The 48,173-nt window shown below is 32.6% G+C and carries 37 protein-coding genes, 1 tRNA gene and 1 other RNA gene (1 of these 39 only partly in view); 5 read left to right on the top strand and 34 right to left on the bottom strand.

The window, feature by feature from the left end; all coding sequences use genetic code 11:
* Positions 1-219 precede the first annotated feature (219 nt).
* Positions 220-990, top strand: a complete 771-nt coding sequence (locus BX659_RS09890; protein WP_097018080.1) for a lipase chaperone — start codon at positions 220-222, stop codon at positions 988-990.
* Positions 991-1,056: 66 nt separating this feature from the next.
* Here BX659_RS09890 and BX659_RS09885 read toward each other — a convergent pair whose 3' ends face one another.
* Complete coding sequence (locus BX659_RS09885) at positions 1,057-2,496, bottom strand: glucose-6-phosphate isomerase (RefSeq protein WP_097018079.1); 1,440 nt, start codon at positions 2,494-2,496, stop codon at positions 1,057-1,059.
* 377 nt (positions 2,497-2,873) lie between these two features.
* Entirely contained in the window at positions 2,874-4,532 is a 1,659-nt protein-coding gene (locus BX659_RS09880) for an ankyrin repeat domain-containing protein (protein WP_097018078.1), read from the bottom strand.
* Between the two features lie 259 nt (positions 4,533-4,791).
* On the opposite strand from BX659_RS09880, the gene BX659_RS09875 reads away from it, so the two are divergent.
* A complete protein-coding gene (locus BX659_RS09875; RefSeq protein ID WP_097018077.1) occupies positions 4,792-5,757 on the top strand; it encodes a glycoside hydrolase family 43 protein in 966 nt (321 codons plus the stop codon).
* A gap of 60 nt (positions 5,758-5,817) precedes the next feature.
* Here BX659_RS09875 and BX659_RS09870 read toward each other — a convergent pair whose 3' ends face one another.
* A complete protein-coding gene (locus tag BX659_RS09870) occupies positions 5,818-6,759 on the bottom strand; it encodes an aldo/keto reductase (RefSeq protein ID WP_097018076.1) in 942 nt (313 codons plus the stop codon).
* Positions 6,760-7,042: 283 nt separating this feature from the next.
* Here BX659_RS09870 and BX659_RS09865 point away from each other — a divergent pair, with 283 nt between their 5' ends.
* A complete protein-coding gene (locus BX659_RS09865; RefSeq protein ID WP_097018075.1) occupies positions 7,043-7,429 on the top strand; it encodes a hypothetical protein in 387 nt (128 codons plus the stop codon).
* Positions 7,430-7,515: 86 nt separating this feature from the next.
* Here the strand turns inward: BX659_RS09865 and BX659_RS09860 are convergent.
* The 17 genes from BX659_RS09860 to BX659_RS09780 all read right to left on the bottom strand — a co-directional run bounded on the left by BX659_RS09860 (position 7,516) and on the right by BX659_RS09780 (position 25,823).
* A tRNA-Trp gene (locus tag BX659_RS09860) sits at positions 7,516-7,592 on the bottom strand.
* An 84-nt stretch (positions 7,593-7,676) separates the two neighbouring features.
* Positions 7,677-8,036: a transfer-messenger RNA gene (ssrA, locus tag BX659_RS09855) on the bottom strand.
* 96 nt (positions 8,037-8,132) lie between these two features.
* Positions 8,133-8,594, bottom strand: a complete 462-nt coding sequence (gene smpB / locus BX659_RS09850; protein ID WP_097018074.1) for an SsrA-binding protein SmpB — start codon at positions 8,592-8,594, stop codon at positions 8,133-8,135.
* 142 nt (positions 8,595-8,736) lie between these two features.
* On the bottom strand, positions 8,737-10,866 hold the full coding sequence (rnr, locus tag BX659_RS09845; protein WP_097018073.1) for a ribonuclease R: 2,130 nt from the start codon (positions 10,864-10,866) through the stop codon (positions 8,737-8,739).
* Between the two features lie 363 nt (positions 10,867-11,229).
* A complete protein-coding gene (gene secG / locus BX659_RS09840; RefSeq protein WP_097018072.1) occupies positions 11,230-11,454 on the bottom strand; it encodes a preprotein translocase subunit SecG in 225 nt (74 codons plus the stop codon).
* 188 nt (positions 11,455-11,642) lie between these two features.
* On the bottom strand, positions 11,643-12,929 hold the full coding sequence (gene eno, locus BX659_RS09835) for a phosphopyruvate hydratase (RefSeq protein WP_097018096.1): 1,287 nt from the start codon (positions 12,927-12,929) through the stop codon (positions 11,643-11,645).
* 211 nt (positions 12,930-13,140) lie between these two features.
* Positions 13,141-14,691 carry a 2,3-bisphosphoglycerate-independent phosphoglycerate mutase gene (gene gpmI, locus BX659_RS09830; RefSeq protein WP_097018071.1) on the bottom strand — a complete coding sequence of 517 codons (1,551 nt, stop codon included), beginning with the start codon at positions 14,689-14,691 and terminating at the stop codon, positions 13,141-13,143.
* 17 nt (positions 14,692-14,708) lie between these two features.
* Complete coding sequence (tpiA, locus tag BX659_RS09825; RefSeq protein WP_097018070.1) at positions 14,709-15,461, bottom strand: triose-phosphate isomerase; 753 nt, start codon at positions 15,459-15,461, stop codon at positions 14,709-14,711.
* Positions 15,462-15,626: 165 nt separating this feature from the next.
* On the bottom strand, positions 15,627-16,820 hold the full coding sequence (locus tag BX659_RS09820; RefSeq protein WP_097018069.1) for a phosphoglycerate kinase: 1,194 nt from the start codon (positions 16,818-16,820) through the stop codon (positions 15,627-15,629).
* A 120-nt stretch (positions 16,821-16,940) separates the two neighbouring features.
* Positions 16,941-17,954, bottom strand: a complete 1,014-nt coding sequence (gene gap, locus BX659_RS09815; RefSeq protein WP_097018068.1) for a type I glyceraldehyde-3-phosphate dehydrogenase — start codon at positions 17,952-17,954, stop codon at positions 16,941-16,943.
* A gap of 461 nt (positions 17,955-18,415) precedes the next feature.
* Positions 18,416-19,432: a sugar-binding transcriptional regulator gene (locus BX659_RS09810; protein ID WP_097018067.1), complete on the bottom strand. Its 1,017-nt coding sequence runs from the start codon at positions 19,430-19,432 to the stop codon at positions 18,416-18,418.
* 354 nt (positions 19,433-19,786) lie between these two features.
* On the bottom strand, positions 19,787-20,719 hold the full coding sequence (gene whiA / locus BX659_RS09805) for a DNA-binding protein WhiA (RefSeq protein ID WP_097018066.1): 933 nt from the start codon (positions 20,717-20,719) through the stop codon (positions 19,787-19,789).
* Between the two features lie 99 nt (positions 20,720-20,818).
* On the bottom strand, positions 20,819-22,060 hold the full coding sequence (locus BX659_RS09800) for a gluconeogenesis factor YvcK family protein (RefSeq protein WP_097018065.1): 1,242 nt from the start codon (positions 22,058-22,060) through the stop codon (positions 20,819-20,821).
* A 12-nt stretch (positions 22,061-22,072) separates the two neighbouring features.
* The gene (gene rapZ, locus BX659_RS09795) at positions 22,073-22,936 is read right to left on the bottom strand and encodes an RNase adapter RapZ (RefSeq protein WP_097018064.1); all 864 of its coding nucleotides are present in this window, start codon (positions 22,934-22,936) and stop codon (positions 22,073-22,075) included.
* Positions 22,937-23,316: 380 nt separating this feature from the next.
* Positions 23,317-24,057, bottom strand: a complete 741-nt coding sequence (locus tag BX659_RS09790; RefSeq protein ID WP_097018063.1) for a PHP domain-containing protein — start codon at positions 24,055-24,057, stop codon at positions 23,317-23,319.
* A gap of 96 nt (positions 24,058-24,153) precedes the next feature.
* Positions 24,154-24,900: a phosphatase gene (locus BX659_RS09785; RefSeq protein ID WP_097018062.1), complete on the bottom strand. Its 747-nt coding sequence runs from the start codon at positions 24,898-24,900 to the stop codon at positions 24,154-24,156.
* 14 nt (positions 24,901-24,914) lie between these two features.
* Entirely contained in the window at positions 24,915-25,823 is a 909-nt protein-coding gene (locus tag BX659_RS09780; RefSeq protein WP_097018061.1) for a hypothetical protein, read from the bottom strand.
* 411 nt (positions 25,824-26,234) lie between these two features.
* Between BX659_RS09780 and BX659_RS09775 the strand changes: the two genes are divergently transcribed.
* Together BX659_RS09775 and BX659_RS09770 are read left to right on the top strand one after the other, a co-directional pair.
* Complete coding sequence (locus tag BX659_RS09775) at positions 26,235-27,857, top strand: glycoside hydrolase family 57 protein (RefSeq protein ID WP_097018060.1); 1,623 nt, start codon at positions 26,235-26,237, stop codon at positions 27,855-27,857.
* A gap of 1 nt (position 27,858) precedes the next feature.
* On the top strand, positions 27,859-28,650 hold the full coding sequence (locus tag BX659_RS09770; protein ID WP_097018059.1) for a DUF4912 domain-containing protein: 792 nt from the start codon (positions 27,859-27,861) through the stop codon (positions 28,648-28,650).
* A gap of 52 nt (positions 28,651-28,702) precedes the next feature.
* Here BX659_RS09770 and BX659_RS09765 read toward each other — a convergent pair whose 3' ends face one another.
* From BX659_RS09765 to BX659_RS09700, 14 genes are all read right to left on the bottom strand, one after another.
* Positions 28,703-29,032: a carbohydrate-binding protein gene (locus BX659_RS09765; RefSeq protein ID WP_097018058.1), complete on the bottom strand. Its 330-nt coding sequence runs from the start codon at positions 29,030-29,032 to the stop codon at positions 28,703-28,705.
* 114 nt (positions 29,033-29,146) lie between these two features.
* Positions 29,147-30,028, bottom strand: coding sequence for a glucodextranase DOMON-like domain-containing protein (locus BX659_RS09760; RefSeq protein ID WP_253250734.1), 882 nt, complete (start codon positions 30,026-30,028; stop codon positions 29,147-29,149).
* Between the two features lie 275 nt (positions 30,029-30,303).
* A complete protein-coding gene (locus tag BX659_RS09755) occupies positions 30,304-32,124 on the bottom strand; it encodes an alpha-amylase domain-containing protein (protein ID WP_097018056.1) in 1,821 nt (606 codons plus the stop codon).
* Positions 32,125-32,425: 301 nt separating this feature from the next.
* On the bottom strand, positions 32,426-35,704 hold the full coding sequence (locus tag BX659_RS09750) for an alpha-amylase family glycosyl hydrolase (protein ID WP_097018055.1): 3,279 nt from the start codon (positions 35,702-35,704) through the stop codon (positions 32,426-32,428).
* Between the two features lie 95 nt (positions 35,705-35,799).
* Positions 35,800-36,714 carry an Ig-like domain-containing protein gene (locus BX659_RS09745; protein ID WP_097018054.1) on the bottom strand — a complete coding sequence of 305 codons (915 nt, stop codon included), beginning with the start codon at positions 36,712-36,714 and terminating at the stop codon, positions 35,800-35,802.
* A 569-nt stretch (positions 36,715-37,283) separates the two neighbouring features.
* Positions 37,284-39,281 (bottom strand): alpha-amylase domain-containing protein, encoded by a 1,998-nt coding sequence (locus tag BX659_RS09740; protein WP_253250733.1) that lies wholly within the window; start codon positions 39,279-39,281, stop codon positions 37,284-37,286.
* A gap of 338 nt (positions 39,282-39,619) precedes the next feature.
* A complete protein-coding gene (locus tag BX659_RS09735) occupies positions 39,620-41,269 on the bottom strand; it encodes a carbohydrate porin (RefSeq protein ID WP_097018053.1) in 1,650 nt (549 codons plus the stop codon).
* Between the two features lie 1,428 nt (positions 41,270-42,697).
* A complete protein-coding gene (locus BX659_RS09730) occupies positions 42,698-43,168 on the bottom strand; it encodes a HutP family protein (protein WP_097018052.1) in 471 nt (156 codons plus the stop codon).
* Between the two features lie 57 nt (positions 43,169-43,225).
* Complete coding sequence (gene hprK / locus BX659_RS09725; protein WP_172431908.1) at positions 43,226-44,146, bottom strand: HPr(Ser) kinase/phosphatase; 921 nt, start codon at positions 44,144-44,146, stop codon at positions 43,226-43,228.
* 108 nt (positions 44,147-44,254) lie between these two features.
* Entirely contained in the window at positions 44,255-44,572 is a 318-nt protein-coding gene (locus tag BX659_RS09720; protein WP_097018051.1) for a PTS lactose/cellobiose transporter subunit IIA, read from the bottom strand.
* An 83-nt stretch (positions 44,573-44,655) separates the two neighbouring features.
* Entirely contained in the window at positions 44,656-45,624 is a 969-nt protein-coding gene (locus BX659_RS09715) for an ROK family protein (protein ID WP_097018050.1), read from the bottom strand.
* Positions 45,625-45,677: 53 nt separating this feature from the next.
* Positions 45,678-46,319, bottom strand: coding sequence for a DUF624 domain-containing protein (locus BX659_RS09710; RefSeq protein WP_258176130.1), 642 nt, complete (start codon positions 46,317-46,319; stop codon positions 45,678-45,680).
* A 528-nt stretch (positions 46,320-46,847) separates the two neighbouring features.
* Positions 46,848-47,888 carry a nicotinate phosphoribosyltransferase gene (locus tag BX659_RS09705; RefSeq protein WP_097018048.1) on the bottom strand — a complete coding sequence of 347 codons (1,041 nt, stop codon included), beginning with the start codon at positions 47,886-47,888 and terminating at the stop codon, positions 46,848-46,850.
* 157 nt (positions 47,889-48,045) lie between these two features.
* A protein-coding gene (locus BX659_RS09700; RefSeq protein ID WP_097018047.1) for an alpha-hydroxy-acid oxidizing protein crosses the window boundary here: on the bottom strand, positions 48,046-48,173 show its 3' end. It continues 898 nt past the right edge of the window; the window shows 128 of its 1,026 coding nt (coding positions 899-1,026); its start codon lies off the right edge, out of view — the gene reads right to left on this strand; its stop codon occupies positions 48,046-48,048.

The raw sequence follows: 48,173 nt of genomic DNA, 5'->3' as shown, positions 1-48,173 counted from the left end.
GATGTCATGGAATAAAAGTAGCTCTAACAAGTTAACGATGTCATGGAACAAAACTTAAGCATTAGAAAAAGTTAACGATGTCATGACACTAACCAGCTATAAGCTAGTAGCAAAACTGTCGCAATCTCCCCATTATGAAATAAGTTCAGATAACAAAATAACCAATATTAGTAGTAAAAATAACTATAATAAAATTTATAAAAAGGTGTGATCAAAACTATGAAGAAGAAGCTCTCAATATTTTTAATAGCTATACTTATGACCTCTTCAATTACTACTGTTTCAATAGCTAAACCTAAAAAAACAAAACATAACCAGCAAAAACAACATTCTAATAGCAAGATTTCAATTGATAATAACTTGATGAAAAGAATCTTTAACATCGAAGATAAAGAGATCAACTATTTTAAAAAATTTAATATAGGAACAGAAGAGTTAAGTCTAATCTTATATCTATACTCCCTCTCCAACAAAACTATTACCGCTAATGATATCGACTTTATTGTTGAAAATAAGGATAATATGGCTAGATTAACTTGGTATCTTGGCTTACCACCAATTATCTTTGAAGATGGAATCATCACTTTGCGCCATCCAAAGTTAGATAGATCCCTCCCTCCTTTAGGTCAGAGAGTCTATCAAAACAGACGCAAAGGACCAATTAAGGAAAAAATTGATATAGATGATAATAAGTATGAATACGAATATGATAATAAACCTGCAAAGATTAAAGAGAAGATTGAAATTAAAAGTGATAAATATGAATATAAATATCAGAATAGACGCTTAGGAATAGAGGAAAAATTAGAGGTAAAATACCCTTCTTACAAATACGAATATCATTATAAGAATACTAGAACGGGAGAAAATATCAAAAAGGAAGGTAGAGGTTATCCTCTCAACCCTAAATACTTCTACCAAAAGCTAAAAGATAAAAAAGAGGAGCAATCCAACTTTAATGTATCTATAAGGATTAATATCAACTTGTAAAAATAAATAATACCTAGAATAGAAAAAGATACGGTATCTCTACCGTATCTTTTTCATCTTAATATATTACAAAATTAAATTTTCATCCTTTTTAGGACGAGCATCAAACTTCTCTTTCATCTCAGCAAAACCTTCTCTTTCTAACACACCATAAGCATACTGCTTACCTAACTCTACACCAGGTTGGTCAAAGGCATTGATATCATAAAACTCTCCCATAAGTGCAGTAGATAATTCATACATATAGAAGAATTGACCGATAGTAAATGCATTTACCTCTGGGAAGGTAACTGTGCAGTTTAATCTATTATTATCAACTAATGCTAACTCAGTAGCTTTCTTTTCAACAGTTAATAATTCATTGAAAGTGTGTCCACCTAAATAAGATACTCCAGAGATATCTTTATAACCAGGAGCAATCTCTAAGGTTTCTTTATAGTTATCTACTTCTAGGAAAGTAACAACCTTATCAAAAGGACCTTCCATATATAATTGAGCTTGAGAATGCTGGTCAGTAGCACCTAAGGCTTTAACTGGAGTAGGTCCAACATTTACAACTTTACCTTGACGGTCATATTTTTTACCTAAGGATTCAGCCCATAATTGACGATACCAGTCAGCAAGATCTTTTAAATCATGAGCATAAGGCATCATAACAGACATCGGCTTACCATCTTGGTCTGCTAAATATTGTAATACTGCATTTAGATAAGCTGGGTTCTTCCATAGATCATCTGTATTGCAGATTTCATCCATATAAGCTGCCCCTGCTAATAACTCTTCGATATCAATTCCAGTAAAGGCAGCAGAGATCAATCCTACTGGTGTCATTACAGAGAATCTTCCTCCAACATTTTCAGGGATATAATAAGTCTTCATACCCTCTTCTTTAGCAATCTTAATTAGATTACCAGAATGCTGACTTGTAGTAGCGATAAAGTGATTACCTACTGCATCTTCACCTAACTCTTCTACTACCATAGCACGAGCAGTTAAGAATTGGCTCATTGTCTCAGCAGTACCACCAGATTTAGAGATTACATTAAATACGGTTCTTGATAGATCTAAAGTCTCTAATAAACCTTTTAATCTAGTTGGGTCTACATTATCAGGAACAAATAATCTTGGATACCCATTTCTAGCTTCTTTGTTTAGATTGTAGTATGGATGATTTAAAGCAGTCTGTAAGGCGATATTACCTAGTGCAGAACCACCAATTCCTAATACTACAAAGTTATCATACTTATCTTTATTAGCATCTGCATACTCTTTAATCTCTTTGGCAATAGCTTTATGGCTTTCAGGTAACTCCATAAATCCTAAATCTCCAGCCTCTTTAGCTGCTCTAATAGCCTTATGACCAGCTATTACTCTTTCTTTCATTGAATCTACATCAGCTTTAGTATAGCCATGCTCTTCACCAACAGTTTCAGCAAACATATTGTTTACATCTAACTTGATGCGCATAGACTCTTTCCATGAAGCATCTTCATATCTTTTTGTCATTTCTTAAATCCCCCTTATATTATTATCTTCTTCTTTTATGTATTTTATCCAAAGCTAAAATCAACAGATTAGCTTAAGATAGGATAAACCAAATTCAAATTAAAGTAAAATTATGTAATTAGCTAAAATTATCTAAATCGTTTCCACTAAGTATTTTGCACACTCATTAACACTATTCTACTAAAAATAGATCATTCCTGCAATAAATTATTCAAATTAGATTCTATCTTATTTCAAAGAAGAAATATCTTGAAATAAGATTATATCTGAATAGTTTTTTTGCAAATAAAAATTCTAGCAACCCAGTTAATAGGTTACTAGAATCGATTAACCATTTCCTAACATATAGGAATATACATGGGAATATACATAAAAAACTATTTAGTTAATTTCAAATAAGCCTCTGTATCCCTCAAATATTCATTCTCCTTTACATAATCAATAGCTTTTTTTCCTTTATTATCCTTAACATTAGAGTCAGCACCTAACTCTAGTAGCTTAATAAGAACTTCAGGATTTTGACTATATTTAGCAGCAAAGATTAAAGGAGTCCAAGAATAATCTGTCCTAACATTGATATTAGCTCCTTTGTCAACCAATAACTCTATTATCTCTGGATTAGAATTATATTGAGCAGCATACATTAAAGGAGTCATTCCATCCCAACTCTTAAAGTTTATATCTGCTTCATTATCCAACAATAAAGATACTAATTTAATATTTTGACTGAACTTAAGAGCATAGATTAGAGGTGTTTCTTTCTTTTTATCAAAAGCATTGATCTTTGCACCATAGCTTATTAAAGATTTAGTAATTTTTAACTCATCCTTACTTATAGCCAACATCAAAGGGGTTCTACCAACTCTATCTCTATAGTTTAAATTAGCACCATCTTCAATTAGAATATCTATTATATCTAAATTCTCATTCTCTACTATTGCATACATTAAAGCAGTCTTACCTCTGTTATCTGTAAGATCTATCTCTGCCCCATTAGCAATTAATGCTCTTATCACTTCAGGATTTTGATTAAATTTAGCAGCATTAATTAAAACAGTGCTTCCGTCAACACTCCTCAAATTAATATCTGCACCAGCTTCAATTAACTTTATTATAACTCTGGAATCACTGTTTCCTTCTGCTGCATAAAACAATAAAGTTTTACCATCTTTATCTTGTGTATTAATATTATCTACTTGGTCGATAAGAGGACCTACTAACTCTAATTTATAGTTTTTAAGCAGATACATCAATGGAGTAGTTTCTTTAATATCTTGCCGATTAATCTCAGCGCCGGCATCAATTAGAACTTTTATTATTTCAGAATTTTTATTGTACTTGCTAGCATAAAGCAAAGGTGTCTCTTTCAAACTAGTTGCAAAGTTAACCTCAGCCCTATTTTCAATTAATAGTTTAATTATCTTAGGATTATTACTATATCTAGCAGCCCACATCAATACACTAGCACCATAAGGGATTCTGTCATTAACATCAGCTCCATATTTGATTAGAGTAGAAATAATCTCGAAGTTATTAGTATATTCAACAGCATACATCAATAAGGTCTGACCACTTTTAAACTTAAGATTCAATTCTGCTCCATTTTTAATCAGAAGCTCCACTAGTTTAGCATCCCCTCTGTTAATAGCATAGACTAAAGGAGTCTTATCCTGCTCGCCTAACAAATTTACCCCTCCCCCTTGCTTGACTAACATCTCCACTACTTTAGGATTTTTATTGTATTTTAAAGCATAAAACAGAGCAGATTCACCATAAATATTGGTATCATCAACCTTTGCTCCATTATAAATTAAAAATTTGATAACATCTTCATCATCATTATATTTGGCAGCGAATATTAACGGAGTCTCACCATCAATATTTTTAGCATTTATATTGGCACCATTGTCAATTGCTAATTCAATCCTAGATAAACTTCCATATTTACAGAGATTATGAAAACTATTAGCTGAAACTACACTACTAGAAAGTATAATTATTAAACTAGATATAATTAAAATAGAAAATTTCTTCATTCAAATCCCCCTTTTTTATTTTATAACCATAATTCTATCGATGTTAATAATAATCTTCTACTTCTCACTATAAGAATCCTGTTAAGTTAAATTCAAATTAAACCTAAAGACTTATAAAATTAATTTGAATTATAAAATTTAAAAGATTATTAGGTTGTATTCCTATAGATAAATATGATAAAATTATGATAGGTAATATCTAACCGGTTAGATTTTCATAAAATTTAAATGACATTATATTAAAAAGGAGTTGGAAAATATGAATAAGAAAGAAAACACATTAAACTACCCTAGTCCATTAATCGAGCAGAGAGCAGACCCTTTTATCCACAAGCATACTGATGGTTATTATTACTTTACTGGGTCTTACCCCGACTATGATCGTATTGTGCTAAGAAGGGCTAAAACTATTGCAGAACTTGCTGAGGCTGAAGAGAAGGTAATCTGGTGGAAGCATGATGAAGGCATCATGGGGTCTTTTATTTGGGCACCAGAAATACATTTCGTGGATGGTAAATGGTATATCCACTTTGCTGCAGGAGAAGCGGGAAAAACCCCTTCTACAAACCGTCCATATGTCCTAGAATGTGCTGATTCTAACCCGTTAGAAGGAGAATGGGTGGAGAAAGGAAAGATTAATTTATCCTTTGAAAGCTTTAGTCTTGATGCAACTACTTTTGAGCATAAAGGAGATAGATACTTAATCTGGGCACAAAAAGATGTAGAAGAGATCAACTCAGACCTTTATATTGCTAAAATGAGTAATCCATGGACAATTTGTACTGAACCTGTTATGATAGCTACTCCAGAATATGACTGGGAAAAGATTGGTTTCAATGTAAATGAAGGTCCTGCTGTAATTAAGAGAAATGGTAAAGTATTTGTGACTTTCTCTGCTAGTGCTACCGATGAAAACTATTGTATGGGGCTTCTAACAGCTGATACAGACAGCGATTTATTAGATGCAGACTCTTGGACTAAAACACCTCATCCAGTATTTGAAACTAGTGAAGAAACTGGTGAATATGGTCCAGGTCATAATTCCTTTACCATAGCAGAAGATGGTACTACTGATCTTCTTGTTTATCACGCACGTCCATATAAAGGCTACTTAGAGGGTAAGGACCCACTTAGTGACCCAAACCGACATGCTAGAGTAAAGGCTTTTTCATGGAATGAAGATGGAACACCAAACTTTGGTATTCCTGGCTCTACAGAAGACTAATATAAGTGATTATAAAAACCCCCTAGCTATTTTAAAAATAGCTAGGGGGTTAAAATTAGCTCACCCTAATATATTCTTAGAAGCTTTAGAAAGCTCTTCTAGCTCATCTTCAGAAAGCTTCCATCCACCAGCTGCAGCATTTTGTTCTGCCTGCTTGGGAGTCTTAGCACCTACTAAAGCTGTAGTAACTCCTTGTTGTTGACGAATCCAGTTAATAGCTACATTAGGTACAGGTTTTTCATGCTTATGGGCAATCTCTTTTAACAGATTAATTAGACTTTGAGTCTTATCCCAATAAGGATTATCATAAAAAGGATAAAAGGTATCTCTTTTATCATCTTGACCTAAAACAGGCTTTTGATTGTATTTACCAGTTAATATACCACCACCTAAAGAACCATAAGATATCACGCCAATATTATTTTCTATACAACAGGGTAAGATATCCTCTTCAATATCTCTAGATAACAATGAATATTGTGGTTGTAGACTGACTATATCAGTCATCTCAATTATTTCAGATATTAAATCTTCATCAAAATTAGAGATTCCTAGATACTTGAATTTACCTTCTTTTTTCAATTTCAACAATTCATTGACACTATCCTCTAAAGGTGTTTCTTTATCAGGCCAATGAATTTGATATAAATCGATCACTTCTACATTTAACCTAGTAAGAGAATCTTCAAGCTGCTTTCTAATAAGTTCTGGCTTTAAACTCTTAACAAACTCTTCTCCTTTACGATAAGCACCACACTTAGTAGCAATAATAACATCATCACGACGCCCTTCAATAGCTTTCCCTACAACCTCTTCTGAATGGCCACCACCATAAGCTGGTGCTGTATCGATAAGATTAATACCAGAATCTATCGCTTGTTGAATTGTCAGAATAGATTTAGAATCTTCAGTTTTACCATAAAAGTCACTACCCATGGCCCAAGTTCCTAACCCAACAACAGATACCTCTAAATCACTAGCTCCTAGCTTCTTATACTCCACTTTATAATCCCTCCTACTATAATTAATTTATAATCTTATATTAAAATTTGTATAAAAAGATAAGATCTCCTTCATAATGGTAACTATTATTATTAATATAGTAGTATTAACCAATAAATTAAAGTTATTCTATAATTAATTAACAAAATCTACTTTGATTAACTGTAGGCAGGACTTATAGCCTTTAAGTGGTTATAATAGTTTTAGACATATCTTATAGATTATCCTATAATGCAATTAAGGAAGTTAATAAAGATATTAGTACTCTTTGGAGGTGTAGATAATGTTTTTTATTGATTTTCTATTTGTGTTAGTTTTTGCTATTTTATTCACTGGAATCTTTGCTAGAGGAGTTAGCAAATATGAAACTAGAAATGACCTATTTATTTTCTTTATCTTGATCTTATTAATAACCTGGTCTGGAGGGAGGTGGATTACTCCAATTGGACCTTTATTATGGGGGGTTCCATGGTTATCCTTTATGATAGTAGGTTTATTCTTCGCTCTATTATTAACAGCTATCAACCATGGACGATATAGAAGCTATAATAATAGAGATAAAACTAATGAAAAATTCCACGCTAAAACCCAAACAATTTATGCTTTAAATATCTTCTTCTGGATTTTAGCTTTTGGACTATGTTTATCTATTATATTGGCTTATATCTAAAAAGATTAATATAAAAGGAAAAGACTGTGGTCTTAGACCACAGTCTTTTTATGTAAATTAAAAGATTAACTTGCAAAAAATAAAATTGGCACGGGAAGCAGGACTTGAACCCGCAGCACCCGGATTTGGAGTCCGGTGCTCTACCAAATTGAGCTATTCCCGTGCGATAGATATTTAGTTTAAATTTGCTTAACAGCATAAATTATTATATATTAAAGCTAATAATTTGTCAAATAAAATTTATATTTGGTGGAGGTGGGCGGAGTCGAACCGCCGTCCCTACAAAGCTTAACTAGAGGTTCTACGAGCGTAGCTTGTAATTTAGAATCATACCTTAATCTCATACAAGCATGATATTAAGGTACTAGCTTGTAAAGTTCCCCACTATCCTACAAGCATTAGAAAGTGAGTAGTCTGCTGATTATGGTACTTATAAGACTCCACAGACAAGAGGCTTATAAGCATAAAGCTGGTGCTTACGCAGCAGCTAAAGTATAATTATTATCGTTTGCAGATAATTTTAAGTTGCTACTAGTTAACGAGTTAATAGCAATCTCGGCTCGCTGTCTCTGCCGTACTTTGCAGGTCGAGTACCAATTACACCCCCATAGTAACAACAGTGATCAGTTAATAGTTAATAGTGAGTAGCAAGACCTAAAATCTTTTAACTACTTACTTGTTACTCGTCACTCATTACTGAATTTTAATATCTTCCTACTTGACTATCCTTAAAAGCACGTTGTATCTCGCGCTTAGCACTTTTTCGTTTAAGGTCTTGGCGTTTATCATAGAGATTCTTACCTTTTCCTAAAGCCAATTGTATCTTAACCAATTGACGTGTAAAGTATATCTTTAAAGGAATAAGAGTATATCCTTCTTGTTGAGTTTTACCAATTAATTTTCTAATCTCATTCTTATGCAACAGTAATTTTCTAACTCTTTCTGGGTCGTGATTATAACGATTACCCTGTTCATAAGGAGATATATGAAGATTATATAAAAAAACCTCATTGTTCTCTATTCTGGCAAAACTATCTTTAAGATTGACTCTACCTGCTCGAATTGACTTAACCTCTGTTCCTTGTAAGACAATCCCAACTTCATAGGTCTCTTCAATATGATATTCATGCCTTGCTTTACGGTTTGTAACAACTGTTTTACCCATTAGTTTCACCTCTTTAACGGACGTGCATCTATTATTATAACAATTCTAAATGAAATGTCAAGGGTAAAGTAGTAATTAATAGCTATTAATTGGCAACCAATAATAGCCAGCAACAATTAATAGCTATTCCTTAACTTTCTAATCACTCATCTATAACCAAATCAAAATCAATCTGTTTATCTTCTAAATTAACCTTGACTAACTCAACCTTTACTTTATCACCCAATTGATAGGAATTACCTGTTCTCTCACCGATAAAGGCATGTTTGTCTTCATAATAATGATAGTAATCATCACGCATAGCACTAACATGTACTAAACCTTCTACAGTATTGTCCAATTCTACAAAGAAACCAAAGGACATTACACTACTGATTATTCCTTCATATTGCTCTCCTACCTTATCTTCCATGTACTCAACCTTCTTTAAGTCCAAAGATTCATATTCAGCATCCATTGCCCTTCTCTCCTGTACAGAACAATGGTCTGCGATATTAGGCAACTCATCCATCAACTGTGATATCCTCTCTTCTGATAAGACACCTTTATTGATTACCTCTTTAATGATTCTATGGATCATTAAATCTGGATATCTTCTAATTGGTGATGTGAAATGACTATAATATCTAGAGGCAAGTCCAAAGTGGCCAATATTATAAGGACTATAGTGGGCTTGTTGCATACTTCTTAACAAAACAGTACTGACAACCCTCTCTTCTGGTTCGCCCTTTACCTTATCTAATATATTCTGTAAGGCTTTGGGATGTATCTCTTCTCCTTTTAACCCCTTGATATGATAGCCTAGATTATGAACAAAGCTATTTAATGATTCTAGCTTCTCCTTGCTAGGCTGTTCATGAACACGATAGATAAAAGGTATCTCTCGATGGAACATATCCTCAGCTACTACTTCATTTGTTCTAATCATAAAGTCCTCTATCATCTTCTCGGCAATTCCTCGATTGACCTTGATTATATCAACAGGTTTACCTTCATCATCAAGGATTATCTTGGCCTCTGGAAAATCAAAATCAATACTTCCATTTTCAAAGCGATTCTTCCTTAAAACCTGAGAGAACTCCCCCATTAACCTCAACTCATCAATCATATCATTATACTCTTCTATTAAATCATTGTCCTCATCTATTAACATCTTATTGACCTTAGTATAAGTTAAGCGATGATTAACTCTAATAACACTCTCTATAATTTCATGTTTTAATAGCTTTCCTGTCTTTTCTTCAAAACTCATCAATACAGTCATTGCTAATCTATCTCCATCAGAACGTAAGCTACACATATTATTAGAAAGCTTCTCTGGTAGCATAGGAATTACTCGATCAACTAAATAGATACTAGTAGCTCGATTAAAGGCTTCTTTGTTCAACGCACTTCCTCTTCTAACATAATGGGTCACATCTGCAATATGTACTCCCAATCTAATCTTGCCATCAGATAATCTTTCAATAGATACAGCATCATCAAAGTCTTTAGCATCCTCTCCATCTATAGTTACCATCTTAAGGTCTCTTAAATCCCTTCTCCCTTCAATTTCCTCTTGAGGAATACTATCAGGAATTGCCTCAACCTCATTTCTAACATCTTCTGGAAAATATTCAGGCAACTCTAACTTTTTAATAATTGCTTCTATATCAACGCCAGGCTCACCTTGATAACCTAAAATCTCTACAACTTCCCCCTCAGGATTTCTCCTCTTTTCAGGCCATTTAGTTATCTCTACTACCACCTTCTGCCCTTCCTTAGCACCTTTAGTCTGGGATTGAGGAATAAAGACATCATAAGAGATTCTATTATCATCAGGAACTACAAAACCAAAATTCTTGTTATCCTCATATTTTCCAACTATCTTCTTATTACTTCTCTCTAAGACCCTAACAACTTCCCCTGAGCTACTTCTACCATCAGCCTTATTAAATTTTCTGACAAGCACCTTGTCATTATGCATAGCACCTTTAAGGTCATTGGCATGAATATAGACATCCTCTTGATTGGGGTTATCTGGGATTAAAAAGGCAAAACCTTTAGCATGCCCCTGTAATCTCCCACTAATCATCCCCATTCTCTCTGGAACACCATAACAACCTCTACGATTTTTAATAATTGCCCCTTGCTCTTCTAGATTTCTTAATAGATCTAATAACATCGAACGCTGATCCCTACTTATATCCATAGCTTTTAATAGCTCTTCAGCAGTCAATGGCTTGTAAGCCTGTTCTTTCATAAAATCTAATATTCTATTCTTAATACTCATAATATCCCTCCAAAATTCAAATATAAAAATACAATTTATCCTTTATAATGTATTCTGTCTAAATCTCATAATAAGTATACTTTTATCAAAAATTAACCTATGTAAATATGGAATTTATTCTAATAAAAAATTTAAAATTATAGATAAACTAGGAAACCTTCTCTTTTAGGTGATTAGATAGTTGAGTGGACTGTTTAAATACAACTAAGTAAAATGTATAAACTAAATTCTTACTTATTCAAATTCATAAATGTTGTAATAAATTCAATAATAGATATTCTTAGCTATCACTCAAAAGACTATCTAAAATAAAGACAAAACTCTTAGTGGAACTTATCCTACTAAGAGTTTTACTATACTAAGTTATTGTACTGCTGCTATTATCAAAGATAACACCATAAACAAGATAGCAGCAACTGTTGTTATCTTACTCATTACAGAATCTAAAGCTTTACCTTGAGCTCCTAACAAAGCAGAAGCTCCTCCATCCATACCTGCAAGACCTCCACCTTTACCTGATTGTAATAATACACCTGCAATCAAGGCAACTGATACGATAATTAGTAACACTTTAAGAAAGACTAACACCTATCTGGCACCCCCTAATTACAAAATAACATTATTATTTTAACATAACTTGTCTTAAAAAGCAATTATATTAAATTTTAGTGTAAGTTTAAGTATGATTTTAAAGCAGATCCATTATTAGCAAAGCCATACTTAAACTTAAACCAAATAAAAAGTGCAGGGAAGCCCCTGCACTTCAAATTTGAATATTATAAGTTATAGAAGTTGTTTAAACCATTATACTGAGCAGTTTCAGCTAATTCTTCTTCGATTCTTAATAGTTGGTTATATTTTGCCATTCTATCAGATCTAGAAGCAGAACCAGTCTTAATTTGACCAGCATTTGTAGCAACTACTAAGTCAGCGATTGTATCATCAGCAGTTTCACCAGATCTATGAGATACAACAGCAGTCATGTTATTTCTCTTAGCTAATTCAATAGCATCAAGAGTCTCAGTTAATGTACCAATTTGATTTACTTTGATTAAGATAGAATTAGCAGCACCTAATTCGATACCTTTAGAAAGGAATTCAGTGTTAGTTACAAATAAGTCGTCTCCAACTAATTGAACTTTATCTCCTAATCTTTCAGTTAGTTTTACCCAACCGTCCCAATCATTTTCACCTAATCCATCTTCAATAGAGATGATTGGATACTTCTCAACTAGGTCTGCATAGAAGTCTACCATTTCATCAGAAGTTCTAACTACACCTTCACGCTTGAAGTTATAGTTACCATCTTCATCAACTAATTCACTAGATGCAACGTCTAGAGCTAATTTAATTTGCTCTCCTGGAGTATATCCAGCTTTTTCGATAGCATCTAAGATAGTGTCGATAGCTTCTTCAGTTCCGCTTAAGTCACGAGGAGCAAATCCACCTTCGTTACCTACTGCAGTTACGTCTCCTCTTTCTGCTAAAATAGCATGTAAAGCATGGAAGATTTCAGCTCCAGCTCTTAAAGCTTCACTATAGTTGTCAAATCCAACAGGCATAACCATAAATTCTTGAACGTCTACAGCAGAGTCAGCATGCTCTCCACCATTTAAGATATTCATCATTGGTACTGGAAGCTCTTTAGCATTAACTCCACCAATATATTGGTATAAAGGAAGACCTAATTGCTTAGCAGCTGCCTTAGCTACGGCTAAAGATACACCTAAAATAGCATTAGCACCTAAATTACCTTTATTTGGAGTTCCGTCTAATTCGATCATTAAGTTATCGATATCTACTTGTGCTCTAGCATCCATACCAATAACCTCATCAGCAATAGCATCATTTACATTTGCTACAGCTTTAAGAACACCTTTTCCTCTGTATCTACTCTTATCTCCATCTCTTAATTCTACTGCTTCATGTTCTCCAGTAGAAGCTCCAGATGGAACTATAGCTCTACCCATCTCTCCTCCTGCTAAGTATACATCTACCTCTACAGTTGGGTTACCTCTTGAATCCAATACTTCTCTTCCTACAACATCAATAATTTCAAAAATATTCTCAATCATTCTTTTCCCTCCTAAATAATATGAATTTATATGTAGAATCTATATTTATATAGGGTCAACATAGAGTCGACCCCTACATAACTAATTTATAATAATAAGTTGTACTAGTCGAATTTGATAATATAGTATCGGTAGTTTGGGGTTAGGTGGTTAGACAGTTAGGTTTAACCTACCCACCAATCCACCTAATACCTAAAAACTATTTAATTAATTGATTACCTGTCATCTCCGCAGGAATATCAATTCCTAATAATTTTAGCATTGTTGGTGCAAAATCAGCTAATTTACCTTCACCCTCTGCTGACAACTTAGCATCTTTATCATTGTCATTGATATAAAGTAATGGTACAGGATTTGTTGTATGAGATGTTAAAGGCTCTCCTGTATCATAGTCAACCATCTGCTCACCATTTCCATGATCAGCAGTAACTAAAGCAGCTCCACCTTTAGCTAAGATAGTATCTATTACTTTACCTAAGCATTCATCAACTGTTTCTACTGCTGTAACCTCAGCATCAAAGTCACCAGTATGACCAACCATATCTGGATTTGCAAAGTTTAGGACAATAACATCATAGTCTACCTCATCCATCTTCTTGATTAGATTATCTGTTACCTCATAAGCACTCATTTCAGGCTTCATATCATAAGTAGCAACATCTGGAGATGGGATCAATTCTCTATCTTCCCCTTCATTTGGAGTCTCTTTACCACCATTGAAGAAGAAAGTAACATGAGCATATTTCTCAGTTTCAGCAGTTCTAAGTTGCTTTAATCCATTAGCAGCTAAGACTTGACCTAAAGTATTGACAATCTCTGTAGCTGGAAAAGCAATTGGAGCATCAATAGTCTCATCATACTCTGTCAAGCATACCAAATGAACTTTAGGATACCCTGCTTGACGCTCAAAACCATTGAAATCTGTATCATTTAAAGCACGTGTCAATTGACGTGCACGGTCTGGTCTAAAGTTAAAGAAGATAATTGAATCATTTTCTTCTACTTTAGCAACTGGAGTTCCATCTTCATTTAATACTACTGCTGGTAAGACAAACTCATCAGTCTTATCATCAGCATAAGAGTTCTCTACTACCTCCAATGCACTGTTAGCACTTTCACCTTGGCCAAAGACCATTGCATTATAAGCTTTGGCAGTTCTATCCCAACGATTATCACGATCCATATAGTAATAACGACCACCAATCGTTGCAATCTCTCCTACACCAATCTCTTCCATTTTAGCTTCTAGCTCTTTCACATAAGTTTTAGCACTTGCAGGAGCTACATCCCTTCCATCTAAGATAGCATGAACATAGACCTTCTCCATATCTTCTTTCTTAGCAAGCTCTAACAATCCATATAGATGTTGATTATGACTGTGAACTCCTCCATCAGATAATAAACCTAACAGATGAAGAGCAGAATCATTTGCTTTTGCTTTATTAATAGCATCTAATAATACTTCATTTTCAAAAAAGTCGCCATCTTTAATTGACTTAGTAACTCTAGTCAAATCTTGATATACAATTCGACCAGCACCCAAATTAAGATGCCCCACCTCAGAGTTACCCATCTGTCCATCAGGTAATCCTACAGCTTCACCAGCAGCTTGAACAAGAGTATGAGGATATTCAGCCCATAATCTATCAAAATTAGGTGTATTTGCTGCTTGAATTGCATTTGCTTCTTCTTTTTCATTAACTCCGAAACCATCTAGTATAACCAATGCTAAAGGTTTAGGTGTTGACACAGCAATCCCTCCTTTATTTACTTAAAATTAACGATTTTAGAGAAAGATTCAGCTTCTAAACTAGCTCCACCTACTAAAGCTCCATCAATATTAGGTTGTGCCATAATCTCTTTTACATTTTGAGGTTTAACACTTCCACCATATTGAATTATAACAGCTTCAGCAGTCTCAGCATCATACATCTCTTTAACTGTTTCTCTAATGAAAGCAATAATCTCTTCAGCTTGTTCTGGTGTAGCAGTTTTACCAGTTCCAATAGCCCATAAAGGCTCATAAGCAAGAACCATATCCTTAACATCTGCCGCTTCAATACCAGAAAGGTCAGCAGCCAATTGGAATTTAACTCTATCAAAGTGTACCCCAGCTTCTCTTTCTGCTAATTTTTCACCAATACATAAAATAGGAGTAATATCATTAGCAAAAGCTGTTTTTAATTTCAAGTTTAATAGTTCATCAGTTTCACCAAAGATTTCTCTTCTTTCAGAATGACCGATAATTACATATTTACAACCTACACTCTTAACCATTGCTGGAGAAAGTTCAGCAGTATAAGCTCCACTCTCTTTATAGTACATATTTTGAGCACCTAAATCGATATTAGTATCAGCAACTACTTCATTCATTGCATATAAATCAACTGCTGGTGCACAGATAGCTACATTTACATCTTTAGCATCTGCAACTAAATCTTTTAATTCTTTTACCATTGCTACAGCCTCATCAACTGTTTTATTCATCTTCCAATTTCCTGCCATTAAAGGTGTACGCATTGTAATCCCTCCGCATTTTAATTTACATTGTACAATGTACAATTGACAATTATAAACCATACATTATAAACTTAAAAATAATTCCAAATTAATAATTATGTATTAAATCAAAATGAAGCCAACAGTTTACAGTTTTGAAACTGTAAACTGTCAACTATCAATTAATTACTTGTCATCTATTGTAGCTATACCTGGCAATTCTTTACCTTCTAAATATTGTAAAGAAGCTCCTCCACCTGTAGAAATATGAGTGAAATCATCAGCATATCCTAGTTGGATTGCAGCAGTAGCAGAGTCTCCACCACCAATGATAGTAATAGCATCTTCTAATTTAGCAATAGCTTCACAAACACCGATTGTACCTTCTGCAAAATTAGACATTTCAAATACACCCATAGGACCATTCCATACTACAGTCTTAGCTCCTTCTAACTCTTTAGCAAATAACTCAACTGTTTTAGAACCTACATCTAATCCCATCTCGTCATCAGCTATATCTTCTACACTTACTGTTCTAAACTCAGTATCATTACTGAATTCCTTTGCAGCAACTGTATCTACAGGAAGTACTAATTTATCCCCTGCTTTTTCCATTAATTCTGTAGCTAAATCTAATTTATCATCTTCACATAAAGAGCTACCAATATTTAAACCTTTAGCTTTAAGGAAAGTAAACATCATTCCTCCACCAACAAGAATCTTGTCAGCTTTTTCGATTAAACTTTCGATAACAGCAATCTTATCTGAAACCTTAGCTCCACCTAAAATCGCTACTAAAGGTTTTTGAGGATCTTCTACAACCCCACCGATAAATTTAATCTCTTTTTCCATTAAGAATCCTGCAGCTACTTCATCAATATTAGATGCGATACCTACATTAGAAGCATGAGATCTATGAGCTGTACCAAAAGCATCATTTACAAATACATCTCCTAAAGAAGCCCAATATTTTCCTAATCCAGGATCATTTTTAGACTCTTTCTTCCCATCTACATCTTCAAATCTAGTGTTTTCAAACATCATAATTTCGCCATCTTTTAAATTAGCAACAGCTTCTTCTAGTTCTGCTCCTCTTGTTTCAGTTGAGAACTTCACTTCTTGCTCTAATAAATCAGCTAATTTTTTTGCAACTGGCTCTAATGATTTACCTGCTTTATCCTCTTCAGTCTTTACTCTGCCTAAGTGAGAAAATGCTATTACTCTTCCGCCATTTTCTAATACATATTTGATAGTAGGTAATGCTGCTACTATTCTATTATCATTTGTAATTTTCCCATCTTTCATAGGTACATTAAAGTCTACTCTCATTAAGACCTTCTTACCTTTTACATCAATATCGGTTACGATTTTCTTTGCCATCGAAAATATCCCCCCTATTTTCCTAACGCAATTTTATGTAATGTGTTAAATCTTGAAAAAAGCGGAACCGTCAAGTTCCGCTATTCTGTTATATTTAATTATAGAACAATGTGTCAGTAATTAACCCATTGTTGCAAAGTCTTTGCAAGTTCTGATTAACTGTGCAGTATAAGACATTTCATTATCATACCAAGTTAATAATTTTACGATCTGCTTTCCATTCTCATCAGTCATTACTCTTGTAGATAATCCATCAAATAATGAACCATATTTAGTTCCAATGATGTCAGATGAAACGATTGGATCTTCAGTATATCCTAAAGTCTCATTAGCTGCTTCTTTCATAGCATTGTTGATATCTTCTGCAGTAACTTCTTTTTCAAGCTCTACAACTAAATCAACAAGTGATCCAGTCACTGTAGGAACTCTTACAGCAATTCCATCAAGCTTACCATTTAACTCAGGTAAAACTTTTCCAACTGCTACTGCCGCTCCTGTACTAGTAGGTAGGATATTTGCAGCCGCTGCTCTTCCTCTTCTAGAGTTAATACCTTTAGGATGTGGTGCATCTAAAGTATTTTGAGCATTTGTATAAGCATGGATTGTAGTCATAAATCCTTTTACAAGACCAAAGTTGTCATCTAAAACTTTAGCAACTGGTGCTAAGCAGTTAGTTGTACAAGAAGCACCTGAAATAATCTTTTCGCTTCCATCTAAAATCTCGTCATTTACATTATATACAACAGTCTTTAAGTCACCTTTTGCTGGAGCAGAGATAACTACTTTTTTAGCTCCTGCATTAATGTGAGCTTCTGCTTTCTCTTTTGAAGTATAGAATCCAGTACACTCAAGAACAACGTCTACATCAAGGTCTCCCCAAGGTAAGTTGTTAGCATCTTTTTCAGCGTAGATTTTAATTTCTTTTCCATCTACTTTGATTCCATTTTCAGTAGCTTCTACAGAATCAATTTTGTAGTTACCTTGTGCTGTATCGTATTTTAATAAGTAAGCTAATGTTTCAGCATCTGTTAAGTCATTTAATGCAACAACATCAAATTCAGCTGAATCAAAAATTTCTCTAAATGCCAATCTCCCTATTCTTCCAAATCCATTAATCGCAATCTTAACTGCCATTTTAACATTCCCCCTATTTTTTAATGTACTTTAGTTATTTATATGTATTTAACATAACACACCATTAATATAACCCATATTTTACCTGCTGTCAAATCTTTTTGAATTTAATTTGTTATTCTAAAAATAAGAATAGCAGATAAAGAATAAATTAATTCGTTTATTAGTATGGTTTGATATAGACAATTTATCCTCGGTATATTATGGATATTATAATAGATACTTTAAAGCATTACATGATTTATTATAATAACCTTATATATCCTCGGGACAAAAATGACCCGTTAGTATAAATATGTCCCACCGACTGCAAAAAAATATTCTATGTAATGATTGATTTTCTTAACTCACATTAGTTATTATACCACAGGAAGCATATTTATTCAAGCTAATTATTAGTAAAAATAAAATCATTTTTAATTAATTTTAAACTTTGCTAATATCAATTTAAAAGCTCACAGTTATATGAGTTCTAAAATTCCCTTGGCTGCTTCTTCATCAATAATTAAAATATCTTGATACTTCTCTGACACAGCAGCTACAATGGCTTTAGCTTTACTTCTTCCTCCAGCAATAGCAACTACCTTACTAATTTTAGTTAAATCAGAAAGCTTTAATCCAACACTGGTTGTAGAATATACAATCTCCCCATCTTGGGTAAAATAATAACCAAAGGTCTCTCCTACTGCTCCCTGACTTTTTAGCTCTTCAATCTTATCCAATGGCATTCCTCTTCTTCTAGCCATCACTTCTGCAGTTCCTATCCCATGAATCAAGATATCAGCTCTTTTAGCCAAATCCAATACTCTTTTAATAGAAGGCTCCTTAATCAAAGTAGAGATCGTCTCTTGTTTTAAATTATCTGGAGTATGTAGCAGGTGATAATCTCCTCCAAGCTTATTAGCAATCTTAGCAGCAATTGTATTGGCTTGTATCTCGACACCTTCTCCCAATCCTCCACGAGCAGGTACAGCAGTCACCTCAAAGCCCTCACTTGCTGGTTTCATCATCTCTGCTACTTCAGATAGGGTTGTTCCTCCTGTAACTGCAATAATATTTCCACTGCCAATTAATCCTTTTAAAAAATCAGCTGCAAATCTACCCAACTCTTCCTTACCCAAATTCTGGTTCAACCCACTAGGAACTACATAAACTTCTACTCCAAGATACTCTTTTAACCTCTCTTCAAGCAGATTAGCTCCCCTTAACTCTTTAATATAAACATCTAATTCTCTCAATATTCTCTCACCAGATTTGCTAATTTTAGCACCACTACTAGTCAATATAATAAAATTACGATCAGACAAAAAGTCTAAATGCTTTCTTATAGTTCTTTCACTCAAATCCAGCCCTTGAGCTAAAGAACGCCTTCCAATCGGTTGAGAACGATGAATCAATCTCAAAATAGCATATCTTCGCTCTACAACTTTAACCAACTCTGGAGCTATTTTTTGCTGTAATTTTAAATAATCTGTCATTAGACATCCCTCAACTCTCTAACAGCACATACTTATTCTAATAATATAATCATACTTAACTTAATAAGAACAGATACTTTACTAATTAATATTATTGATAATTATCCCTTTACTTATTCTACTTAAGCAATTTAACTTTATATACAATCTATACTGAAACAAAAGCTAGATAGAACAATCACAACCCTCTGGGTCATAAATGTCCCACAGACTCAAAAAAAGAAGCAAAGATAAATCCTTATCTCTTCTGTACTATAATAATTTATTCTAGATAACAGAATATATTCCTTCACCAAACATAAAAAATTAAGAATCTATCTTAACCTACTATTAAGATAAATTCTTAATTAACTATTATTTCTTTAACTTATCAGCCAGCTTCTTTATTCTTCTAAAGCGATTATTTATCCCCGACTTACTTAGAGGTGGATTTAAAAGTTCCCCTAATTCCTTTAAAGTAGCATAGGGATTATTCTTTCTCAGTTCTGCTACCTCCCTTAAGCTAGGAGAAAGCTTATCTAAACCTTTAACTTCTTCTAATAACTTAATGTCACTTAGCTGCTGCTGAGCAGCATTAATCGTTTTATTTAGATTAGCAGTCTCACAATTTACTATCCTATTGACATTATTTCTAATCTCTTTATAGACCCTAGTATTCTCAAATTGTAACAGAGCTGAATGAGCTCCTATAATATTTAAAAGCTTAACAATATCATCAGCCTTCTTTAAATATAATAGGTAGTTATCCTGTTTATTTCTAGATTTAATCTCTATTTCAAATTTACCAAACAGTTTAATTAGTTCTTCTGCATAATCTTCATGATTAACGGTAATCTCTAAATGATACTCACTTTCTGGATGGCTTACGGAACCAGCTGCCAAAAAAAGACCCCTTAAATAGGCCTTAGAACAGCAATTATTAGATACAAATTGATTTTTTATTGAATAGCTTATTTGATAACCTTCTCCCATTAAGCCAGATTTAGTCAATAACTCTTTAACACCTTTTTGAGGAGGTACCTTAATTATATAATAATTTTTCTTATCTAAATACATCTTCTTTCTAACAATAATCTCAGTAAAGAAATTAAACTGTTCTTTTAATAGTTTATAAACCCTTCTGGCAACTGAAGCATTTTGACTTACTAAACTTAGTCCTAATTTATGATTGATAATAGCTAAGCTACCATTTAATTTAATTAATGCAGCTAATTCGGCTAACTGACAGCACTTGCCTAAATCCTCTTTCCTTGCTATTTCATTCTTAACTTCATCTGAAAATGACATGATTATCTCCTCTTTAAATTTAAATAGCCTATACATTTATATGATACTCTCTATTAATATTAATTAAATTTGATTACAAAGTTAAACACCACTTAACTGCTAATAACCGCGAATTTTTTGAAATATTAAGTCAATAAGGACTCTTGCTAGCTTTTCTGGGTCATGTCTAACAACATTGGATTGACTAATAACAGATTCTTGTACTACCTCTATATTCTGCTTCTTCAATTTAGCCAAATCAACCTCAACAGGTCGAGAACCTTCTTTTCCATATTTCTCGATTAAATCAGCAGATATCCTTTCATTATTTACTAAAATATAATCCACAATCTCACTACCTACATGATCATAAAGGGCTTGCAGGTGGTCACTTGCGTTATAATCATCGGTCTCACCAGCTTGAGTCATTACATTACAGATATACAACTTCAATGCATCAGATTTCTTTATCTCCTCTGTTAAGTCCTTGACAAGAAGATTGGGCAATACACTCGTATATAAACTTCCAGGACCTAAAATAATAGCATCAGCCTCCTTGATTGCTTCTAAAGCTTCAGGTAAAGGCTTACTATCCTCTGGATCAATAAATACCTTATCAATCTTACCTTTTATCTTAGGTATCTGTGACTCTCCTTTGATTAATTCTCCACTTTCCAATCTTGCAGATAATCTAACATCTTCTAATGTAGATGGTAAAACTCTACCCTTAATCGCTAATATCTTACTAGACTCTTTAACAGCCTCTTCAAAATTACCTAATATCTCAGCTAATGTTGCTATAAATATGTTACCAAAGCTATGACCCTTCAAATCCTTGCCTTCACTAAATCTATATTGAAAAAGTCTCTCCATTAATGGTTCAGTATCTGCTAAAGCAACTAAACAGTTTCTAATATCACCTGGAGGCAATATACCAAGTTCATCACGTAAAACTCCAGAACTCCCACCATCATCAGCTACTGTAACAATTGCAGTAATATTATTAGTAAACTTTTTAATTCCCCTTAACATAGTAGAAAGGCCTGTTCCCCCACCGACAACAACAATTTTAGGTCCTTTTCTACGATATCTTTCTTGATATAAAACCTCAATTAACCTTTCATTTCTCTCTGGTGATAGTACATCATATACAGATAATAACATTCTTCTAATTGCTAAAATATTAAAATAAATTCCAAATAATACAATTATAATGCCAGGCACTCTATACCTTATTATATCCAATGGTCTAATACTAACAGCCATAGAAACACCAACACTAACCAAAATTACTCCTACAACCATTAAAAATATCCATCTTTTAAGTTTTAAACCTGGATAGAGCCACTTTAGTCTATTCATCATAAAAACCCCTTATTTTTTAGAGTCACGATGCTCAATTAATATATTATATCTACCTTTTAACTCTTCATATAGCTTCTCGGCAAAAGTAACTGAACGGTGCTTCCCTCCAGTACAACCAAAGGCTATTGTTAAATGACTCTTACCCTCTTTAATATAATTTGGAAGTAGAAACTCAATTAAATCAAATAACTTCTCCTTAAACTTTTGGGTGATAGGCCATTTTAAAACATATTCCTGTACATCCTTAGTCTCTCCAGTCAATGGTCGTAATGAATCTACATAATGAGGATTTGGCAGAAATCTAACATCAAACATCAAATCAGCATCAAGGGGTACACCATATTTAAAGCCAAAAGAAAGAACAGATATAGTCAACTTGCTCTCTTTAGATTCTTTTATAAATATATTCTCTAACTCTTTTTTCAAATCTTTAGAAGATAAATCACTAGTATCTATAATCTTATCAGCTTTACCACGAATCTCTTCTAATTTAGTTCTTTCTAAGGAAATCGCTTCTGAAATTCTGCCTTCAGGAGCCAATGGATGCCTTCTTCTGGTATTTTTAAAACGATTGATCAGAACTTGAGTATCAGCTTCTAAGAATAAAATCTTGTAATCTACTCCTAATTCCTCTAAAACTGTTAACTCCTCAAAGATACTATCAAAAAAGTCTCTTCCTCTTATATCAACTACCAAGGCTACCTGATCAATATTTCCTTTAGAATGGAGATACATTTCAGCAAACTTAGAGATCAAAGCAGGCGGTAAATTATCTACACAGAAAAACCCTAAATCTTCTAAGCTCTTAATTGTTTCAGATTTACCTGCCCCTGACATTCCCGTTATTATAATAAATTCTTTATCTTGACTCATTATCTCACCCCTTAATTTATCTTATAAGTTCTATAAGCAAACTAATGCTCTCTTATAAATATAGCCCTATTATAATAATCACATCTCTAGGAAATATATATTTCTGACAACTAATTCCCAATTCCTTACAACTAAAAAGATTACTTAATTAATCTATAATCAATAATTATGAGTATATCTATTCTCTTCAAATGACTTAAACTATAAGTTTATTTATCTTACTATTAATATTATCACTTTATCTTTAGAAGTACAAATATAATCAAGCTTTCTAGTAACTTGTATATGTTATTAAAATCAATCATTGCCTATAAGTTATTGATAGAAAATAATTAGAGAGAAGTTATAGTTATATAACACTGCGTTAAATTTAATTAAATTTAACATACATTTATAATGTCTTTATCTGTTAGGCCAGCCTGTTGGGCTACTAACATAGCATTTTTTACATCTCCCACTTTATCAGGACTATGGGCATCACTTCCTAAAATAAATTTAGCCCCCTCCTCTAATGCCAGCCTAATATATTCTTCTCTCATATATCCATGGCTAGAATTAATCTCTAAAGCCACTCCCTTTTTTACCGCTACTTTGGCTAAGGTTCTAGTATCAATATCGACTTTATAACCTGGATGAGTAATTATATCTATATCATAATTATTTAATGTATTGATTAGAATTTCAGTATTTCTATATCTTATCTGATTGTGGTTTATCTTTAATTTGTCAACTATAGTATTATTTAAAATTATCTCTATCCCATCTCTAAAACTAGCTGGCTTAATGAATAGATGGAATCCTACTAAAACTTTATCTAACTCTCTTAAAATAAACTCTGGTACATCTAATCTGCCATCTATACTGATAACATTAGCTTCAACTGCTGCTAATACTTTAATCTCTGGATATAAGCGGTTATACTTATCTACTTCCTTCTTTATCTCCAATAAAGTGGCTGAATCCTCTACCCCTAATCTAACTATACTGTGACTAGCAGGACCATGGTCAGAGATAGCAATCTCTTTTAAACCTTTTTTTATTGCTACTTCTATATTCTCTCTTATACTTCCTGTCCCATGACTATAAACAGTATGAGTATGATAATCTGCATATAATTGCATTAACTCATCTCCTTAAAATTAATAGGTATAATTAGTGCCTCTTTAATTAAATAATATCAAAAGTATTAAAAAGTGTTTTAATAAATTACTGCTTGCTTACACCCTATAATTCTCTTTAATTAATTTCTTAACCTTGCTCTTTCTTGCAATAAATTCCTCAACCCTATCCAAACTAGTATTTAAAATATCATCTTCTTCTAATTGGGCTTCTTTAACTATCTCTAAAGCCTTATCAAAAACTCCCACTCTAGCAGAATAATGGGCATCAGTTCCCAAAATCAACTTAAGCCCTGCTTTTTTAGCCAATTGAGCAATCTCTATACACCTTTTTTTACTTCCTGGACGACTTAAATAAGAACTATTATTTATCTCTAAAGCCACGTCATCTTCTTTAGCAGCCATGATTACTCTCTGACTATCAACTTGATATTCTGGATTTCCTGGATGAACCACAATATCTACCAGAGGATTTTTAATAGCATTTATCATAGCTTTAGTATTATCTTCCTTACTACCAGACTCATATCCTGTACCTGTGTGAAATCCCACTAATACTATATCCAATCTAGCAAGAATCTCCACTGGTAAATCTAAAGTACCATAAATATCTGTTATATTTGCCTCAACCCCTCTAAGGATCTTAATACCATCTATCTCTTTTGGGATTATCTTCAAATTAGCAAAGTGATAAATATGGGGACCTCTTGGCATATTAGGTCCATGATCTGTCATACCCAAAATTTTAATTCCATTCTCCTTAGCACCTGCTGCCATCTCATTAATAGTAGAGTAAGCATGACCACTAGCTATTGTATGAGTATGTAAATCAGCTATCAGCTTAATAGTTATCCACTCCTTTAAATTAAAAGTCCTAATTTAGCACTAATAATACCTATTAAACTCATAATAAAATAACCTTCAATTGCTGTCAACTTAAATATCCTTAAAATTGAAAAAAGAACCAGAACAACCTCAACCCAAAGAAAGTATGGAACCTTTCCTGCCAAGAGTGGGATATTCCACTCTACAATTAACGGCGCCATTATGATCACTAATAAAAAAAGTAGAGCTCTTAAATATTTACCTGATATTTTGATTGACTTGCAGATATAATATAAAAGATGCCAAATCATCGGGAAAAATACAATTCCCCAATAAAATGAATTGAACAATAATAAAGATACAGTTATAGTAGCTATGGTATAAGCATAATACCATAGATTATCTCTATTTAAAGAAGTTTGTATAGCTTGCATCAATAAGAAAGATAGACCTACAATCGGAATTAATGCTCCCCCACTGATAGCCAAATCATTCAAAAATTGAGCAGGTATTAAGCCAAGTAACTCCTGTATTAACGGAGCACTTAATAACATAAGTAGATTAAAAGCAAATATTATTAGTATAAAATAGCTCTTATCTTCAAGCCAACTACAACTCTCCTGTAAGGCAAAGACAAAAATCACAACCAAAGCTAAGTTAAAGAATAGACTAATATCTCCTGTTAAAACAACTAGAGCAACTGTTAACAGACTTACTAAGAGACTATATTTCAACCCCAATTCATAAGCTACTAGATTACTCCCCCAAATCAACTCAACTACTACACCTACAGTAATACCTGTTATAAAACCTTCTTGTCCAAAAAATAACCCTAATAAAGGTGTTAATAATATAGGATGAAATAATGATTTAAGCTTAAAACCGACTATCTCTTTAATATAAAATACAATTGTAATGATTAAAGCTAAGAATATCTTTGTCATAACTCTCTCTCCTTTAAATTTTAATCTTTAAAAATTACAGAAATCTATCTTAGTAACAACAAATGCCCAATACTTGTTTTACAATATATACCAAATATATTTCTGTAAATCAACTTAAAGTCCTGCATATTTTAGTTGATTTATCAAAGGAGAGCCTCTATTGGTTAAAAGAATTTAGTAATTATAAGTAGATAAATTCTTTTTTATGCTTAAACATTCAAACTTGTTAATATTATGATTATAAATTATCCTTCTTTAATGCTTTTTATACGAAATCATGAATTAAAGATATAAATCTGCTTAAACTAAGTTTAAGAGAAGAGAATAGATTTAATTAATAATTTATTATGAATAGCCTAACTTTAATTTTAACATATTAATAAAAAATGGGGTTTTTAAAGGAGGACTTCTATGAAAACAGAAGGATTTTTATCTTTAATTCTACATTCTCATCTACCCTTTGTTCGGCACCCAGAAGATGATTCAGCTTTAGAAGAGGATTGGCTTTATGAAGCAATAACTGAGACATATATCCCACTAATAGATATTTTCACTAAATTAGTCAATAATAATGTGCACTTTAAGTTGACCTTATCCCTATCACCAACTCTAATCTCTATGTTAACAGATGAATTACTACAAGATAGGTATCTAAATTATATTAACAAATTAATCGAATTAAGTGAAAAAGAGTTAAAGAGAACAGCAGGGCAAACAGATTTTTATCAAGTGGCTGAGATGTATAATAAGAACTTTATTAAATGTAAAGAGATATTTATCCAATATGATTGTAACCTTATAAAGGCTTTTAAACAATTTCAAGATATTGGTGTACTAGAAGTGATAACTTGTACTGCTACTCACGGCTATCTACCATTAATGAATATCTATCCTGAAGCAGTTAATGCACAACTTGAAGCTGGTATACAAGTCTATGAGGAACATTTTAATACTAAACCCAAAGGACTTTGGCTACCTGAGTGTGGTTATTACCCTAAACTAGACCAAATTTTATGGGATAAAGAAATTAGATACTTTTTTGTTGATACCCATGGCATTCTCAATGCTAACCCTAAACCCCATTATGCCAACTTTGCACCAATCTATTGCCCATCAGGAGTAGCTGCATTTGGTAGAGACAGCGAAACTTCTCGCCAAGTCTGGAGTTCCATCCAAGGCTATCCTGGTGATTATGATTATAGAGAATTTTATCGTGATATCGGATTTGATTTAGATTATGAATATATTAAAGGTTATATCCATCCTGAAGGCTTTAGAAAGAATACTGGTATCAAATACTATAGAATTACCAATAAAGATACAAATAATAAAGATGTTTATAAACCTATCTGGGCTAAACAAAAAGCTGTCATTCATGCAAAGGATTTCTTAGAAAAACGCCAAGAACAGATCAATAATCTCAGCTCTGGTATGGACAGACCTCCAATTCTCACATCTCCTTATGATACAGAGCTATTTGGTCACTGGTGGTATGAAGGACCACTTTGGCTTGAAGCATTAATATCAAAGATTTATCATGATACTAAAAACAATATCAAGCTAATTACCCCAAGTGAATATTTAGATTCTTTTCCTATTAATCAAGTAGCTACCCCTTCACTCTCAAGCTGGGGAGATTCAGGTTATAGCCAAGTTTGGCTAGATGAAAGTAATGATTGGATTTACCCTAAATTGCATAAAGCAACTGAACAGATGATTACTGTGGCTAAATACTTTAGAGCCCCTAATAAGTTGCAGAAAAGATTCTTAAATCAATCAGCACGAGAGCTACTACTTGCTCAAAGTAGTGACTGGGCTTTTATCATTAAAAACAATACTATGAAAGATTATGCTATTAGACGTACTAATGAACATCTAGAGAATTTTGATAATTTAATCGACCAACTCCTAAAAGGCTCTTATAATAACCAGTACTTGAAAAAATTAGAGACTAAACACAATCTATTTCCTAATCTAGATTATAAAATCTATCAAGGTTTAGACAACCTAAATTATGAAGAGGTGAATATCTAATATGGCTTTATTACTGACATTCTTAGTATTAGCAATCGTAATCTACTTTTTTTCACTTAGCAGAGATGACAATATCAAAGATAGTAACAGAAAAAAACAATTAGCAGATATTCATTTAAAACAAATGAATTATAGCATGGAGAGCAGCAAAGAACTTACAGAAATAGAGAACATCCTTACAGAGAAGAATAAATTAAGAACTAGTAGTCATAAATCTAATAGCAATCTCTTAATTAGTAATTATTGGCGCAGAAGCCTTGCTAAAGATGATGTAGAATTTGCTAGAATTCCTGGTGATAATAATAGAATTAATCTAAATAATATTACTAATTATGAAACAGCTGATGAAGAATTTTGGGAATTATTTAATAGAAACAAACTTATTTTATTGGCTAAAGATCCAGATTGGATCTATACTTATTGGAATGTAACTGGACTAGAAACCGAAAAAACAAAACCTATTATTAGAATCTATGATGTAACTAATAATCAAGATGACTTTTTTGATGTCAATATCTCACCTGCAGCTGGTAACTGGTACATCAAAGCACCTAATAATAACCATCACTATTATGGAGAAATTGGTTTACTAACAGAAAATAATATATTTATTCCTTTAGCAGAATCTAACTCTGTCTTTATTCCTACTAAAGACCCTCATAAGGAATCTAGCGGATTATGGATGAAAGTTATTAATGGTAAAAAATCCTATGTTGACTATTGCCCTAAAGGTTCATTGGATTATACCCCTGAACTTCATCACGAATCTTCTGGAACGTTATTTAAGGATTAAAAAAAGCCTTCGACTAAAAATCGAAGGCTTTTTTTCTTTATAATTTATTTATCTATCTGTACATCTGTCCATTGTGAACCTCAAAACTCCAGTTACTACCACCATTATTATCCCAATTATTAGCACAGTCTTTAAAGCAGAAATTAAATCTATCAGTTGTATTGATTCTTAATTGAGCAGTCCAGCTACCATCGTTTTGTGCCTGCATCTCAATATCTGTTACATCTCTCCAACCATCCTTAAACCCAACTCCAGCATGTAGGTATATCTTGTCAGCACCATTGGAGTTTAGTAATCCATCATATTTTACAGTAACCTTCTCTCCAGCAGTAATTGGTGTTGGAGTTACATTTACCTCTGAATAAGTCATTGTTGCTTGCATTTATTTCCCTCCTTTATTTTATTTAACTATTCATAGCATTTGCAATCTAACTTACTTTATGAGAGGTAATTTTTACTGTTCTAAATAATAGAGGGAATTGCTTGTTAATGATGACTAATTATAATCACTAAACATTTTAGCTACATATTTGATTCCAGTACCAACTATAGTAGCTAATAATATAATTAAGAAGCCAAAGATAATGGTAAACTTCCAATGCAATTTTAGCTCTACTCCAACTGCACGTAAAGTTGATAATTCCCCACTCTCTAAATTAAAGCCTCCCAATACTTCTTTCTGGTCCATCCCTTCTGGAACCAAGGTATCTATCACATTTGGATTAATATCTGTATCACTTCCACCACCAAACTTCCACCCTTGAGAATCCTTGACAACCTCTCGATAATTATCATAAGCAAAGCCATCTAAAGAGCCTATTAACAGATAATATTGTGCTTCAGTCAAATCACCTAAGAATTCTTTAGGTACACTAACTTTAATTGTTCTCTTATCATCCAAGATATTTATCCTATCCTCTTTTATTCTTCTATCTGCATTGATATCATCCTTATAATCAAAAACTTCTAAGGACCAACCTGTTATCTTAATTAACTTCTGCCAAGGATGCCTATCTTCAAATTTAATATTAGCTCCTTTTTTAAAAGTCTTTAAACTCCCTTCTTCTCCATTACTGATATAAAGCTGGATTAATTGATGGCTAAATCCATATTTAGCATTCCAAGGATTTGTTAAAGCTATAAACTTAAAATAAAAATTATAATCCTCTCCACCATCTTCTACTTTAAAGTAAGTCAGATCAAATAGACCTTCATAAGGGCTAAACTGTTCATTTTTAGGATAAGTATAAGTTCCAGGTCCATATTCATCACCTACAGGGTCATTCATCTCAAATAGAGTATTTTCTTCTGCTTGAACTAGATGTGATGAAAAGAATATAATAAAAAAGATAGCTAGAATAAGCTTTATTTTTCTCATAAGAATATCTCTCCTTATCATACATTTTATTCTTTATCTAACAACTATTATCTCTAAAATCAAATTTCTTATTAAGAAAATCTAGAATAGTAAGTAACTAATTAGATAAACTAAAAATAAATTCTTCACTTTATTCTTATGAGAAATAAGTAAGCAATATGAAATAAAAAAAGGAATAGATATTATAATCTATTCCAAAATTAATATTTACTTAAAATTATATTACAAATTGATTCATACTAATATAAATAATTAGACTTACTATAAATTTTTCTTTACTCAACTGGCACCCAAACACTCCAACCAGTTGCTTCATCATTTTTCACCTTAAATTCTCCATAACCATCTGCATCAGTCACAACTCTTCCTTCAGCATTGCCTGTAATATCATAAAATTCTGTATTAGGTTGAGTAGAGTTGATACGTTTAGTAGTTATATCACCTGAAACGCCTTGGGATATCATCATCACCAAGCCAGTTCCTGGAGTATCAGCTAAACCTTCTCTGACATAAGAATAGGTATTGGTATCATTATTAGCAACTTCATGGCCTGGACCATAGGCAAAGTATCTTCTTGCCTTTAATAGCTTATTTATATTCTCTTTCATTCCATCTTGATAATAATCCTTCCAATAAACCATAGGAAGTCCATGTTCTCGCATTAAGATATAAGTATAAGCTTGATATTTTCTGATATTAATTGGAGCCTTGTACTCAACATGGTCACGACCAGTATCATGATTATCAATAAAGGTAACCGCTCTATCTTTAAATCCAGTCTTATTGACCATACCTGCTCTACTTAAAGCAGCCATATTCATAGTTCCTGACCTTAAATTTTCAAAGGTCTTTCTTAAAGGAAAATCAAAGACAGTATAATCAGAATTATCTATCCCATAAAGATAGAAGGTCAATCCCATAGTATTCTCTATCCATGCTTCTCCTACAACAAATATATCTTTGGCTGTATTTTTCTGAACATATGCTAACCATTCATCAATAAAGTCAGAATCTATATGCTTTACTGCATCTAATCTAAACCCATCAAAACCTATGTCATTTATTATCCATGCTCCCCATTCCTTCATTTCATCTCTGACATTTTGATTCTGATAATCGACATCTGCAGCTAATAAATAATCTTTTTCAAAGGTATTATCCCACTCTTTTCCTTCAAAATTCTGTGGAGCCATATTACCTTTATCAACAGCATAATCTACACCATCGAAGGCATGCCAATCCCATTTCCATTGATCAGCTTTGCTATAATACTTTTGTCTTCCTTTGAGAGGATAGAATTTAGTATAGGTCTTTACGTGTTCTCCAGATGCTAAGATAGAATCTTCTACATTCTGATACCCAGCAGCTATTCTATGATTGAATACTGCATCATAGTAAACCTTAATTCCCTCTCCGTGAAGGTTAGATATAGCATTCTGTAACTCTTCTCTTGTACCATATTTAGTTCTAACTGTATTTACTTGATCAAACTCTCCTAAGTCCCACAAATCATAAGTACCATAACCTTCATCCTGTTGTTCATGGGCTTTATTAGCTGCTGGCACCCACAATTCAGTAATACCAACATTAGCTAAGTCATCTGCACGCTTAGCAAGTAAATTCCACAAATTCGCTTCTTCTGGATATTTGTCTCTATACTCACCTTTATTCATCTCCCAATAAAACGTTTGCATCAAAGTTTTATTAGGATCTTTTATTTGAGGATAAGATCTATCAGTAGTAAAGTTAGTCTTACTAGATAACTCATTTCCAGTAATAGACTTAACATTAGCCACTAACTGATAACTTATTGTTGGCTTTAAATTCAAATTAATTAATTTAACCTTCTTTCCTTCTACAATAGTTTTAACTGTTTTAGTATTTTCACCTTCAAGCAATGATACTTGTACCTCTTCAACCTCTTGATTAAATTCTAACTCAAAACTCTTTAATGTATAATCTAAAGCTTGTAGGTTATAATCAGCTAAATCTGAATCAACTAAAGAAAATTGATTGTCCTGTGATTGGCATCCTGTTAAGGTTATTGCTAGAGCTAAAATTGCAATTAAAATAAATAAATGAATACTTCTCTTCAATTTTATTTCTCCTCTCTGTATTTATTATCTTACTTCTTTTTATTCTTTAAATCTATTAATTTTCCTGCAATTGCATACAGAAAAACACTTAAAATTAACTCTAATAAGCTATATAGTTCTTATTAAGAAAAAAGAAGTTCCTGAAATTTCAGAAACCTCTTTTTAATTATAGATAAGTTAAGATAAGTTGATTAGATTATCATAAAGATAAAATTACTTTAACTAGTTATTCATATAAATTAACCAGTATAAAGTTGATATCAACTTTATACTGGTACTAAAAAATATTAAAATTTAGTTTCTATTCTTGTACTACCCCTTCAATTCCATCTTGAGAATTCTCAACTACCAAATTGTTTCCTGTACCACCTGGAGTCCATTCTCCATCAACAATCCATTTAAATTCCGTTTCTTCTATTAACTCATCAACAGACCAAGTTGCAGTCCAAGTTCCATCATCTTGTTTTACTAAGTCATAGGTATGATCAGCTGAATCCCAACCATTCATACCACCTGCTAAATGAACATCAGCAATCACTGCTGGGTCTAAGTCATATAAAGCAGGATCGAAAGTAAGTTTCCAGTGAGTATATACTACATCTTCCTCTGTATCTGTACCATCACCTGGAGTCAAATCACCTTCTGCAGTTCCTTCAAAGATAGTAATTGATCTGCTTTCAACAGTCACATTATTATCTGAAATCACTTCATTTACTGATCCACTATTATCAAAGACCTTTCTCCATGTACCAGTAGGTAAACTATAATTGTAAGCATCATCTGGGTTATATACTACTACGATATCTCCCCAATCTTCATCTGCAATTTCATCTCCATTAATCATAGAGATTATTACATCTCCATCATTACTTAAATTTACATATTCATTAATATCAGCAGCTTCTGTTAATCTGAACGCTTTATGATCTTTTCTTAATTGGATTAAAGCTTTGTAATAATCAAATAACTCTTTATGCTCTTGCTTCCAATTCCAGTCAACCTTATTAATACTATCTCCCCACATATATGAGTTATGGGCTTGTTCAGCAAGTTCAGTTCCATTGTCTTTCTGTCTTAACATCTCATCACCACCATGGATAAATGGAATTCCTTGAGATGTTAATACTACACCTATTCCTAACTTGCTTATACTCATTGCATCTGCAGGTTGAATATTTCCAGCATCAATATCTGCCTTAATCTTATCACCTATACATAAGTTATCATGAGCAGACATGTAATTGATTGTCTGTTCTGGGTCATAAGTAAACTCAGCTGCCCATGGACCACTAGGAACACCATCAGCTAATGAACCTTTAAGTCCTATCATAATGTCTTCTGCACCACCATTACCGAAGATATATCCTCCTCCAGCTTGGTTCATTTCACCTCTTATTGCATTACGGATACTATCATTAAACACTCCTACATGTTGCTCTTCTAATTCATAAATATGTCCTTTTCTTATCTTTTCATCTTCTAAGTCATCAGATGTTGCAGCCCATGGCTCTCCATAAATTAATAGGTTACGATCAGCGTATTTATCATCTAAATAATCTGCCCATCTCTTAACTTCATCAGTATGATAAATTCCCATTAAATCAAATCTAAATCCATCAATATTGTATTGATCGACCCAATAATCTAAAGAGTCAAGAATCATCTGACTAACCATTCTTTCGCCAGTATCTATAGAGTTTCCACAACCAGATAAATCATTTTCTGTATAGTATTCTCCTGTAATATCTCTAAACATCTCTTTGTCATAACTATGGTTATAAACAACATCCATAACTACTCTAATTCCAGCTTCATGGAATTTATTAATCATAGTCTTCACTTCTTCAATCCTTTTCTCATAATCATCTGGAGACATAGAGTATCTATCTTCTGGTACATTATAATTGATTGGATCATATCCCCAGTTATAAATTTGACCAGTATCATGATTTAGCTTAGTAGCAAAATCATAAAAAGGCATGATTTGAACATGAGTTACCCCTAATTCTTTCAAGTGATCAATACCTGTTTTGACATCAGTACCAGGTATGGTAGTTCCACTTTCTACCATTCCTGAGAACTTTCCTTTTCTGTCAGCAGAAACTCCTGAATTATCAGCAATTGTAAAATCTCTAACATGCATTTCATAAATTACAGCATCTTCTCTTTCTACTAACTCAGGTCTTCGTGACCAACTAATATCTGCTTTACCTAAATCCATAACGATATTAGCACTACTACCAGTATTAACTGTAAGATCAGCACCATTTTCTTGACGGGAATCTCCCTCAGCACCTGTTGCTAAGTCCTCATCATATTTTACCATTACACCATAAGGGTCTCTAACTTTATTACCATTAATAATAAATTGGTACTCCTTACCTGCTAAGTCACCTTCAACTTTAGCGTGATAAACATTTCTATACTCAAAACCTTTAGCTTCAAAAGTACTTAATAAAGTACAATCATACTCTTGACCATCTACGATTACTTTTACATCACTACTATCTGGAGACCAAATTCTAAAACTAGTATACTCAGGAGTATATACTGCTCCTAAAGGCATTGTACTATTACTGTCACTAGGAATTGCTTCATCATAAGCTTTGGTATAAGAGTATTCCTGAATAGTTTCTCCACCACTTGCATTTTTAGCATAAAGCTTTAAGACTACCTTATCTCCAATTGCAGCACCTTCACCAATAGTTATATCCTCGCCATACTCAAAGGAAGTTCCAGTTTGAGGGTCACTACCATCAGTAGTATAACGAGCTTCTGTAACATTTTTATCAACATATAATGTTAAGTTTAAAGCCCCAACAAAGTCTCCATTTTTATCATCAACTGATAATGCTGGTCCTGGTACTTGCCACGTTGTCTCAATCTCACCTAAATGTTTAATTCCATCATTAAGATCCAGTGTATCTTTTACAACACTTACCCTACCTGGTAGAAGGCTGATTTCTCCTTCTTTAACAACTTCACCATCTAATTTAACTTGTAAAGTGTAGTCATTTCCTGGAATTTGAGCCTTGATACTAGCTCTAGCAAGATTAGCATCAATTACAATATCTGCACTTTCATTGATAGGTAGTAATACTACTTCTCCAGAGCTACCTACAGGAATATCTTTAAAGTTAACTATTATCCCTTCAGCATCTGCTACTTTAGGAGTAAGAGTAACCTTATTGTCCTGATCTTTGATTAATACAGATTCAGTATCAGTAAATACAGTATAATCCTTCTCATCTTTTATATTTACTGTAACGTTATATTTTACACCTTTCATCAAATCATTGAAACTAAAAGCCTGTTTACCATCATCTAGTGAAGCAGTCTGAGAATCAGTATCTTCAGCCTTGCTTTCATTAGTCACAACAACCTCAATACTAGTAGGTGTAAAGTCATCAGTAACTGCCTGTATAGAAACAGAATCTGCAACAATTACATTTAATTTCGAAGTACCTGTAGTAACTTCACTAACATCATCTCCACTACTACTACAACCTACCAAAGTAAAAAGTGTAACTAGTAATAGTGATACTAATAATAATTTATTTCTTCTAAATATCGATTGCAAATTAATCCCTACCTTTCTATATTATCATTTTTTATTGCACCTGAATAATTTCAACTTTATTTAAAAAATAAAACTTTTATCAAAATTCTATATTATTAACCTTCTGGATTGTAATCATACCAATCTCCATCCATGTACCACCATTCACCTTGGTCACGAGATTCGTCTTGCCCATTCTTTGTAAGTTTAGTTCCATCTTCTAAAGTGAACAGAAGACCAATACTTCTATATCCCTCTAACTCAGCGCCATACCAGTCATTTCCTTCTGCCGTAAGAGGTGCACCAGGCCAGCCAGCTCCTTGATAATTACCAGCTTCTCCATCAAGATCCCAAGCATACATCCATGGAGTCTCTGGTTCTGTATATTTAAAGTGTACTATAACCCCAGGGAACCCTGTAGTCGTAGCTTTAATTGGACCTGCAAAATCACTATTTAAACCATCTGCATCGATTGCTCTAATCCAATAATAATATGTATCACCTGCAAATAATTCATCATCAGTATAGCTATTTCCACTGATTGCAGTTTCAAATAATGGGCTTCTATCATCCTCACTAGCACCATAATAAATCAAGTATTTACTAGCAGTATTGTCCCAAGTTAACTCTACACCATAATCAATTGCAGTTGCACTAAATCCTGTTGGTGCTTCTGGAGCAGTTGGAAATTCAGTAGGTAAATCAACATCTACATCTACTGTTTCTCTTACATCTAACTCAAAAGTTACTGTTGTATCAGTATCTTCAGTTGAACCTGCGAAAGTATAAACTCCAGCTGTTGATGTATCTACCTCCTTATTCCATGTTAAAGCTACCTCCTTACTTGCGCCATCACTCATAAGAGCTGTTGCTGTTGTTGGTAACTTAAATTCACTACCCACTTTAACTATAGCAGAAGTAGTATCTAAATTTAGACTTTCAATAGTTGCATCATCATCACCACCACTTGAACAACCTACTAATCCAAAAGCTAAAACCAAAATCAACAATAAACTAAATATCTTCTTCAACTAAAACCCTCCTCTAATCAATTATCTTCTTTATATAATACTGAAATAAGAAAATCTCTAAATTTAATCTTTCTTGCTACGATCTATCACCTCCAATCTAATATTTGTAACTAGTCATAACAAAAATAAAAACATATCCTAAGGATATAAAAATCTCCATGGATACGTTTTCTTATAAACTTATATTATTATGTATTGTTAGTCTCAAACTAAAGATTAAATAATAGTTGTTAACCACCTTAACAGTTAACATGAATAATATGTTAATAACCTAAACATTATACACTTATAAAAATTATTTGTTATTATTACACTTATTATAATTTATACACAAAAGATGAAACTACTTCTTTTATATTATTTTTTAATAAAAAACTAAGACAAATTACAATTTAAGCAAGAAATTAAGTTTCTTCTACTATTAGCAATAGATATTAAAAAACAACGAGTGATTGATGACAAGAGGATATAATTACTCATCACCTCTCACCCGCTACTAAATTGTTATACTATATCTAAAGCATTTTATTTCTTTTGTTAGTAAATAAGCTAATTATTCTATATAAATATTAATCTATAACCGGAACCCAAACACTACATCCTTTGGCTTCAGATTTAATTACTTTAAAATCTCCATATCCTTGTTCATCTGTAACTACTGTTCCAGATACATTTCCAGTTATATCTCTAAAAGCAGTATTGGACTGACGAGAATTAATCTCTCTAGTAACTAGATCTCCACTAGTTCCATCAGAAATCATCATTACTAAACCAGTTCCTTCTACATTATCTAACCCTTCTCTAACATATGAATAAACATCATTATCATTATTATCAACTTCATGACCTGTTCCATAAGCATAGTACTTTCTTGCTTGAATTAATTTATCTAATCCAGACTTCATACCATGTTGGTAGTAATCCTTCCAAAAGATAGTAGGTACTGTGCTTTCCCTAGTCAACGCATAAGCATAAGCTTGATAACTGTACTTATCAATCCCTCTCTTACCATAATTCTCTGCATTTGAACCACTTGTATCATGATTATCTATAAAAGCAACTGCCCTTTCACCATGAGTAGAATCATTGACTAAGCCAGCAGTGCTTAAAGTTGAAATATCAAAAGTACCATTCCCATCCCTCATGTTTTTAAATTTAGCTCTTAATGGGAAGTCAAATACTTTTAATTCTGAATTTTTAGCCTTATTAAAGATATCAGCTCTTCCATCAACTAAATCAAGATATGACTTTAAAGCAGTCTTATCTTCAAGCCATGCTTCTCCAACAAAGAATAACTCTTTGTTGGTTGCACTTTGAACATGATCAATCCACTCATAGATAAAGGTACTATCAACATGCTTAACAGCATCAATACGGAATCCGTCAAACCCAATTTCCTTAGTAATCCATTCACCCCATGCTTTCATCTCATCTACTACATTAATATTCGGCTCAGGAGTACCATCATAACCATTAGGATAATTGTAGTAATCTACATCTGCTCCCATTAAATATTCTGGTTCTCTCATCCAAGGGTCATCTGGAACTAACCCCCATGTCTTGCCTGCAAATAGATATAATCCATTACCTTTATCCTCAGCATAGTCTACACCATCAAAGGCTCTCCAGTCCCATTTAAAATCATGCCATAAGTCACCCCATTTATCTTGGGTATAATACTTTTGACGACCTGCTAAATCAAAGTTAGTCCAAGCATCAATTGTTCCACCTGCCTTATCAGGACTATTAGCACTTAATTTAACATCTATATCTTTATTATAAGCACCCATTCTGTGATTGAAGATAATATCATAATAAGCTTTCATACCAGAAGTATGAATAGCATCAATTGCAGTTAATAATTGATCCTTAGTTCCATACTTTGTTCTAACACTTCCTTGCTTATCAAACTCTCCTAAATCCCATAAGTCATGGGTACCATATCCAACATCTTGGTCAGCGTCTACACCTACTCCTCCCCATGCCTTATTAGCAGGAGGTAACCACAATGAAGTAATCCCTATATCAGCTAAATCATCTGCTCTATCAGCAAGCAAATTCCACAGATTAGCTTCTTCTGGGTAATCACTTGCATACTCCCCTGTATTCATCTCCCAATAGAAAGCTTGCATCATAGTCTCATTTAGATTGGCTAACCCAGAAATATCAGGAAGATTACTCATTGTCAAAAAATTAATCTTTCCATTTATACTTGTTCCATCATTATTAGTAACTGAATAGTTTAACTCATAAGAAGTAGATTTACTCAATTCAAATCCACTAATAGTAACTTTCTTTCCATCTGTTTTTGAAGTAAGTCCAGAAATAGCATTTCCATCCTCTAATATAGCAATCTCTTTACTAGCTAACTCATAATTAAACTCTAAAGTTATTCCTGTAATATCAGCAGATATAGTAGCCCCATCTTTAGGACTTGAATTGATTAACATAAATGAAGCCTGTTCATCACCATCATAACCACCACTGCTACACCCTATTAATAAACCTAAGCTTAATAAGAGTATAGCCAGCAGAAGCAATCTATTACTCTTTAACATTTTCAGCATTAACCTCTACCTCCATTGATTTGATTAAATTAATTAATATATTTCTTAGCTCCAACACTAGATATTCAAGGTCTTATAAGTTCACAGCCACTAATAAACAGAAGCTAATTATCTAAAAAACTAAAATATTATTAATATAATTGCTATAAATCATAAATAATCACCTTATAATATGAATACCAAATAATAAAACAACCCCAATATGCTAGTAATCAAACTTGCATATCGGGGTTGTTAAGCTTAACATTGCCCTTAAATTTTAAAAAATTCTAATTATTGTTAATAATTTAAAAAAGGATTAAGACCCCATGTTTAAACATAGGGTCTTAAAGTGATTTCTACCACCAAAGTTCAGTTTGAACTCCGTAAGTTATAGCAGCTTCATCATCATCGTAATTTACTCCATCGTCAAATCCTCTATTATCTGGCTTGGCATAAGTAACAAATACTCTTAATTCTGGGCGAGCCCAGAAGCTACTATCCCATTTAATTGTAGGAGCAACAGTAAACTTAGTTACAGATTGCTTATCTTGACCATCTTCATCTCTAGATTCATAACCTAGCTCATATTGCATTGCAAAGTTTTTAGTAACATAGTTAACAAATCTAGCACCAGTAGTAATTAAAGTAGTATCAGAATTCTCATCAGCACCATTATCCTCTAATTGATAGATAAGTACAGGCATTACATCCCAATTGCTAGTTAAGTTACCTACGCCATATGTCAAGAAACTAATTATGCTAGCATCTTCGTCACCCAATTGGTTAGCAGTTCCACCTAAAGCCCAGTTTTGGATACCAGATCCATATTGTAAAGCAAACTTACTAGATCCATCTTTCACACCATAAAAATCAGGTCTGCTATATACTGCCCCTAATTGGTATGCGGTTTTATCATCTACTTCTATTGTTTCTGTTTTCTTTTTAACCCATTCTGGGTTGCCATTATCATCAGTTGTCCAATGTGCATCTGTTGTTACATCATATTTACTTCCTTTAGACCAAGCAGGAGCAATTTCTAATTCTAAAGTACCTCCTGGAACAGCAATATCTTTAACTCTAATATCAATAGTCTGAGTTGATAATTCTCCATTACCTATTTTATTTCCTGTTGAATTACCTACATAAGCTACATCTAACTTAGCTCCACCTAAATTAATACCTTTAATACCTGCTCCATTACCACTCATATTTCTCCAATATTTATCAAGGATATGGATATCATCTCTTCCATAGAAACGTTTACCAGCCCAGAAAGTTAAGTCTGGTGCAAAGTCCATTCCTCCTGCTTCAACAAATGCTTGACGATTAGCCCATCCGTCTTCCCATACACTATCAGAACCATCACTATGAGCTAATAAGAATTCAGCTTTCATCCAAGCACCATTATCTGCAGTCCATTTTTTACTGAAAGTATTTTCAATAAAAGTATTGAATTCATTTCCTAATCTAAATGATCCATATGGATTACCAATACCTGGTTGACCTGCTGAGCCACCTTCTTTAGTAACTCCATAACCAGAACGAGCATAACCACTATAGTTGAATCCAATATTAGTTACTGCCATTTGCTTCTCCAATTCAACAATACGGTCAGCTAAACCTGCATTAGGATCAGCAATTACAACAGAGTTCTGTCCACCAAATCCATCTGGTGCAAAACTTGCTGCTTCATCATCTTTGATCCATTGAAGCATTCCACCACCATATACAGTAAATTTGTATTGATACTTACCTTCTTCTAATTGTGTAGTAAGTGTCCATACACCATTCTCTTTCTTCATTTTGTAAGTTGGGAAGTTTGGCAACCAGTTATTAAATTCCCCCGCTACATAAACTGCATTTGCATCAAGATTTCCTGCATAAGTAAATGTTACCTCTACTTTTCCATTATCTCCAGCACTAACTGAAGTTTTTGCAAAAGCTGGTACTGCAACTAGTGTAAGCATTAATGCTACTGTTAAAAATAAACTGAATCTTTTCTTCAATTCAATACCCCCTAAATTTTTTTGAGTTTTTAATTAAAATTATAAATGACTCCAAGATCTTACTAAGCTAAGTAGCCATCACCCCCTTAACAGAATGAAATTTATATTGATCTCTATGCCCTTAATTTTAGTTTAACAATATAATTGATAGCTAAAACATTACTGACATAAGTATTAACTCAGAGATTTGATATACCACAAAAATATATCAAGGCATAGATATAATCAACTAATATATACTAAATTTAATAAGTATACTTTTCTTTAGAATAATTAAAGAGAATAATCTCATGGTTGCGTTTCCATTATAAACAAAAAACAAATCATTACCATAGTTCTCTCTATAACCTTTAAATATAATAACTTTATGATTACGTTTTCACCAAACAGAAACAAATCTACTATTTACTTTTCTTTGAAGTACTTGGACATAATAAATTTATGGTTTCGTTTTCATTAAGTAAAAATTAATTAGATGTTTACTCTTCTTTGGAATACTTGAATATAATGGCTTTGTGGTTTCGTTTTCATAGAGAAAAAAATAAATAAACCTTAAATATTCTAGAAGAGCTCCAAGAATAACGCTATATAAAATCTAGAATTATATTATTAAACAAAACAAAAAATACCCGATATTAATTGATCTTATAGTTAAATAGATCTATTATCTGGGTATTCTAAACTTATATTAAAAACTTATCCCTATTTAGTTATTAAAAACTGATATCTAAAATAATTATACTATACAGAAAAAGAACAAGCACTAAACTTATTACATTATGTGATTATTATACCATAAAACACATTTCCTTGCAATATTATTTCATATTATTTAGTATATATTTTTTTATTATCCAATTTTAATTAAAATAGACAGTAAAATTATATTTATAATCTTATAGTATAATAAATTATTTTTACTGTAATTATATACTTCTTGATATTATCTCAAATACCTGCTTAAATTTTAATTTTTTTTATTATTTTCATTTGTCTAAAAAATTAACCAACCCAGCTAAATAATTTTAGCATAATTGAGCTTAAAACTTATTTCCAATAATTTCCTCTTTTATAATCTACTAGTAAGAAATTCTCTAATAATTATCTAAATCCTAATAAAAACTTCATATATTATAGGACAGAAAAATTAAATAATTAGCCACAGGTCAACAAAGATATACACAAAAATAAGAAATTAATTAAAAAAGATAAATATTATAATTTATTTTATCTTAATCAGTGACAATCAATGTTTAGTACCCAAGAGTACTTCTTAGCAAAAGGTACCACTTAGGGCAACTGTGGCCAAAAACCCTTTATAGCTTTCTAACTTCATTTATAATTGCTAATATAAGATCTTTATCAGTTCCTAATATATATTTAAATTTTTAATAAAATTTTTTATAATTAAATCTAAATTTAAGATATTTATTTATTACTAACTAAACCATAATAATGAACACCAAGACCAGAAATTTCATGATCAATATCTAAACCTGGTATTCCAATCTTACCATGAATAGCAACAGCTAAATGAGTGTCTTTCTTTACTATTCCAATCTTAATTCCTGCACCAGAAATACTACTCATTGGTCCATTCAGTCCAACCAATGCACGCTCAACGCATCTAGTCAATACCCGACGGTCTTGAATACCATCATCTATTACATTACCCTTAACAGCAGCACCTAAAGCATTACGTAATACTTTATTCTTTAGATCTTCTCCTTTACCTCCTGCACGAGTAATAACAGCTCCAAAGCCTTCATTAATTATAGCTTCTACTATTTTATCATCATGTTGGTCATCGACCATAGATAAGACTGTAGCAAGCTTTCCTAATTCTCTTCCGCCATCCATTCTAACAATATCCTCTACTGTAAATTGATTTAATTTCAACTTATATTCACCCCATTGTTCTTATTTTTATTATAGGTAAGCCTTATTAACTTATGGTTAATTTCCATTTCTAAGAGTCTCTTCTAACCTCTTAGTAAACTCCTGTGCAGCATTATATCCTGTACTCTTTAACCTATAATTCATTGCTGCTACTTCCATAACCATAGCCAAGTTTCTACCAGGTCTTACTGGTATAGTCACCTTAGGTACAGTAACCTTTAAAATCTCTTCAGTATCATCTTGAATACCCAATCTATCGTAATTTTTGGTATCATCCCATTTTTCTAATTCAGCAATTAAATCTATAGACTGCTCTTCTCTAACAGCCCCAGCACCAAAAAGCGTTCTTACATTAATAATTCCTAAACCTCTTAATTCCATATAATGTTTAGAAATTTTAGGAGAACGACCAACAAGTGCTCCTCTCATAAACCTTCTTATGATAACTGCATCATCAGCTACCAGTCGATGTCCCCTCTTTACTAAATCTAAGGCACTTTCACTCTTACCAATTCCACTATCCCCTTTAATGAATACTCCGACACCATAAACCTCTACTAAGACTCCATGTTTAGTAACTTCAGGTGCAAATTCACCCTCTAAATAATCAGTCAACCTACTAACAAAGCTAGTTGTTGAATAGTCTGTAGCAAGTAATGGAATTTGATTTTTCTGAGATAGATCTATTAGCTCTTGTGGTGGTTCTAACCCTCTAGTAACAACAATACAGGGAATATCGTAGCTACAAAATTTATCTAATCTCTCAGTCAATAGCTCTTTCGGTAATTCTTGTAGAAATGAGAGTTCTGTTCTTCCTAAAACTTGTACTCTATCAGGAGTAAAGTAATCAAAAAATCCAGCCAACTCTAAACCTGGTCTTTTAATATCACTAACCAGTATCATATTTTCAATTGGTGTTTGATTAATCTGTTGCAAATGAAAATGTTCTAATATTTTTTCTACAGATATACTATTCATTATTCCACCTCTTAATTCAGTAAGTAATAAGTGGTAATTAGTGAGTAGGAATAGCATAATTATTTATTCTTCACTACTCACTTTTAGCTACTTACCTTTAGCTACTTATTATTTATCTAATTTTTTGTGTAAATCAATCAATTCATTGATTAATTTAATTTCTGTTTTAGCAGCCATTAAATGATCCTTTGCATGAACTAATAATAGAGTAGGTACTATTCTATTATCACTATCATCTTTTTGCATAGCCTTAGATTGTACTTGATGACCAAGATCAAATTCCTTATTAGCTTCTGCTAATAATTGTTCAGCTTGTTCATAGTCTCCCTTTTTGGCTGCAACTAATGCATCATTGGCTAAATCCTTAGCATTTCCACCATGTAACGTGATTTGAAAAGCAGTTTTGTCTAGATTTATATTCTCCATACCAAAAACCCCCTTAAAATTTATTTAATTTATTAAAATCAGAAGAATTATAAATACTTCTGATATAAGCAACTTTAAAAATACTAAAATAAATCTAATTCAGCTAAAGCAGTAGCTACTGCTCCTAATACACCAACATCACTACCTAACTCAGCTATAACAACATCAACATCTTCTACCAAAGAATCCATTGCCCTTGCTTGTATAGTTGAATTTACTTTATCTTCAATCAACCCCCAGGATTGGGATACACCACCACCTATAACTATAGTATCAGGATTGAAGATATTAATTAGATTTGCCATTCCAATTCCTAAATAACCAGCAATCTTATCCATAATCTCTTTAGCTACTTTATCACCTTGCTCTGCTGCTTTAGCCACAACTGCTCCATTAACCTTTGTAGAATCAGCAACCAGGTCACTCATTAAAGTATCTTTACCAGACTCAACTGCTTCTTTTCCTAGTTTACTTAAAGCAGTTCCAGAAGCAATAGCTTCCCAGCAGCCATAATTACCACAGCCACACTGAAGTTTACTATCAGGAAGAATAGTCATGTGACCTATCTCACCAGCAGCATCACCAGCACCATGGAATATCTCTTTATTGATTATAATTCCTCCACCTATTCCAGTACTTACAGTCATATAAACCATATTTTCTGCTTCTTTTCCTGCACCAAACCACTTCTCACCTAAAGCAGCTGCATTAGCATCATTTTCTAAGAAGATAGGAGTATCTAATTCTCTCAATTCTTCAACAATATTAATATTATCTAAATCTAAATTAGGAGTATGCTTAATAATACCTTTTTTGATATCAACAGGTCCTGGTACCCCTAAACCAATCCCTTTGACTTGGGATAGCTCTATGCCAACCTCTTGTACAGCTTCATAGACTGTATCTTTGATCTTTTGGATAACTACCTCCTTACCCTTTTTAGCCTCTGTATCCTTTCTTACTCTAGCTAAAATATTACCCTCCAAATCAGCTACTGCAGTTAAAATCTTTGTCCCACCCAAATCTACACCAACTACATATTCTTTTTGCAAAAAAATTCCCTCCTCAATATGTATAATTATAAAATTAATAATCAATAATTGAACTATTGATTATTCTTAAAATCATAGGGTCCATTAACCTGTTTCTTAATACCATACTTTACTAACAGGTTAAGAGTAGCATTATTAGCTATTAAAGCTATCCCCCCCATAAATAATATAAGCAGACCAAATACAAGAGCTATGTTTAAAGTACCGAAAATTATGATATTTAAAAAAATAAATAAAGTATATAATAAATTATTAATAGTCAAAGAAAATGAGTACTTTAATATACTTCTAATAGAATCGTTTTCATTCTCTTCCCCTAATTCTATCATCAAAGGGAAGCAATAAATACTCATCATACCCAAAAAAATCAACAGATAAATATACAAAGGAGTCAATATAATCCCAACCTTATATTGGTAATCCATTAAAAATTTAAAGTCTATAGTTAAAATAAAAACTATCAAAACCAATATTAATGTAATAAATAAAGACTTAAGAAAATATTTTTTTATTCCAATCCAAAAGTCCTTTAGTGAAACTTGCTTATAATTAACAATCTTATTGCTAACATAAAAAGACTGAGCAGTCATAGGTCCAACTATAACTAACCCTATTATAATAGGAAGATAAAATTTAACCTGAATACTTATGTAACCGAACATAATCACTAGTCCTGCAGTCAAAAACCATAACATACTACTAAGTAATATGGAAAAAAGATTTCTATATATCTCTTTATAGCTCTTCTTAATTAAACTCCAAACAGTCATAATCTCCATCCTTTTACTACAATCATTATAAAATAAATGAATTTAACAAGGTATCTATCCATTAAAACAATAGTTTACTTACTAAATTACTTTAAATTCAATAAATTAAATCTATATCCTACAACTCTAAATACTTCTACATAATCTACTTTACATCCTGCAACTTTGAAAATAAATATTTTATTTTATAACTAATTTAGCTATAATCATATAATTTTAGTAAAATTTAAATATGATATCATTTAAAGATGATTCCAAAATTTAGCTGTCAGAAATCAGGAATCAAGAACCCTTGTTTTTAATAGATCCCCGATTCCTAAGAACTGATTTCTAAAAGTGTCACAATATACTTATTAAATCTCATTTAATAAGTATATGTCTATATCAAAAATTGAATTTATTTTTTTATTGGCTAATAGTCTCTCTTACTTTTTCACTATTAAAACCTATCAATTATAATACCCTTTTTAAATTTGGACTATCAGTCTTACCTGGGATTCTCCCTCTTTTAGCGATAGGTTTACCGTTAATCTCTTTAATATCCATAGTCATATCAATAGCCTTAGCACCTGAGATATAGCTACCTACACCAAAACCATTAACCCCTAAACTCTTCAACTCTATAATTCGCTCTGGAGTTAGACCACCAGATACGAAGATATTTACATGATTATGTCCTGCTTGGTCCAACCTAGCCCTTACCTCTTTAACCAATCCTGGTGTTACTCCGCCTCGTTCAGAAGCTGTATCTAACCGGATTCCATCAAGATTCTCCTTTAGCGCATCTGCAAGCCTTACTGCTTCAACAGCTTCATCTTGGAAGGTATCAACCAAGATTATTCTTGCAGCATCATCAGGCATAAATTCATCATAAGCCTTAGCCACTTCTAAAGTGTCACCAACAGTTAAGATTAAAGCATGAGGAACAGTACCTGAAGGTTTTTTTCCAAATAACTTTGCCCCTAAAATACAGCTGGCACCATCAGCTCCTCCAACCAAAGCTGCTCTCTCCATTACTGGTGCAATAGCTGGATGTACATGTCTAGCACCAAAGCATAACATTGGTATCTCACCACAGGCCTGTTTACACTCTCTTGCTGCAGTAGCCCACCCACTAGAGCTAGCCAATATCCCTAAAATAGCAGTCTCAAAGATACCAAAATCACTATAAGCACCTTCAATTCTCATTACAACATCTTTTCTTTCAACTTGACTTCCTTCTTCTAAAGCCCATACCTTAACATCCTTCTTCTTTAGTAGATTCAATGCTTCATCAATTCCTGCTACAATTCCAGCTCCCCCTGCAAAGATTTCAGCTACAATTTCAGTCCCCTCTAAATTCATCTTCTCTAATATTTCTTTGGTTCTAATAAAGTAAATATCTGTTGTTGCTCCAATTTCTATCTCTTCATGGGTTGCAGAGAATAAATCTCTACCTTCATCTACTTTGAAATTATTTACATCGTCTAATGTCTTTAATTCTTTGTCAGTCATCCTATATCTTCCTTCCCCTTCTATAAATAATATTTTAAAGACTGAATATCTAATTATAGTATAAATTATTTAGCTTAATCTTAACTTATATTTAATAATAAGTACATACTTCTTTAATTTCTATAATAGAAAGAAGTTATCCTGCTTAAAATGAAAGTTAATCATTAAGCTTTCTCAAAATATTACCTTTAACTGCTCCAAGGCTTTCACAGCCTGTCAAAATCATAGCTTTCTTAAGCTCAGTGGTCATCTTTTCTAAAATCATCTTAAATCCTTCTTTCTCTC

This window comes from Orenia metallireducens (assembly GCF_003001995.1).
In the GTDB taxonomy this organism is placed as follows: Bacteria; Bacillota; Halanaerobiia; order Halobacteroidales; family Halobacteroidaceae; genus Orenia; species Orenia metallireducens_B.
Note: the sequence above shows the minus strand (reverse complement) of the source record. Positions and strands in the feature narration are given on the sequence as shown.

What these genes read in the sequence shown, in the direction of transcription:
- BX659_RS09890 (WP_097018080.1), top strand. Translation starts at nt 220, where the DNA reads ATGAAGAAGAAGCTCTCAATATTTTTAATAGCTATACTTATGACCTCT.
- BX659_RS09885 (WP_097018079.1), bottom strand. Translation starts at nt 2,496, where the DNA reads ATGACAAAAAGATATGAAGATGCTTCATGGAAAGAGTCTATGCGCATC.
- BX659_RS09880 (WP_097018078.1), bottom strand. Translation starts at nt 4,532, where the DNA reads ATGAAGAAATTTTCTATTTTAATTATATCTAGTTTAATAATTATACTT.
- BX659_RS09875 (WP_097018077.1), top strand. Translation starts at nt 4,792, where the DNA reads ATGAATAAGAAAGAAAACACATTAAACTACCCTAGTCCATTAATCGAG.
- BX659_RS09865 (WP_097018075.1), top strand. Translation starts at nt 7,043, where the DNA reads ATGTTTTTTATTGATTTTCTATTTGTGTTAGTTTTTGCTATTTTATTC.
- smpB (WP_097018074.1), bottom strand. Translation starts at nt 8,594, where the DNA reads ATGGGTAAAACAGTTGTTACAAACCGTAAAGCAAGGCATGAATATCAT.
- rnr (WP_097018073.1), bottom strand. Translation starts at nt 10,866, where the DNA reads ATGAGTATTAAGAATAGAATATTAGATTTTATGAAAGAACAGGCTTAC.
- tpiA (WP_097018070.1), bottom strand. Translation starts at nt 15,461, where the DNA reads ATGCGTACACCTTTAATGGCAGGAAATTGGAAGATGAATAAAACAGTT.
- BX659_RS09820 (WP_097018069.1), bottom strand. Translation starts at nt 16,820, where the DNA reads ATGGCAAAGAAAATCGTAACCGATATTGATGTAAAAGGTAAGAAGGTC.
- gap (WP_097018068.1), bottom strand. Translation starts at nt 17,954, where the DNA reads ATGGCAGTTAAGATTGCGATTAATGGATTTGGAAGAATAGGGAGATTG.
- BX659_RS09810 (WP_097018067.1), bottom strand. Translation starts at nt 19,432, where the DNA reads ATGACAGATTATTTAAAATTACAGCAAAAAATAGCTCCAGAGTTGGTT.
- whiA (WP_097018066.1), bottom strand. Translation starts at nt 20,719, where the DNA reads ATGTCATTTTCAGATGAAGTTAAGAATGAAATAGCAAGGAAAGAGGAT.
- BX659_RS09800 (WP_097018065.1), bottom strand. Translation starts at nt 22,060, where the DNA reads ATGAATAGACTAAAGTGGCTCTATCCAGGTTTAAAACTTAAAAGATGG.
- rapZ (WP_097018064.1), bottom strand. Translation starts at nt 22,936, where the DNA reads ATGAGTCAAGATAAAGAATTTATTATAATAACGGGAATGTCAGGGGCA.
- BX659_RS09790 (WP_097018063.1), bottom strand. Translation starts at nt 24,057, where the DNA reads ATGCAATTATATGCAGATTATCATACTCATACTGTTTATAGTCATGGG.
- BX659_RS09780 (WP_097018061.1), bottom strand. Translation starts at nt 25,823, where the DNA reads ATGACAAAGATATTCTTAGCTTTAATCATTACAATTGTATTTTATATT.
- BX659_RS09775 (WP_097018060.1), top strand. Translation starts at nt 26,235, where the DNA reads ATGAAAACAGAAGGATTTTTATCTTTAATTCTACATTCTCATCTACCC.
- BX659_RS09770 (WP_097018059.1), top strand. Translation starts at nt 27,859, where the DNA reads ATGGCTTTATTACTGACATTCTTAGTATTAGCAATCGTAATCTACTTT.
- BX659_RS09765 (WP_097018058.1), bottom strand. Translation starts at nt 29,032, where the DNA reads ATGCAAGCAACAATGACTTATTCAGAGGTAAATGTAACTCCAACACCA.
- BX659_RS09760 (WP_253250734.1), bottom strand. Translation starts at nt 30,028, where the DNA reads ATGAGAAAAATAAAGCTTATTCTAGCTATCTTTTTTATTATATTCTTT.
- BX659_RS09740 (WP_253250733.1), bottom strand. Translation starts at nt 39,281, where the DNA reads ATGCTGAAAATGTTAAAGAGTAATAGATTGCTTCTGCTGGCTATACTC.
- hprK (WP_172431908.1), bottom strand. Translation starts at nt 44,146, where the DNA reads ATGAATAGTATATCTGTAGAAAAAATATTAGAACATTTTCATTTGCAA.
- BX659_RS09720 (WP_097018051.1), bottom strand. Translation starts at nt 44,572, where the DNA reads ATGGAGAATATAAATCTAGACAAAACTGCTTTTCAAATCACGTTACAT.
- BX659_RS09710 (WP_258176130.1), bottom strand. Translation starts at nt 46,319, where the DNA reads ATGTTATGGTTTTTGACTGCAGGACTAGTGATTATGTTCGGTTACATA.
- BX659_RS09705 (WP_097018048.1), bottom strand. Translation starts at nt 47,888, where the DNA reads ATGACTGACAAAGAATTAAAGACATTAGACGATGTAAATAATTTCAAA.